The sequence below is a fragment of the Marinomonas gallaica genome (genome assembly GCF_049821165.1).
GTDB classification, from domain to species: Bacteria; Pseudomonadota; Gammaproteobacteria; order Pseudomonadales; family Marinomonadaceae; genus Marinomonas; species Marinomonas gallaica.
Genome location: NZ_CP187511.1, coordinates 2,031,201 through 2,088,871, shown reverse-complemented (window position 1 = coordinate 2,088,871; position 57,671 = coordinate 2,031,201). Strand labels below are relative to the sequence as shown.

At 46.0% G+C, this 57,671-nt stretch carries 52 protein-coding genes, 1 tRNA gene and 1 other RNA gene (2 of these 54 cut by a window edge); 10 read left to right on the top strand and 44 right to left on the bottom strand.

Annotated elements, in window-relative coordinates; all coding sequences use genetic code 11:
- From ftsZ to ACPUEK_RS09680, 21 genes are all read right to left on the bottom strand, one after another.
- A protein-coding gene (ftsZ, locus tag ACPUEK_RS09780) for a cell division protein FtsZ (RefSeq protein ID WP_425643027.1) crosses the window boundary here: on the bottom strand, positions 1 to 1,218 show its 5' portion. It extends 45 nt beyond the left edge of the window; 1,218 of the gene's 1,263 nt are visible here — the first part of the coding sequence; it begins with the start codon at positions 1,216 to 1,218; its stop codon lies beyond the left edge, outside the window.
- Between the two features lie 43 nt (positions 1,219 to 1,261).
- A complete protein-coding gene (gene ftsA / locus ACPUEK_RS09775) occupies positions 1,262 to 2,536 on the bottom strand; it encodes a cell division protein FtsA (protein WP_067214421.1) in 1,275 nt (424 codons plus the stop codon).
- A 64-nt stretch (positions 2,537 to 2,600) separates the two neighbouring features.
- Positions 2,601 to 3,293, bottom strand: coding sequence for a cell division protein FtsQ/DivIB (locus ACPUEK_RS09770; RefSeq protein ID WP_067214422.1), 693 nt, complete (start codon positions 3,291 to 3,293; stop codon positions 2,601 to 2,603).
- A 4-nt stretch (positions 3,294 to 3,297) separates the two neighbouring features.
- Complete coding sequence (locus ACPUEK_RS09765; protein ID WP_067214424.1) at positions 3,298 to 4,251, bottom strand: D-alanine--D-alanine ligase; 954 nt, start codon at positions 4,249 to 4,251, stop codon at positions 3,298 to 3,300.
- Positions 4,252 to 5,673 carry a UDP-N-acetylmuramate--L-alanine ligase gene (gene murC / locus ACPUEK_RS09760; RefSeq protein ID WP_067214426.1) on the bottom strand — a complete coding sequence of 474 codons (1,422 nt, stop codon included), beginning with the start codon at positions 5,671 to 5,673 and terminating at the stop codon, positions 4,252 to 4,254. It lies immediately after the preceding gene.
- A complete protein-coding gene (murG, locus tag ACPUEK_RS09755) occupies positions 5,670 to 6,743 on the bottom strand; it encodes an undecaprenyldiphospho-muramoylpentapeptide beta-N-acetylglucosaminyltransferase (protein ID WP_425640595.1) in 1,074 nt (357 codons plus the stop codon). Before murG ends, murC begins: the two co-directional genes overlap by 4 nt.
- Before the next feature lies 1 nt (position 6,744).
- On the bottom strand, positions 6,745 to 7,956 hold the full coding sequence (gene ftsW, locus ACPUEK_RS09750) for a putative lipid II flippase FtsW (RefSeq protein ID WP_425640594.1): 1,212 nt from the start codon (positions 7,954 to 7,956) through the stop codon (positions 6,745 to 6,747).
- Positions 7,953 to 9,302: a UDP-N-acetylmuramoyl-L-alanine--D-glutamate ligase gene (gene murD / locus ACPUEK_RS09745; RefSeq protein WP_425640593.1), complete on the bottom strand. Its 1,350-nt coding sequence runs from the start codon at positions 9,300 to 9,302 to the stop codon at positions 7,953 to 7,955. The genes ftsW and murD overlap by 4 nt, the downstream gene beginning before the upstream one ends.
- A 4-nt stretch (positions 9,303 to 9,306) precedes the next feature.
- A complete protein-coding gene (gene mraY, locus ACPUEK_RS09740; protein ID WP_067036949.1) occupies positions 9,307 to 10,389 on the bottom strand; it encodes a phospho-N-acetylmuramoyl-pentapeptide-transferase in 1,083 nt (360 codons plus the stop codon).
- Positions 10,390 to 10,403: 14 nt separating this feature from the next.
- Positions 10,404 to 11,765: a UDP-N-acetylmuramoyl-tripeptide--D-alanyl-D-alanine ligase gene (locus tag ACPUEK_RS09735; protein ID WP_425640592.1), complete on the bottom strand. Its 1,362-nt coding sequence runs from the start codon at positions 11,763 to 11,765 to the stop codon at positions 10,404 to 10,406.
- On the bottom strand, positions 11,749 to 13,218 hold the full coding sequence (locus ACPUEK_RS09730; RefSeq protein WP_425640591.1) for a UDP-N-acetylmuramoyl-L-alanyl-D-glutamate--2,6-diaminopimelate ligase: 1,470 nt from the start codon (positions 13,216 to 13,218) through the stop codon (positions 11,749 to 11,751). The genes ACPUEK_RS09735 and ACPUEK_RS09730 overlap by 17 nt, the downstream gene beginning before the upstream one ends.
- Position 13,219: 1 nt before the next feature.
- A complete protein-coding gene (locus ACPUEK_RS09725) occupies positions 13,220 to 15,007 on the bottom strand; it encodes a peptidoglycan D,D-transpeptidase FtsI family protein (RefSeq protein WP_067214434.1) in 1,788 nt (595 codons plus the stop codon).
- Entirely contained in the window at positions 15,004 to 15,282 is a 279-nt protein-coding gene (gene ftsL, locus ACPUEK_RS09720) for a cell division protein FtsL (protein ID WP_231872511.1), read from the bottom strand. Before ftsL ends, ACPUEK_RS09725 begins: the two co-directional genes overlap by 4 nt.
- Entirely contained in the window at positions 15,275 to 16,213 is a 939-nt protein-coding gene (rsmH, locus tag ACPUEK_RS09715; protein ID WP_067214436.1) for a 16S rRNA (cytosine(1402)-N(4))-methyltransferase RsmH, read from the bottom strand. The genes ftsL and rsmH overlap by 8 nt, the downstream gene beginning before the upstream one ends.
- Positions 16,210 to 16,665 (bottom strand): division/cell wall cluster transcriptional repressor MraZ, encoded by a 456-nt coding sequence (gene mraZ / locus ACPUEK_RS09710; RefSeq protein WP_067037020.1) that lies wholly within the window; start codon positions 16,663 to 16,665, stop codon positions 16,210 to 16,212. Before mraZ ends, rsmH begins: the two co-directional genes overlap by 4 nt.
- 160 nt (positions 16,666 to 16,825) lie before the next feature.
- Positions 16,826 to 17,179: RNase P RNA component class A (gene rnpB, locus ACPUEK_RS09705), an RNA gene on the bottom strand.
- Positions 17,180 to 17,235: 56 nt separating this feature from the next.
- A complete protein-coding gene (locus ACPUEK_RS09700) occupies positions 17,236 to 18,567 on the bottom strand; it encodes a HAMP domain-containing sensor histidine kinase (RefSeq protein WP_067036941.1) in 1,332 nt (443 codons plus the stop codon).
- 26 nt (positions 18,568 to 18,593) lie between these two features.
- Positions 18,594 to 19,289, bottom strand: coding sequence for a response regulator transcription factor (locus ACPUEK_RS09695; RefSeq protein ID WP_067036939.1), 696 nt, complete (start codon positions 19,287 to 19,289; stop codon positions 18,594 to 18,596).
- 179 nt (positions 19,290 to 19,468) lie between these two features.
- Positions 19,469 to 20,986, bottom strand: coding sequence for a fumarate hydratase (locus ACPUEK_RS09690; protein WP_425640590.1), 1,518 nt, complete (start codon positions 20,984 to 20,986; stop codon positions 19,469 to 19,471).
- Between the two features lie 190 nt (positions 20,987 to 21,176).
- Entirely contained in the window at positions 21,177 to 22,967 is a 1,791-nt protein-coding gene (locus tag ACPUEK_RS09685; RefSeq protein WP_067214440.1) for a DUF2786 domain-containing protein, read from the bottom strand.
- A 102-nt stretch (positions 22,968 to 23,069) separates the two neighbouring features.
- On the bottom strand, positions 23,070 to 23,483 hold the full coding sequence (locus ACPUEK_RS09680; protein WP_067036934.1) for an HIT domain-containing protein: 414 nt from the start codon (positions 23,481 to 23,483) through the stop codon (positions 23,070 to 23,072).
- Positions 23,484 to 23,568: 85 nt separating this feature from the next.
- On the opposite strand from ACPUEK_RS09680, the gene ACPUEK_RS09675 reads away from it, so the two are divergent.
- From ACPUEK_RS09675 to ACPUEK_RS09655, 5 genes are all read left to right on the top strand, one after another.
- Complete coding sequence (locus ACPUEK_RS09675) at positions 23,569 to 24,438, top strand: SMP-30/gluconolactonase/LRE family protein (protein WP_067214441.1); 870 nt, start codon at positions 23,569 to 23,571, stop codon at positions 24,436 to 24,438.
- Between the two features lie 33 nt (positions 24,439 to 24,471).
- A complete protein-coding gene (locus ACPUEK_RS09670) occupies positions 24,472 to 26,199 on the top strand; it encodes a proline--tRNA ligase (protein ID WP_067036930.1) in 1,728 nt (575 codons plus the stop codon).
- Positions 26,200 to 26,314: 115 nt separating this feature from the next.
- Positions 26,315 to 26,662: an arsenate reductase (glutaredoxin) gene (gene arsC, locus ACPUEK_RS09665; RefSeq protein ID WP_067036928.1), complete on the top strand. Its 348-nt coding sequence runs from the start codon at positions 26,315 to 26,317 to the stop codon at positions 26,660 to 26,662.
- Positions 26,659 to 27,258, top strand: coding sequence for an NAD(P)H:quinone oxidoreductase (wrbA, locus tag ACPUEK_RS09660; protein WP_067036926.1), 600 nt, complete (start codon positions 26,659 to 26,661; stop codon positions 27,256 to 27,258). The genes arsC and wrbA overlap by 4 nt, the downstream gene beginning before the upstream one ends.
- A gap of 80 nt (positions 27,259 to 27,338) precedes the next feature.
- Entirely contained in the window at positions 27,339 to 27,743 is a 405-nt protein-coding gene (locus ACPUEK_RS09655) for a DUF2069 domain-containing protein (RefSeq protein ID WP_067036924.1), read from the top strand.
- Between the two features lie 10 nt (positions 27,744 to 27,753).
- On the opposite strand, the gene yegD is transcribed toward ACPUEK_RS09655, so the two are convergent.
- A complete protein-coding gene (yegD, locus tag ACPUEK_RS09650; RefSeq protein ID WP_425640589.1) occupies positions 27,754 to 29,115 on the bottom strand; it encodes a molecular chaperone in 1,362 nt (453 codons plus the stop codon).
- Between the two features lie 185 nt (positions 29,116 to 29,300).
- Between yegD and ACPUEK_RS09645 the strand changes: the two genes are divergently transcribed.
- Positions 29,301 to 30,296 carry a GGDEF domain-containing protein gene (locus ACPUEK_RS09645; protein WP_067214447.1) on the top strand — a complete coding sequence of 332 codons (996 nt, stop codon included), beginning with the start codon at positions 29,301 to 29,303 and terminating at the stop codon, positions 30,294 to 30,296.
- 105 nt (positions 30,297 to 30,401) lie between these two features.
- Here the strand turns inward: ACPUEK_RS09645 and ACPUEK_RS09640 are convergent, their stop codons facing one another.
- The 13 genes from ACPUEK_RS09640 to orn form a co-directional block, all read right to left on the bottom strand.
- Complete coding sequence (locus ACPUEK_RS09640) at positions 30,402 to 31,700, bottom strand: adenylosuccinate synthase (RefSeq protein ID WP_067215122.1); 1,299 nt, start codon at positions 31,698 to 31,700, stop codon at positions 30,402 to 30,404.
- Between the two features lie 38 nt (positions 31,701 to 31,738).
- A complete protein-coding gene (locus ACPUEK_RS09635; RefSeq protein WP_067214449.1) occupies positions 31,739 to 32,914 on the bottom strand; it encodes an ATP phosphoribosyltransferase regulatory subunit in 1,176 nt (391 codons plus the stop codon).
- A 14-nt stretch (positions 32,915 to 32,928) separates the two neighbouring features.
- A complete protein-coding gene (locus ACPUEK_RS09630; protein ID WP_067036918.1) occupies positions 32,929 to 33,126 on the bottom strand; it encodes a DUF2065 domain-containing protein in 198 nt (65 codons plus the stop codon).
- A gap of 119 nt (positions 33,127 to 33,245) precedes the next feature.
- Positions 33,246 to 34,112 (bottom strand): protease modulator HflC, encoded by an 867-nt coding sequence (gene hflC, locus ACPUEK_RS09625; protein ID WP_067036916.1) that lies wholly within the window; start codon positions 34,110 to 34,112, stop codon positions 33,246 to 33,248.
- Positions 34,112 to 35,359 carry an FtsH protease activity modulator HflK gene (gene hflK / locus ACPUEK_RS09620; RefSeq protein WP_425640588.1) on the bottom strand — a complete coding sequence of 416 codons (1,248 nt, stop codon included), beginning with the start codon at positions 35,357 to 35,359 and terminating at the stop codon, positions 34,112 to 34,114. The genes hflC and hflK overlap by 1 nt, the downstream gene beginning before the upstream one ends.
- 37 nt (positions 35,360 to 35,396) lie before the next feature.
- Positions 35,397 to 36,686 carry a ribosome rescue GTPase HflX gene (gene hflX / locus ACPUEK_RS09615; protein ID WP_067036912.1) on the bottom strand — a complete coding sequence of 430 codons (1,290 nt, stop codon included), beginning with the start codon at positions 36,684 to 36,686 and terminating at the stop codon, positions 35,397 to 35,399.
- Between the two features lie 36 nt (positions 36,687 to 36,722).
- Complete coding sequence (gene hfq / locus ACPUEK_RS09610) at positions 36,723 to 36,968, bottom strand: RNA chaperone Hfq (protein ID WP_067036910.1); 246 nt, start codon at positions 36,966 to 36,968, stop codon at positions 36,723 to 36,725.
- A gap of 88 nt (positions 36,969 to 37,056) precedes the next feature.
- Positions 37,057 to 37,989: a tRNA (adenosine(37)-N6)-dimethylallyltransferase MiaA gene (gene miaA, locus ACPUEK_RS09605; RefSeq protein WP_425640587.1), complete on the bottom strand. Its 933-nt coding sequence runs from the start codon at positions 37,987 to 37,989 to the stop codon at positions 37,057 to 37,059.
- A gap of 3 nt (positions 37,990 to 37,992) precedes the next feature.
- Complete coding sequence (gene mutL, locus ACPUEK_RS09600) at positions 37,993 to 39,966, bottom strand: DNA mismatch repair endonuclease MutL (protein ID WP_425640586.1); 1,974 nt, start codon at positions 39,964 to 39,966, stop codon at positions 37,993 to 37,995.
- Positions 39,967 to 39,990: 24 nt separating this feature from the next.
- On the bottom strand, positions 39,991 to 41,310 hold the full coding sequence (locus tag ACPUEK_RS09595) for an N-acetylmuramoyl-L-alanine amidase (protein WP_244502996.1): 1,320 nt from the start codon (positions 41,308 to 41,310) through the stop codon (positions 39,991 to 39,993).
- A 120-nt stretch (positions 41,311 to 41,430) separates the two neighbouring features.
- Positions 41,431 to 41,901 (bottom strand): tRNA (adenosine(37)-N6)-threonylcarbamoyltransferase complex ATPase subunit type 1 TsaE, encoded by a 471-nt coding sequence (gene tsaE, locus ACPUEK_RS09590; RefSeq protein ID WP_425640585.1) that lies wholly within the window; start codon positions 41,899 to 41,901, stop codon positions 41,431 to 41,433.
- 40 nt (positions 41,902 to 41,941) lie between these two features.
- Positions 41,942 to 43,423 (bottom strand): NAD(P)H-hydrate dehydratase, encoded by a 1,482-nt coding sequence (locus ACPUEK_RS09585; RefSeq protein ID WP_425640584.1) that lies wholly within the window; start codon positions 43,421 to 43,423, stop codon positions 41,942 to 41,944.
- 82 nt (positions 43,424 to 43,505) lie between these two features.
- On the bottom strand, positions 43,506 to 44,054 hold the full coding sequence (orn, locus tag ACPUEK_RS09580) for an oligoribonuclease (protein ID WP_067036898.1): 549 nt from the start codon (positions 44,052 to 44,054) through the stop codon (positions 43,506 to 43,508).
- A gap of 74 nt (positions 44,055 to 44,128) precedes the next feature.
- On the opposite strand from orn, the gene rsgA reads away from it, so the two are divergent.
- The gene (gene rsgA / locus ACPUEK_RS09575; RefSeq protein ID WP_425640583.1) at positions 44,129 to 45,163 is read left to right on the top strand and encodes a small ribosomal subunit biogenesis GTPase RsgA; all 1,035 of its coding nucleotides are present in this window, start codon (positions 44,129 to 44,131) and stop codon (positions 45,161 to 45,163) included.
- A gap of 9 nt (positions 45,164 to 45,172) precedes the next feature.
- On the opposite strand, the gene ACPUEK_RS09570 is transcribed toward rsgA, so the two are convergent.
- Positions 45,173 to 46,075, bottom strand: coding sequence for a flagellar motor protein MotB (locus tag ACPUEK_RS09570; RefSeq protein ID WP_417507291.1), 903 nt, complete (start codon positions 46,073 to 46,075; stop codon positions 45,173 to 45,175).
- A 9-nt stretch (positions 46,076 to 46,084) separates the two neighbouring features.
- Positions 46,085 to 46,939, bottom strand: coding sequence for a flagellar motor stator protein MotA (gene motA / locus ACPUEK_RS09565; RefSeq protein ID WP_067214469.1), 855 nt, complete (start codon positions 46,937 to 46,939; stop codon positions 46,085 to 46,087).
- A gap of 127 nt (positions 46,940 to 47,066) precedes the next feature.
- Between motA and ACPUEK_RS09560 the strand changes: the two genes are divergently transcribed.
- On the top strand, positions 47,067 to 48,542 hold the full coding sequence (locus ACPUEK_RS09560) for an HDOD domain-containing protein (RefSeq protein ID WP_425640582.1): 1,476 nt from the start codon (positions 47,067 to 47,069) through the stop codon (positions 48,540 to 48,542).
- 20 nt (positions 48,543 to 48,562) lie between these two features.
- Entirely contained in the window at positions 48,563 to 49,420 is an 858-nt protein-coding gene (gene asd, locus ACPUEK_RS09555) for an archaetidylserine decarboxylase (RefSeq protein ID WP_067214473.1), read from the top strand.
- Positions 49,421 to 49,496: 76 nt separating this feature from the next.
- On the opposite strand, the gene secF is transcribed toward asd, so the two are convergent.
- The 5 genes from secF to queA all read right to left on the bottom strand — a co-directional run bounded on the left by secF (position 49,497) and on the right by queA (position 54,977).
- A complete protein-coding gene (secF, locus tag ACPUEK_RS09550; protein WP_425640581.1) occupies positions 49,497 to 50,402 on the bottom strand; it encodes a protein translocase subunit SecF in 906 nt (301 codons plus the stop codon).
- A 14-nt stretch (positions 50,403 to 50,416) separates the two neighbouring features.
- Positions 50,417 to 52,273: a protein translocase subunit SecD gene (gene secD / locus ACPUEK_RS09545; protein ID WP_067036884.1), complete on the bottom strand. Its 1,857-nt coding sequence runs from the start codon at positions 52,271 to 52,273 to the stop codon at positions 50,417 to 50,419.
- Between the two features lie 78 nt (positions 52,274 to 52,351).
- Positions 52,352 to 52,678 carry a preprotein translocase subunit YajC gene (gene yajC, locus ACPUEK_RS09540; RefSeq protein ID WP_067036882.1) on the bottom strand — a complete coding sequence of 109 codons (327 nt, stop codon included), beginning with the start codon at positions 52,676 to 52,678 and terminating at the stop codon, positions 52,352 to 52,354.
- Positions 52,679 to 52,764: 86 nt separating this feature from the next.
- Positions 52,765 to 53,883, bottom strand: coding sequence for a tRNA guanosine(34) transglycosylase Tgt (gene tgt, locus ACPUEK_RS09535; RefSeq protein WP_197467747.1), 1,119 nt, complete (start codon positions 53,881 to 53,883; stop codon positions 52,765 to 52,767).
- A 32-nt stretch (positions 53,884 to 53,915) separates the two neighbouring features.
- The gene (gene queA, locus ACPUEK_RS09530) at positions 53,916 to 54,977 is read right to left on the bottom strand and encodes a tRNA preQ1(34) S-adenosylmethionine ribosyltransferase-isomerase QueA (RefSeq protein ID WP_067214479.1); all 1,062 of its coding nucleotides are present in this window, start codon (positions 54,975 to 54,977) and stop codon (positions 53,916 to 53,918) included.
- Between the two features lie 223 nt (positions 54,978 to 55,200).
- Here queA and ACPUEK_RS09525 point away from each other — a divergent pair.
- A tRNA-Leu gene (locus ACPUEK_RS09525) sits at positions 55,201 to 55,286 on the top strand.
- A gap of 131 nt (positions 55,287 to 55,417) precedes the next feature.
- On the opposite strand, the gene ACPUEK_RS09520 is transcribed toward ACPUEK_RS09525, so the two are convergent.
- Both ACPUEK_RS09520 and ACPUEK_RS09515 read right to left on the bottom strand, forming a co-directional pair.
- Positions 55,418 to 57,328 (bottom strand): PhoX family protein, encoded by a 1,911-nt coding sequence (locus ACPUEK_RS09520; protein ID WP_425640580.1) that lies wholly within the window; start codon positions 57,326 to 57,328, stop codon positions 55,418 to 55,420.
- Positions 57,329 to 57,541: 213 nt separating this feature from the next.
- A protein-coding gene (locus ACPUEK_RS09515; RefSeq protein WP_425640579.1) for an EAL domain-containing protein crosses the window boundary here: on the bottom strand, positions 57,542 to 57,671 show its 3' portion. The gene runs 1,952 nt beyond the window's last position; only the last 130 of its 2,082 coding nucleotides appear in the window; its start codon lies beyond the right edge, outside the window; it ends in the stop codon at positions 57,542 to 57,544.

Below are 57,671 nucleotides of genomic sequence, written 5' to 3'. Positions count from 1 at the left end.
CAGTTTATCTTCTGCTTTTTGAGAGCTTGACGTAGATGAAGCCGACTCATTGAGCTTTGCTTCTGTCGGCGTAGTCACATTTGCATCTGCCGCAGGCTTAGTCGGCTCAGGCTTTGGCGGCACAACATTCACTTGCGCACGCTCTTCAGCAGCCGCAGGCTGAACCGGAGCAGATTGTGTAGCAGGCTCAGACACCGTCGTTGACATAGACACTGAAGAACCTACTGCCGACTGCATTTGAGCAGAAGATCCCTTGCCTTCTAAGCCTGTCGCCACAACAGTGACACGCATCTCTTCACCAACGCTTGGATCAATAGCACAACCAATTACAACAGTCGCATCTTCAGAAGCGTACTCTTCAATGATATTACCCACTTCGGTAAACTCAGATAAGCCAACTTCATCGTTTGCGGTAATGTTAACCAACACGCCACGCGCACCTTTAAGGTTGATATCTTCTAACAATGGATTATGAATAGCGGCTTCTGCGGCAACACGCGCACGGTCTTCACCGGTCGCGGAACCAGACCCCATCATCGCCATACCCATTTCTTTCATCACCGTTTGTACGTCCGCAAAGTCGACGTTGATCAAACCAGGACGCATGATCAAGTCAGTAATACCTTGAACAGCGTTCAGCAATACATTGTTTGCTTCACCAAAGGCTTTCAGTAGGGAAATATTTTTTCCTAGTACTGGCAACAATCGCTCATTAGGCACCGTAATCAAAGAGTCAACGTTGTCACGTAGTTCTTTAATACCTTCCTCAGCAACCTTAGCACGACGACGACCTTCAAACGGGAATGGCTTAGTCACTACAGCAACCGTTAAAATACCAAGCTCGCGAGCCACTTTTGCAATAACCGGTGCAGCGCCCGTTCCAGTACCACCACCCATACCTGCTGTGATGAACACCATGTCAGCGCCAGTTAAAAGCTCAGTAATTTTCTCTTGATCTTCAAGAGCAGAATCACGACCAATACTTGGATTAGCACCCGCGCCCAACCCTTTCGTTACGGTTGTACCAAGCTGCAAAGTAATACCTGAATCCAAGCCAACAAGGGCTTTAGAATCAGTATTTGCACAAATAAATTCAACACCGTCTAGATTACTCTCTAGCATGTGTTTCACAGCGTTACCGCCGCCACCACCAACACCAACTACTTTGATGACAGCATTGTCTGACAAGTTTTCTTCGGCTAGATCAAATACGTTCATGGACATGGGCTTTAAGCTCCTATAATTCTGCTGTCATTCCTGACTAAATATAACTTTGAAACCAATCTTTTACTTTGTGCCACGCCTTCGCTGGACTGAAAGCAGGCTTGGCCTCACCGCTCGCCACTTCGGGCAGAAATTTCTTTTTAGGTGCATTCATTTGAGACGCCAAATCTGACGAATCAGGTGTCTGCACACTTTCTCCCGCATATTCTAACAAGCCTATACTTGTGGAATAAGTCGGATTATCAATTATCTCAGCAACACCTTTTGCTGAATGCGGCGAAGCAATACGTACAGGCATATCAAAAATATGTTCTGCTAACGCCTCCGCACCCTCCATTAAGGATGTACCGCCTGTAATCACGATGCCTGCTGGAATCCGCTCGGCATAGCCACTGCGACTCAACTCATCAAGCACCATTTTGTAAATCTCTTCGTAACGCGCCTCAACAACTTCCGCCAACGCATGACGTGAAATAGAGCGCGGTTTACGATCCCCCACACTTGGCACTTCTATGCGCTGATCAGCAGAAGCCAAACTAGACATCGCACAAGCGTAGCGAATTTTAATCGCATCTGCATGTAAAGTAGGTGTACGTAACGCTTGTGAAATATCGTTAGTTACTTGATCACCCGCCACTGGCACAACTGCCGTGTGATGCAAGGCACCATCAAGCCACACTGCAATATCAGACGTTCCCGCACCAATATCCACTAAACAAACACCAAGGTCTTTTTCGTCTTCGCTTAAGCACACCTGACTGGATGCCAGTTGCGAAAGCACAACACCATCAACCTCTAAACCACAACGACGAATACACTTCTCGACATTCATCACGGCATTCGCCGCACCTGATATCAAATGTACATTCGCTTCAAGCCTAACACCTGACATGCCAAGCGGGTCACGAATACCCTCTTGAGAGTCAATATTAAACTCTTGAGGCAAGACATGCAGAAGACGCTGATCCGACGAAATCGGCACTGCTTGCGCAGCATCAATCACGCGTTCAATATCTTCAACTTGTACTTCGCCTTCTTTGACTGCAACGATGCCATGAGAATTTTGACTGCGTATGTGGCTACCTGCGACACTCACATAAACAGAGTGTATATTGCAGCCAGCCATCAACTCGGCTTCTTCCACAGCTCGCTGGATAGATTGCACTGTGGACTCAATATTGATTACGACACCACGCTTCATGCCTTTGGCTACATGGGTACCAACACCAACCACTTCCATGACACCGTCAACACCTTTCTCCCCAACTACGCAGGTGATTTTTGAAGTGCCAACGTCTAATCCAACAATCATATAATTCCCAGCTATCCTACAACCAACAAACCATTGCTCAAAAAAGCAACAATCAGACCAACTTTTACTCTTCGGGTTTCCAATTAACCGCTACCCCATGAGGATAGCGAGCATCAACCGAGGCAATTCGATCTATTCTACCCGATAAATCACTTTTATACACGGCTACAAACCGCTGCAACCGCTCTAATACTTCATCTCGACCCAGTTTTACGCTCACCCCGTTAGAAAATGAAATATTCCACGCTCCACGGTCTTCTAACTGCAGTGACGCAACCCTAAGAGACGTCGTCGACAGCATTTGGCTGATTAATGTAAACTGATCCAAAACAGCTGCCTCCGTATCAACGGGACCTGACAATCGTGTTAACGGCAAGTCTGGGGTATTTCTAGGTGAAATAATTTTCCCATCGGCGGTAATAACTTTCCCCCCACCCCATAACGCAACAGGTCTGTGCTCTCGCACTTCAATGCGTAACGTGTGAGGCCAGACGCGGCGAATCTTCGCCGATTCTACCCATTCCGGCTGCGCGCCAAAGTAGCGCAATGCCTCCATCGGTTCTTCGAATAATCCTCGACCCAACAGCTTGTTATAGCTTTTTTGCAAATCCGCTCGGTCGGCATACTGCAAATCCCCCACCACATCAATTTCTCGGATATCAAACATAGGGGCATCCGTAGCCAACTGATCTGGATTATCTTGAAACAAGGCAAACATAATCAGCAGTATCGCGCCTATTAACGCTGCGGTACGCATTCGTTTAGCTCACCCCTACACAGTCTTGCCAAGCTGACTCAATGATCATTTCAACCAATTCATCGTAACTAATGTCCGCATAGGCAGCCGCCATAGGCACCAAACTGTGTGACGTCATCCCCGGTGAAGTATTCACCTCAAGCACAGTAAAATCACCTTCAGCCGTTTGCATGATATCGACACGCCCCCAGCCACGACAATTAAGCGATTGATAAGCATCAAGCGCCAACGCTTGTATCTCAAGTTCGAGATCGTCCGACAAACCACACGGCAAAAGATACTGCGTATCATCTGCCAAATACTTTGCTTCATAGTCATAAAGCGCATGCCCTTGAGCAGGCTTTAAACCAATTGGCGCATAAGCGACATCATCAATGATAGTCACAGTAAACTCGGCACCAGAAACAAATTCTTCAACCAACACATCAGAATCATATCGTTTAGCGTCTTCCAAAGCGGCTTTCAACTCAGACTGATCGTTGACTTTACTGATTCCAATGGTGGAGCCCTCTCGCGATGGCTTAATAATCAGAGGGTATGACATTTCTTCATTAATCTGATCAACATCAGGCTCGGCACTGAAGCACAAATAATTAGGCGTTGGAATCCCAAGCCCTTGCCAATAGCGCTTTGTCAGAGCTTTGTCCATAGCAAAACCAGAGGCCAACGGCAAACTACCGGTATAAGGTTTTTCCAACATATCTAACAATGCCTGAACTCGACCATCTTCCCCCTCTCCACCATGCAAAGCAATGAAGGCGATATCAAATTCAGTGTCCATCAGCTGTTTGACTGGATCAAATTTTTCATCTTCACCGTACAAATCAATTTTGACTACTTGGTAACCTTTATTGATCAATGCTTGAGCCACACCTGCACCACTTTCAAGTGACACTTCTCGCTCAGCAGAACGACCACCATAGATGACTGCTACCGTTTTTTCCTTCAGTAAACTCACTTAAACCCCCTGAGCAGCCAACTTTTTAGAAATCGCACCTATATCACCAGCTCCTTGCGTGATCAGCAAGTCGTCTGGGCGTAAAACATTTGCCAAGATTGAACGCAAATCGTCCTCACTGCTGACATGAATAGGATCTACGTTACCGCGTTGACGAATGCTGCCACACATAGATTTACTGTCAGCCCCGTTAATCGGGGTCTCGCCGGCGGAGTAGACGTCCAATAGTAGCAACACATCAACTTTTGACAGTACCTTTACAAAGTCTTCATAAAGATCACGAGTACGCGTATAACGATGCGGCTGGTAAACCATTACCAAGCGTTTCTCAGGCCACCCATCCCGAATAGATTTAATCGTCGCTTTCACTTCACTAGGGTGATGACCGTAGTCATCAACAAACATAACGCGACCTCCTTCCGCCAGCGTTAAGTCGCCTTGCTCTTGAAAGCGTCGTCCAACGCCTTCAAAGCCCATTAGCCCTGCTTGAATCGCTGCGGCATCAACACCTAAATCTGTTGCTACCGCGATGGTAGCTAACGCATTCAAAATATTGTGTCGACCCGGCATCGGCAAACGAATACGCAAAGGTTCACCTTCTGGACGGTGTGCTAAGAATTCACAAAAACGCCCTTTTTGAGAAATCTCGGTCGCATAAAAATCCGCTACCTGATCAATACCGTAGGTTAAAACAGGACGGCTTAGAAAAGGCATAATTTCACGGACATTGTCATCGTCTACACATAAAACCGCCAGACCATAAAATGGCAAGTTATGAACAAACTCAATAAAAGTATGCTTGACCTGCTCAAAATCACCGTTATAGGTGTCCATGTGGTCTTCATCAATATTCGTCACGATCACTGTTTGAGGCTGTAAGTGAAGGAACGATGCATCACTCTCATCGGCTTCTGCCACAAGGTATTTGCTGCTACCTAGCTGGGCATTGGCCCCCGCACTGGTCAAGCGACCACCAATCACGAACGTTGGTGATTCATCCGTTGCCGCTAGGATAGAGGCCATCAAACTGGTGGTGGTCGTTTTACCATGCGTACCTGCCACCGCAATACCGTGACGGTAACGCATTAATTCTGCCAACATTTCAGCACGCGGCACAATCGGAATACGGTTCTCTTTGCCCCATTTAATTTCAGGGTTACCGCTATCGATCGCACTCGATACAACAATAACATGGGCATTTTTAACATTATCTTCTTGATGCCCAATATAAATATCAACACCCAACGCCGATAATCGCTCAGTGGTGGCGGAAGCTTTCATATCTGAACCGCTGACATTATACCCTTGGTTCGAAAGTACTTCGGCGATGCCCGACATGCCCACACCACCCACACCAATAAAGTGGATATTTTGAATACGACGCATTGTCGGGATGTCGTAGCGAAACTTAGCTTCCATCATTTCTTTATTAACCTTATGCACTGGGACACCACTGTTTGTGTGGCATCCGGATGGGCAGCAAGCTTTGCTTGCTCAGCCATTGTTCTTAATTTGTTCGAATCGTTAGCCATATCAGCTAAATACTTTTCAAGGCTTGCTACAGATAATGCTGGTTGTGGCATCAAATACGCAGCACCAACATCTTCCAATGAGCGAGCATTCGCCGTTTGATGGTCATCTATAGCATGGGGATACGGCACTAAAATTGAAGGCAACCCAGCAATCGCTAGCTCACTAACGGTCATCGCGCCTGCTCGACACACGACCACGTCCGCCCAATAATACGCCTGCGCCATATCATCAATGTAAGCATCCACACGTGCCTCTACATTCAAGCGACGATAGTCTGCCGAAACAGCCTCATGGTTTCGTGGGCCAGTTTGATGCCACACATCTAAGCGTGTTTCATGAGACCATTCAGCTAATAATAGTGGTATCACATCGTTAATCGCCTTCGCACCTAAACTGCCACCCACTACCAACAAACGTAGAGGTCGTGAAGGCTCATCCCGGACAGGGCGTGTTTGTTGAGCTAAAATAGCGCCACGCACTGGGTTGCCCACGGTTAACCCGTTTGACAAGGCACCAGCAAACGCTTGCAATTTAAGCTTGGCAATTTTGGACAACAAAGTATTGGTTGTACCTGCTACCGCATTTTGCTCATGAATTGCCAAAGGGATGCCCAGAATCTTCGCTGCGACACCACCAGGACCTGCAACAAATCCCCCCATGCCTAATACTAAATCGGGTTTTTCCCGTCGCAGAATAGCGATCGCTTGGCCAATCGAATGGGCAATACGCCAAGGTGCAGCTAACAAGCCCAGCACACCTTTTCCACGAACGCCTTTAATGGATACGGTGTGCAATGGAACATCGTGCTTCGGCACCAATGTTTCTTCCATACCACCAGCAGAGCCCATCCAGCAGACATCCATGCCTAACGAGGCAAACTTTTCTGCACACGCTAACGCTGGATAAATATGACCGCCTGTACCACCCGCCATCAACATTACTTTCTTAGGTTTAGACAAACTAAGCGTCCCCTGTTTCCCTAATCATTCGCTCTTTATCCGAGCGTTTTTCATCTTTGTCTAACTCAGGCTCAATACGCCGATTTTCTATATCTACTCGCGCAATAACAAACAAACTGGCCAGCGTAATAATCAAGCTACTGCCACCGTAGCTAATTAAGGGCAGTGTTAGGCCTTTCGTCGGAAGAAAACCTGTATTTACCCCAACATTGATAATGACCTGTGCCAAAATCAAAATTGAAAAACCAAAGCACATGTAACCTTGGAACAAGCGCCCTAAACGCATGGCTTTCTGCCCTATATTAAATGCCCGAGATAACATAAAACCAAAGGCACCTAACAACAACATACCACCAAACATGCCCGTTTCTTCGACCCAAATCGAAAACACAAAATCTGTGTGTGCCTCTGGCAAGTAGGCTAATTTTTGCACACTATTACCAAGCCCTAGTCCAAACCACTCACCACGCCCATAAGCAATCAAAGCTTGGGACAATTGGTAACCGTCATTATAAGGATCTGCCCACGGGTCAATAAAGTTCATCAGGCGCTTAATACGATAACTTTCCGATACAGCAACCACACCTAATGCCGCAACGACCGCGACCACCAAACCAATGAACTGATAAATAGGTGCACCAGCAATAAAAAGCAGCGCTATAACCGTACCAATTAATACAACCGAGGCACCAAAATCGGGCTCTAACAGCAAACAAATTAGAAACAAAAAGGACACCACCATCGGCATCCCTGATCCCATCAACTGCTGCCTAACACGATCAGCTCGACGCACCAAATACCCCGAGACATACACCACCATACAGACCTTAGCGACTTCCGATGCCTGCAAGTTGAAAACCACTAAATTAATCCAACGCCGACTACCGTTTACCGTTTTTCCAATCCCCGGCACCAACACCAAGATAAGCAATAACAACGAGAACAGCATTAACGGCACACCATATTTATGCAGCACCTCTGTCGGTACCGACATCATGAAGTAGCCAAAACCCAAGCCAATCATCAAATAAATAAGCTGCCGGACCATAAAATAAAACGGGTGGCCATACTTTGTTTCAGATAAAAAAATTGACGCACTAGAAACCATGACGACTCCCAACACTAAAACGCAAGCCACCGATGCAATAAAGACAGCATCGACCTTACGCAGCTCTTGATAGGAAACAGGTTCTAGAAACTCGCGAATATTCATAGCTGAGTAACCAATGCTTGAAAGTGCTCACCACGAGCTTCAAAATTTTTATATTGATCAAAGCTTGCACATGCAGGAGAGAAAAGCACAATATCACCTCGCTCTACGTTACTTTGCACTGCATTCATCACATCGACTAAATCTGTATGTTCAGAGTATGAAGTCTGTGATGGAATAATGTCGATGATCTGGCCCGCATCTTTACCAAAAACATAAAGGTGACTGACAAACTTTGCTAAAGCCGGTGCAAGCGGAGCAAAATCGGCCCCCTTACCCACACCACCGGCAATCAGATGAATATGCTTCGCTTGTTTATTGCCTAAGCCTTCCAGCGCCGCCACGGTTGCACCGACATTTGTCCCTTTCGAATCATTGATGTAAACCACGCCTTCTGTTTCTCGAACCGTTTCACAACGATGAGGCAGACCGGCAAATTGCGCCAATACATCAGCTACTTCCGGCGTGTTAATTGGGAGATTCAACACATCTAATATCGCCAAGCAGGCCAAGACATTGGCATAGTTATGCTCTCCTTTAAGCTTAATGTCTTTGGTGTTGTAAAGACGTTTAACCCCATGACATAACCACACCCCATCTTCATCTTTCAAGATGCCGAATTCTTTTAGATCTGGGCTGCCTTTGGAAAAAGCTCGAACAGGGGTATTCTGCGCCAATAAAGGCGCCGTTAGGATATCTTGCTTATTGCATACCGCAGCCTTACAACCACGGTATACACGCTGTTTAGCACGTTGATAGCTGTATAGATCATCGTAACGATCCATATGATCTGCTGACACATTTAGCAAACACGCCACATCAGCTTGCAAACCTTGCGTTGTTTCAAGCTGAAAACTGGACAGTTCCAGTACATAATAATCCACATCTTCTGCTAATAGATCCAACGCAGGCAGCCCTAAGTTGCCACCTGCCACGGAGCGCTTACCAATTGCCAATAACAACTCATTGACCAAAGTGGTTACGGTACTTTTGGCATTCGACCCCGTGATCGCAATAAACGGAGCATTGGCGTAATCGCGGAACAAATCAATGTCGCCACGCATGGCAACACCTTGCTCAGCTAACGTTTGCAGTACTGGCGTTGCCAACGCAATACCGGGACTCACAAACAGTTCCGTCGCTCCGAGTGTCTTTAAATGCTCTAGACTGCCTGTAAAAATTCGATCTGCAGGGCAAATAGCTTTAACCTGATCAAGGCCTGGGGGATTTTCACGAGAATCTACTACGTAAAAATCCAGCCCCTTACTTGCCAAAAATTGCGCCGTAGACACACCACTGACACCAAGCCCCACCACTGCACGAACGCGATCCGAAGAAATAAGAGACATGCGACTACCTTACTTTAAGTGTGGCAATACCGATCAACACCAAGCACACAGTGATAATCCAGAAACGAACAATAACCTTTGGTTCCGCCCAGCCTTTTAGCTCAAAGTGATGGTGGATAGGCGCCATTCGAAAAATACGACGTTTAGTAAGCTTGTAGGAAGCCACTTGCAAAATCACCGACACAGTCTCCATAACAAAGACGCCGCCCATAATAAACAAAACCAGCTCTTGTCGAACAATGACTGCAATCACCCCTAGTGCAGCACCCAAAGCCAAGGCACCTACATCCCCCATGAATACTTGAGCCGGATAGGTATTGAACCACAAGAAGCCAAGGCCAGCGCCCACTAACGCAGCACAAAACACGATCAACTCGCCGGTTCCACCGACGTAGGGAATCAATAGGTATTCGGCAAATTTTATGTTGCCTGTTAAGTAAGCGAATAAACCTAATGCACCACCGACTAATACCGTTGGTAAAATCGCCAAACCATCTAAGCCGTCGGTCAAATTCACCGCATTACTGGTACCGACAATTACAAAGTAAGTGAACACCACATAAAATATACCTAGCGGAATAGCAACGTCTTTTAAAAGTGGAATTAACAAAGATGTCTCAGCAGGCGTTTGCGCAATACTGTAAAGGTAAATAGCCGCTGATAACCCGAAGACACTCTGCCAAAAGTATTTCCATTTAGCGGGTAATCCACGTGAGTTTTTCTCGACCACTTTACGGTAATCATCCACCCAACCCACTGCACCAAAAGCAATCATGGTCAACAGTGTCACCCAAACATACGGATTCGTTAGATCGCCCCACAACAAAGTGCTGACACTAATAGAAAAAATGATCATCACACCACCCATGGTCGGCGTGCCCGCCTTGCTTAGGTGAGACTGAGGACCATCGTCACGCACTGCTTGACCAATCTGCAAACGTTGCAATAAACGAATGACTTTGCCACCGATTAATAGGGAGATAAATAAAGCCGTCAACACTCCTAAAATCGCACGTAACGATAGATAGTTAAAGACAGTAAAAAACGTTAAATACTTGCTAAGGTAAGCTGTTAAAAGCAGTAGCATGGTTAGGCCAATTCCTAATTTTTGAGAGCGTTAACAATATCTTCCATTTTGGCCGAACGAGAGCCTTTCACCAAAATGACATGTTCGTGATTAAGTGCCTGCAAGAGAGCAAGCGCTTCGTGTTTGGTTTCACAACGATGAGACAATTGCTCTGATCGTTTTTTGTTTTCAAAGCCATTGACAGCAAAACCTGCCACTGAACCAATGGTCACCAAGTGATCAACGCCAGCTTTCGCAGCATAGACACCCAGCCCTTCATGTATGGATTGCTCTAAGTCACCTAATTCACCAAGCGCCCCCAAAACCATCCATTTTGAGTGCGTTTTATACAGCGCCAATACATCCATCGCGGCTTCAACCGATTTTGGGCTGGCATTGTAACAATCATTAATGATGACGGCTTCATTTTTTCCCGTCAAAAGTTCCATCCGTCCAGGGACTTGCTCAGGGTGCTTAAGCTTCGACAAAACATCCATTACTTCAAACCCTAACGCCAACATCGCCAGCGCCACGGCCATCGCATTCGCAACATGATGTCGACCGGGTCGGTCAAGCTGTAACTGGTAGGTGTTTTGATTGTAAACTAACGTAGTCGTGGATCCATCAACACTTTCATTTACCTGCTTAGCGAACAAGGTGGCGCAGTCATTATTAAATGAAAACGACAGCAATGAACGCGGCCCAAGTAAGCTTTGCCAATAGTCAAAAGAAGGGTCATCAGCATTAAGCACTACCGTCGCATTGGGTTTAGACGTCTCTATCAGCTTGCCCTTTTCAACAGCAATCCCTTGAATGGAACCAAACCCCAATAAATGACTACCGCTGGCATTGGTCAACACCACAACATCTGCTTCAATGCTAGTGCCTAGTCTCTCAATTTCGCCTGGAAAGCTTGTACCCGCTTCAATAACCGCAAACCGATCGTCTGACTGAAGCTGAAGAAGCGTTTTTGGCACACCAATTTGGTTATTAAGGTTGCTTTGAGTTTTCAAAACTTTGGTCGATTGAGCTAAGGCATTTGCCAGCCAATCTTTAACACTGGTTTTGCCATTACTACCTGTAATGGCAACCACGGGATGCTTATAGAAACGTCTCTGCATGCGAGCAATTGTCGCGTAGGCAGCGCCCGTATCGGACACTTCAATACGTGGCGTTACATTCACAGACGAACTAACCAATACCGCAGACGCCCCCAGGGCAATTACCTGCTCGGAAAAGTCATGTCCATCAAAGCGCTCACCTACCAACGCAACAAACAGTTTGCCCTCTAAGTCATCGCGAGAATCTGTTGAAACACCAGCAATGAGTGCATCCGACCCAATTAGTAAGCCGCCTACTTCTGCTGCAATTTCTGATAATCTAAGCGTTTTCAACATACGTATTGAGCGCGTTACGCGCCTCCTCACAGTCATCAAAGTGGTGACGTACACCATTAATCTCTTGGTAGGTCTCGTGCCCTTTACCCGCAATCAACACAATGTCATCCGGTGCCGCCGAGGCGATGGCCTGGGCAATCGCTTTGCGCCGATCAACTTCTACCGATACAGGTGCTAGGTTCGAATCTAACGCCGTCAATACATCGTCTATAATAGCCAGCGGTGACTCAGTACGAGGATTATCCGACGTCAACCACACGTGATCCGCCTGCTGCTGCGCCACGGCCAACATCAAAGGACGCTTGCCTTTATCTCGATCTCCACCACAGCCAAAGACACAAATCACTCGACCACTCGCATGATCATGAATCGCCCTTAACGCCACGTCCAAAGCATCAGACGTATGCGCGTAATCCACTAAAACCAAAGGTGCGTGCTCCGCTTTGCAGGGCTGCATTCGGCCTGGCGCACCTTTCAAGCCACTAAGCGCTTTCACCAACCTAGCTTCGTGTTTTACTTCACTTAATACGGCAGCCAGTGCCGCCAAGGCATTTTGTACATTGAACTCACCAAGTAACGGCAAAAAAGCATCGTAACGATTAGCATGTATTTTAATTGATAGCTGCAAACCCGTCTGGCAAAACGTTTTATCACTCACTCCAAACTCTGCACCCGAAGTAGCCTGAGACGAATAACGCCACACCGGTGCGACACTCCCGTGCGCCATATAATCTGCATAATCCGAGTCAGTGCAAACAATACTGCGCTGTATAGTTTCGAATTCAAATAGACGTCGCTTAGCCTGAGCATAAGACGTCATAGAGCCATGGTAATCAAGGTGGTCACGAGTAAGGTTTGAGAAAATCGCTGTTGACACTGGCACACCAGCCAAGCGGTTTTGATCTAATGCATGGGAAGATGCCTCAAACGCAACCAATTCAATACCTTGCGCTGCAAAGGAGGATAAAAGTTTGTGTAAGGTAAGCAAATCAGGTGTGGTTTGTTTAGCTTCTTGCAGATCGTGCAGAGAGCCTATACCAAAAGTACCTATCATGGCGCTCGGCACACCAGCAGCTTCTGCTAATTGAGCCACATAGTAACAAATGCTGGACTTGCCATTCGTCCCCGTGACCGCAACAATGTGAGCAGGAACAGGACCATAGACATGACGCGCTAACGTTGCGAGCGCTAACTCAATGTCATCCACTTCGATCAAGGCCAATCTGCTGTGCTGAAGATTCAGACCAGCAGGCGCAAGCGCTATGTGACAACCATTATCTGCAACTTGATCCAAGTAATCCCAGCCATGACTAGAGACACCAGGGAGCGCCACAAATACTGTTTCAGAGGTCGCTAAACGAGAATCGGTCTCTAAAGACCGATACTCACACTGATTAATTTGCCAACCATTCTCAAGGCCAAGCCACTCAAGAAGTTGCTCAAAGGTAAACATTTTAGTTTCCTTGTACGATTCGATGCGACGCCTTATTCGTATTGTCCAAGCGAACTTCCCGTAGGCCTTCAGGACGATCCGGCGGAATATTCAAGGTAGTCAACGCACCTTCCATTACGCGTGAAAACACTGGCGCTGAAACTTCGCCACCATAGTATTTACGACCTTTGGGGTCATTTACCATAACCACCATCGCCAGTCGCGGATTCGTTGCTGGCGCAATACCCGCAAACAACGAAATATACTGATCGTATTCATAACCACCCGATCCTACTTTGTGAACCGTACCTGTTTTACCTGCTACATTGTAGCCGGGAATCTGAGCCTTTTTCCCCGAGCCTTTCGTAACAACGGCTTGCAACATATGCACAACGTCTTGCGCAATATTGGCAGGAATTACTTGGTCACCTTGTGGCGGAATATCTTGTTTGAACAGAGTAACAGGCACTTTGTAACCGTGATTTGCCAACGTCATATAGGCTTGCGCAAGCTGCAAAGTCGACAACGACAAACCGTATCCGTAAGACAAGGTTGCGATTTCAGATGGATGCCACTTAGGATGCATCGGCAGCTTGCCGGTGGCTTCGCCCGGAAAACCAAGACCTACAGGTGAGCCAACACCCAACTCGTAAAACATATTCCAAATCGTGTCTTGTGGTAACGACAGTGCGATACGAGAGGTCCCGACGTTACTCGATTTCACCAACAATGTTTCTAAATCAATGTCACCGTAATTTCTAAAATCGCGAATGGTGTAACGACCAAAACGCAAATAACCGGGGTTTGTATCAATGATAGATTCAGTCGTATATTGACCCGAGCGCAATGCGGCCGTCACAGAAAAAGGTTTCATGGTTGAGCCTGGCTCAAATAAATCAATGACAGCTCGGTTACGCAACTCGTCAGGCTCTAAATTAGATCGGTCATTGGGATTGAATGATGGCTGGTTAACCATCGCCAATATTTCACCTGTGCGCACGTCAAGAATCACGGCTGACGCAGAGCTTGCACGCTGCTCAGTCACCACAGCTTTCAGCTCACGGTAGGCCATGTATTGAAGACGCATATCAATACTTAGCTCTATATTTTCACCCGCTTGCTCTGGCACTTCTTGTCCCAGCGTGCGAATAATGTTGCCCTTAAGATCTTTCATGTAAGAGATCTTACCTGGCTGTCCTTGCAGAGCCTGCTCGTAGGCGAGCTCAATGCCTTCCTGCCCTTTGTCATCAATATTGGTAAAACCAACCACCTGAGCGGTCACCTCACCCGCAGGATAAAAGCGCTTGTACTCTTTGATTTTGCTCACGCCAACGATGTCGGCCTCTAAGATAACTTCTGCTTCTGGCGGCGGTACCTGACGCTTTAAATACATAAACCCTTTGTTACGGTTTATCTCAAAGCGCTCTTTCAACAATGCCGATCCGACGCCCATTGCATCCGCTAAGCGTTTGATTTCTTTCTCTGGGTACAAGCGCTCGCCAACAGGCTTTGATAAGTTCTCTGGGTCTTTATCTAAACCCCATAACATTTTAGGGTTAGCAATCACCGTCCAAGTCGGGGTACTAACCGCTAGCGGTTCACCATTACGATCTAAGATCATGCCACGAGTAGCAGGAATGGATTCAGTACGAACAGCTCGCATTTCGCCTTGGTTTTGCAAAAACTCTTTATCAAGCACCGTTAAATAGAACAAACGCCCTGCGGCAACGGAAAACAAAGCGAAGGCGATGGCGTAGACAAGATATAGACGCCATTTGCTGGGTGAAAAATTGTGTTCGTTTGTGTTCATGGCTTCACTATGACCAATTCTTCAGGGGTAGGAGCACGCATCTTTAAATCCTTTATAGCCGCTTGTTCCAATCGACTTGGCTGGGTCAGGGCGCTTTGTTCCAACAATAGCTGCCCCCAAACCACCTCATAATTCACTTCATCTTTTTTTAACTTCTGCAGATACGAAAAATCCCTGCGAAAGTCATACACTTGAATGACCAATACAATCGCCATAACACCTAGCAGCACAAGTGCTCCTATAAACGATAGATGCTTTGCCATTGGCTCATTCACTGACGCGCTCCATGACACGCAACACGGCACTGCGTGAACGAACGTTATCATCCACTTCCCCTTTAGAAGGTTTGGTCGCCTTGCCAATGGTCTTAAAGTGAATATTTAAATGCGCGTTTTGAATCGGCAAATGGCGCGGTAAATCCGGCCCTTTACACATCTTTTTCATAAATTGCTTAACGATACGATCTTCTAGAGAATGAAAACTGATGACGACCAAACGACCACCTACTTTTAGTGCTTTAGCAGCCGCTTCCAGGCCCTCTTCTAGATCACCTAGCTCGTTATTAATGAAAATTCGGATCCCTTGAAATGCGCGAGTCGCTGGGTTTTTACCTTTCTCCCAAGCGGGATGTGCTTCAGCAACAATTTTAGCCAATTGCGTGGTGGTGGTAATCGGTGTTTGTGAACGCTTTTCGACTATCGCGCGAGCAATACGACGAGAGAAACGCTCTTCACCATATTGATACATCACGTCGGCAATCTCTTTCTCTTTCGCGACCGCAATCCAATGCGCTGCACTCATGCCCACATCTGGATTCATACGCATGTCCAACGGGCCATCGTTCATAAAACTAAAACCGCGGCTAGCGTCGTCTAATTGAGGAGACGAAACACCTAAATCCATCATAATGCCGTCGACTTTATCAGTACCAAACACTTCCTGAATATGCTCAGCCATGTTGGCAAAACTGTCTTGCACAATCGTAAAACGCTCATCCTCGGCTTCAAGTGCTTTACCGTGTCCTATTGCAACGGGATCTTTATCAAAACCAAGCATTGTTCCTGTCGTCAGGCGCGATAACACCAAACGCGTATGTCCACCACGGCCAAACGTTCCATCGACATAGGTTCCTGCTGTATCGGTTACAAGCATGTCTACCGATTCATTCAGCATGACACTGATATGTTCTGGCGTTGTTTCTGTCATAGTGAGATATCCATCAAAGTATCGAGTTCTAAGTTTTCTAACGTGGCTTCGGACAGGTACTCTTCTCGCTGAGTTTCCCACTCTTCCAAGCCCCAAATTTCTAGTTTCTTACCCTGACCTAACAGGGTGGATTTGCGTTCAATTTTGGCAAACTCTCGCAGTGGACTAGGCAATAACACCCGCCCCGCACTATCAAGCTCCAAATCGGTTGCGTGACCCACCAACAAACGCTGCAATCTTCTTGCTTGCGGATTAAATGTTGGTAGGCGATCTAATTTCTCTTGGATTTGCTCCCACTCTTGCAATGGATACAGCAGCAAGCATCTTGACATCGGATCAATGGTAACAATCAGTCCAGCTTCATCGTATTGGAGGAATTCGTCGCGTAAGCGCGCCGGCAGAGACATCCGCCCCTTAGCGTCCACACTTACCTGATGAATTCCTCTAAACATGCCCATATCCCACTTATCGACACTCTCCCCCACAATTTAACACTAATTTTTCAAATAGATAAAAAAAAACCAAAAAAAATTCGCACAAGGCGAACTATTTGGTCATTCAGTACGTTTTATTGGCGAAAAACTGAGGATTGAGATCAATCTGGAAGGAAAATGTGCAAGTTGGCCGATAAGCCGGGTTCTGTCGTGGACAGTCATTCATCTAATACGTACATCACTGCACGTCTTTAGCAACCTACCCGAACTCAGTGCGGGTCACACCAATGAGTTCCTATTTGGTCTTGCTTCAAGTGGGGTTTACCTTGCCACGAACTGTTACCAGTCGCGCGGTGCGCTCTTACCGCACCATTTCAACCTTACCGGCAGCAAGCTGCTTAGGCGGTTTATTTTCTGCTGCACTTTCCGTAGGCTCATGCCCCCCAGGCGTTACCTGGCACTTTACCCTGCGAAGCCCGGACTTTCCTCCCCTCTAGCACAAGGCTAAAGCGGCGACTGTCTGGCCAACTTGCGGTGCGAAATACTACAGGGTAAAGCGACAGATGCAAGAAAAATCGTATAAATCGTTTATTTGCCCGTTAACGGCAAGCAGAAACTGACCTCTAAACCACCCTCAGGGCGATTAAAAGCTTGAATTTCGCCATTATGCGCCTGAACAATTCGTTTCGCGATGGTTAGCCCAACACCGAAACCGCCGCTGTTTGACTCACGCGCCGACGATGAACGAAAAAACGCATGAAAAATCTTTTCCAGCATTTCATCTGCTACACCCGGCCCATTATCTTTAATAGAAATGACCGCTCGCTTATCCACTTCCTTAGAACAAACTTCGACCTTACAACCTTCTCCAGAATAAAAGCACGCGTTTCGCAGTACATTTTCAACTGCGTGGCGTAATTGCACAGAGTCACCATGCAAAGTTTTAGGTAAGTCACCCGTCTTTTCGATGGTTATACCCCGCAACTGAGACTCAAACTGTACGTCGGCAACAATATCACCTAACCATACCTGCACGTCAATCTCACCTTTTTGCATGGAAGCGGCCTCAAGGCGCGAAAGTGTCAACACCTGACCAATAAGCTCATCTAACTCATGCAACTCATTACGAATACGGTCGAGATAACTTTGCTGCGTAGGCATACCATGTTTGTCTTCCGCAATGGTTAATGCCACTTCAATTCGAGCTAAAGGCGTACGTAGCTCATGAGACACATCACGTAACAAACGCTCTTTAGAGCTTAACAGTGTCTCGATGCGCCCTGCCATTTCATTAAACTCACGCGCCAGATTACCAATAGCATCGTTACGCTTAACCAAACGATCGTCGACACGCGCCGTCATATCACCTTGGCCAAATGAACGCGTGATTCTTTGAAGCTTTAACAAAGGCCCCATCAACCAATATGCTAAGATTCCACTGGAGACGAACAGCCCGAGCAAGGACAATAGCGCAATAGCCCACGGACTAATGGCATCATTATTATCCTGTGGTCGAAATACCAGAAGGTATTGAACATTACTGGCGCCAATTACCTGAATAAACTGACTACGGCGCGCATCAGCAGACGCTTTTTGATCCTCCTTCGACTCCGTATCACTGTCAATGGAAGATTGTTCGCGAAAATTACGTGGCAACGGACGCAATAAAGGGCGCCCATTTTCTTGATAAATAAAAATACTGCCCTGTAATTGCTGCTCATATTGCCGTGCCTGCTCTTGAAGTGCGCTCGTACCACTCTTCTCATAAGTGGATACCAAGCTTACACCAATATCACCTAACACATCAGCCGACACTTGGTCACGGTCTTCAACAAAATCGACCACCCCCAAACCAATTGCAACGACAATCATGTTAGAAAACAGTACAACTAAAAAGACTCGTAAAAATGTATTTTTCATACAATCAGGCAACCAGCATCAGTCGGCTAGCCTTCTTCTCCATCCACAAAGATGTATCCAACACCACGAACCGTTTTAATTCGTGGCTCGCCATTTTCGAAGCTACCAACTTTTTTGCGCAAGTTACTTATGTGCATATCTAGGCTGCGATCATACATGGTCAACTTACGACCCAGCGCTTTTTCAGATAGATCCTGCTTGGTTAACACTTGCCCAGGCACCATCATCATACATTCTAGTAGCGAATACTCAGAAGTAGTCAACTCGATCGCTTCGTCATTTAGATAAACCGTACGGTCACGGCGTCTTAATAACACGTCAGACAAAGATAAATCAGACATCGGGTCGTCTTCTCTTTCCTGAGAAGAGCGGCGCAAAATAGCCTTAATTCGAGCCAACAGCTCACGAGGATTGAAAGGCTTAGACAAATAATCATCAGCCCCCATCTCCAACCCTAGAATACGGTCGATATCGTCCCCTTTCGCTGTCAACATAATGACTGGGATCGCACACTTATTTCGGATCTGCTTAAGCGTTTCAAAACCATCAAGAACTGGCATCATTACATCTAAAATAACGATATCAGGGCGATCTTGTTCCATATAATCCAATGCTTCCTGCCCATTCCATGCATGAGTAACCTCATACCCTTCACCATCGAAGTACTCTTTAACCAAATCCGATAGACGAGCATCGTCGTCTGCTAAAAGCATCTTAACCATAATCGGCCCTTAAAATGTAAAGTTATTTGACTATTAGATAATATGGTAGTAGATGAACAATTAAACCCCTCTTTTCAAAGAATTGACAATGTTTGCAATTGAGCTGACGTATTGGTCTAAAAAAACACCCCACTGACATTCGTCAGCGAGGTGTTATCGTAACAAACGCTAAATAAGCACTATTTCACTTCAAGCACTTGCGCTTCAATTTTAGCCTTCCATTCAGCAGGACCCGTTAAATGAACAGACGTACCTGCCGAATCAACCGCTACGGTTACCGGCATATCCACCACATCAAACTCGTAAATGGCCTCCATGCCCATTTCCGGAAATGCAACCACTTCTGCTTTCTTGATCGCTTTTGATACTAAGTACGCCGCGCCACCAACAGCCATCAGGTAAACGGCACCGAACTCTTTAATAGCTTCAATCGCGGCTGGGCCACGCTCGGCCTTACCAATCATGCCTAAAAGCCCCGTCTTCTCAAGCATTGTATGGGTAAATTTATCCATACGTGTAGACGTTGTTGGGCCGGCAGGACCAACCGCCTCATCACGAATCGGATCCACTGGACCAACGTAATAGATAAAGCGGCCTTTAAGGTCCACAGGCAACTCTTCGCCGTTGGCCATCATTTCAACCATCTTTTTATGCGCCGCATCACGACCCGTCAGCATTTTGCCATTTAGAAGCACAGTTTCACCCGGCTTCCAGTCTTTCACCATTTCAGGTGTCACTTCATCAAGGTTTACGCGACGAACACTGTCGCCCACTTCCCAAGTGATATCAGGCCAATCATCTAAAGAAGGCGGCACAAGGTCCGCAGGACCAGAGCCATCCAGAACAAAATGCGCATGACGCGTGGCGGCACAGTTTGGAATCATGGCAACAGGCAATGACGCAGCATGGGTTGGATAATCCATAATTTTCACATCAAGAACGGTTGTCAAACCACCTAGACCTTGCGCACCAATACCAAGGTTATTCACGGCCTCAAAGATTTCAAGACGAAGCTCTTCAACACGACTTTGTGGCCCACGCGCTTTCAGTTCATGAATATCAATAGGCTCCATTAGAGATTCTTTTGCCATAACCATGGCTTTCTCTGCCGTGCCACCAATACCAATACCCAACATACCTGGCGGACACCAGCCAGCGCCCATAGTTGGAACCGTTTTCTTAACCCACTCAACAATCGAGTCCGATGGGTTAAGCATTGCGAGTTTAGATTTGTTCTCAGAACCGCCGCCTTTTGCTGCCACATGCACTTCAACCGTATCACCTGGAACAATTTCCATATGAATCACAGCCGGCGTGTTGTCTTTGGTATTTTTACGAGCACCAGCAGGATCATCAAGAATCGAAGCACGTAAAACGTTGTCTGGATGAAGGTAAGCACGACGCACACCTTCATTAATCATGTCAGTGACGCTCATAGAGCTTTCCCACTGAACATTCATACCTACCTTAACGAATACAGTAACAATGCCCGTATCTTGACAAATTGGACGCTTACCTTCTGCACACATACGTGAGTTGATAAGAATCTGAGCCATGGAATCTTTTGCCGCTTGGCTTTCTTCACGCTCATAAGCTTCATGAACAGCGTTTACAAAATCTAAGGGATGGTAATAAGAAATAAACTGAAGTGAATCTGCGACACTGTCGATCAGATCGTCCTGTTTAATAATGCTCATGCGCCTCTCCTGCTGAGTACTTATACTTTTATGGGGAAGCAGAATGTTAAAAGAAGCGCCTTGGCTTTAAAAGACAAAACCAAAATTTTCAGTAAATATACTGCACATTCATAATATCAATACACATTAAGCGTACAAAAAAGCCCCACTTGGCTGACAACCAATGGGGCTTGTTTTGATAAAAAGCATTTTAGGCTTTTTGCGAAGACTTTGGATGCTGCACAGAATGCTGCACATATTCCTCAAGAATCGAAGAGGTAAACTGCTCGCGCTCAGATAAAGAGTGAATTTGTTCAGCCTCCCAGTTAATAAGACAAATGAAGACGGAATACTTATTAATGCAGGCATAATCTAAATCACGCACACTAATTTGGTGATCTTCCATCAACTTTAGCACTTGCACCATGACTTTTTGACTTTCAAAGTGCCCAACACCTTCAATACCTTTAAGCAAACGCTCTACCCGCTCGACAGGGTTTTCAGATGGCTTAGATGGTTTCTCTTGACGGCTCATAACTAAAAACTTGTCCAGCATTTCCTCTGTATACAACTCTCGCTGATGAACATCTGAAACCTGCGCACTTTCTCGTTCTAGCAAGCGAATGAATAAACTTTTATTACGAATATCTGAAAACTCTAGATCACGTAGGCTTAACCCACTTTCTGACATGATAGAGATAACAGTCTCGTAAGACGCCTTGGCTTGCTCATCGCCACGCGCTGCTAACGCCAAATGGCGGCGTAGCTCATGCATAATTTTAGCGGCCCGATAATCTTCTTTTAACTGCAAGTGTTGAGTGTACTGGTCTTTGCGGTGAGAGAGACGATCTGATAATTCCTGAAAACCTTGTTGCGCGTCTTGCTCAGCACGCATCGAATCCATGCGCATCTGTGAACGTTTAGATTCCCACACTTCATAAGCCCGCGCCCGAGCCTGAAAAGCACGCTCCATCGCCTCTTCAAAACTTTGCTCTATACGTGCACGCTCTGAGCGCTCTCGCTGCTCTTCTTGCTCCACTGTCACTCTTTCGCTACGTTTTTCTTTCAGTGACTCTTGCGCTAAAGACAACTGCCCCTCAAGACCGTCAATTTCAACCAGCATATCAGACTCATCAAAATCCATAAGCAAACCATGTACTTTGGCCCAATATGAATCTTCTTCAAAAGGCACATCTGGATTACTTGAGGAATACTGATTACGCAGTGTTTCTTTGAACTGCTCGCCACTTGGTCTAAACGCACTCGCAGCATTTATCACATTATCATGAGAGTAAACGCGCTCATCGTTAGACTGACCTGCAGCTTCGTCTGCAACATGCGTTTCATTGTGAACAGTTTGAGAGTCCATTTTTTCCGTTTCGCTCGCCACATTATCGATAATTTCTTGTTTCTCTGAATCCATCATATTCGATTCAAAGGCTGTGCAATTCATTGAATCAGTCTGGTTAAATGACTTATCTTCTTGTGAAACAAAGCCTTCATCACTATCAAAAGACTCATTTTCAAGATCATCTATATCAGCTTGGTCAAAAGGATCTTGAAGTTCGTCTACAGGAGCCTCAGAACAACACTCTTGCTGCTGATCATCCTGTGAAGAAGACACCTTGGTCTCCATAAATGACTCAGAAGAATCATTGAAATTAAGACCTTCTTCAAAATCATCTAATATCGTGCGAGCGTTTGCATAGGTTCTATTAGGGTCGGCAGGCCTTTCACTAAAACGGCGCTGCGCATGGGACTCAGTAACGACAGGGCGTGATACCTTGGCGTGTCGAGGCACACCATTCCAGCTCACCTTAAATAGCATATTTCGATCGCAAAGTTGGTACATCGGAATGTCACCTTGTACAAGCCCATTTTGCAAAATAATCGATTCAGCATGACGCAACGCCATCGACGATTCACTTGAGTTTGTAGAGGTTGCTAGGTTAAGTAACTTTATAACTTTACCAATGGCTTTTTTTTTGCGTCTTAGACTCATTCTGATGCCACCCTTTCTATTAACTGTTCCTATTTGCATCCGTGAATTACTTTAGAGAACCCATAACATATACCTAAAGCAAATTGGCTACTATTTGTACTTTTATACAAGCTCATCTGCAAGCAGACCTGTTACTTTTTGCAATATCTCGGCCAACTCTGTCTCAGTATAGGGTTCACTGGAGATATTCCCCCATACCGGCTCTGGCCAACACTCATCTTGCTCATAACGAGCAACATGATGAAGGTGAAGCTGCCTTACCTTGTTACCAATGGCGGCAACATTTAGCTTATCTGGTATAAATATGTCTTGTATCGTTTCCGCCACAAGGCAACTTTCTGCCATCAATTGCAAACGATCACTTTCATCAAGATGGTGAATCTCTTCTACCTCTTCTCGCATAGGGACAAGAATAAACCAAGGCGCTTTTCGGTTATTAATAAGGCGTAACTGACTCAGCGGAAAATTCCCAACCCATACCGAATCTTTTTCTAAAACCGCGTCTAATTCAAACATGTATCTGACTTCCTATTTACTTTGTGGCCTTACATAAGCACTATAGCATTCTATTTTTAATTCTACCCTACGACTTGGAGTTCCCATGATGGATATGCGTTGTGTCTTGGACGCACAAGCCAAACTCGCAGAGTGCCCTCGCTGGGATGAAAAAACTCAGACCCTTTACTTTGTTGACATCGATTCCTTCGAATTACACGCCTACAATACCGTTTCTGGTGATCATTCAGTTCGTCAATTCGACGAGGAAATCGGTTGTTTCTCATTAGCAGAAAACGGCGGCTTTATTGCGGCCTTTCGCTCGGGCGTCTACACTTTTTCTGATTTTAACAGTCCCCTGACACTATACTGGCAGGCGGATTACGATCAAAAAACAACACGGTTTAATGATGGTCGCTGCGATCCCGCAGGTCGTTTCCTAGCCGGTACAATGTACTCACCGAAAGACGCTTTTCTAGGTGGGCTGTACCAATTTGAGCAGGGCCAACAATCTCTTCTCGATCAAGCAGCTTGGACATCTAACGGCTTAGCTTTTTCGCCTGACCAAAAAACCATGTATTACTCTGATACGCCGAATCATATCGTGTACCAGTTCGACTACGACGTTTCAACAGGCCAAGCGTCTAATAAGCGTACGTTTATTGAATTCCCTAGAGGAAATGGCCGACCTGATGGCGCTGCAGTTGACCGCGAAGGCAACTACTGGTCAGCGCTGTATCAAGGTCAACGTGTGGTCAAAATTAGCCCAACAGGAGACATTCTTGCCGAGTACCCTTTGCCTGCCACATACCCCACCATGGTGGCATTTGGCGGCAAAGACATGAACACTCTGTTTGTTACCACCTGTCGTGCTGCACAAACTGACGCCGAGCTTGAGCAATTCCCTCAAGCTGGCGGCATCTTTGCCTTAGATGTTGAAAACAAAGGCCAAATTGAATTCCGCTTTGCGGGTTAAGTTAATAACTTATTTATTGAAAGACGACAAATTATGCGCGCAAGCAACTATCTTTTTTCTACATTACGAGACGCACCATCAGATGCTGTCGTAGCAAGCCATCAACTGATGATTCGTGCTGGCATGATTCGCCAAGTATCGAAAGGCCTGTACACATGGCTGCCTACTGGTGTCAAAGTGCTTAAAAAAGTAGAAGCCATCGTTCGTGAAGAAATGCAAAAGGCTGGCGCCCTAGAAGTAATCATGCCGGGCGTTCAACCAGCTGAGCTTTGGGAAGAAACAGGCCGTTGGCAGAAATACGGTCCAGAACTGCTTCGATTAAAAGACCGCCATGATCGCGACTACTGCCTTGGCCCAACACATGAAGAAGTCATCACAGACATCACACGTAACGAATTAAGCAGCTACAAGCAACTGCCTCTAAATGTGTTCCAAATTCAAACAAAATTTCGTGACGAGGTTCGTCCGCGCTTCGGTGTGATGCGCTCACGCGAATTCTTGATGAAAGATGCCTACTCTTTCCATGCGTCAACAGAATCGCTGCAACAAACCTACGACATCATGCACGATGCCTACTGCAAAGTGTTTAACCGTATCGGTTTAGACTACCGTCCAGTACAAGCGGACACAGGCTCTATTGGTGGCGCGTACTCACATGAATTCCATGTATTGGCCGATTCAGGCGAAGATGATATTGCTTTCAGCGACTCATCAGATTTTGCTGCCAACGTTGAGCTTGCTGAAGCTGTTTGCCTAAAAGAAGCCGCGGATGCACCAACAGAAGAATTGAAAGAAATTTACACACCTAACTGCAAAACCATTGCAGCAGTAGCAAAACTGTTAGACCTTCCTGTTGAGAAAACCATCAAAACCATGTTGATCAAAGGCCTCGATGAGGCTGGGGAGCCAAGCATTATTGCTTTGGTACTTCGTGGTGACCACTCAATCAATGAAATTAAAGTTGAAAAAATTCAAGGTGCGGTCACACCGTTTGAATTTGCCTCTGAATCTGACATCGTTGCCAAAATTGGTTGCCAGCCGGGTTCGATTGGCCCACAAGGCCTTAAAGCGGCAGGCATTCGTGTCGTCGTTGATCGCTCAGCAGCGGTTCTTTCTGATTTCTGTGCCGGTGCCAACAAAGATGACTATCACGTCGTTGGTCTTAACTGGGCACGTGACTGTGACGAGTTTGACGTTGCAGACATTCGTAATGTGGTTGAAGGCGACCCATCTCCAGATGGCCACGGCACAATTGTTATTAAACGCGGCATCGAAGTCGGCCATATATTCCAATTAGGTCAGACTTATTCAGAATCAATGAAAGCAACCGTGCTAGATGAAAACGGCAAAGCACAAGTCATGCACATGGGCTGTTACGGCATAGGCGTCTCTCGTGTAGTAGCGGCAGCGATTGAGCAGAACTTTGACGACAAAGGCATAAAGTGGCCACAATCGATAGCCCCTTACACGGTCGCTATCATTGGCATGAACTACGAAAAATCTGAAGCAGTTCGCGAAGAATGTGAAGCGCTTTACTCTGAGCTTCAAGCCAAAGGCATTGATGTGTTTCTTGATGATCGCAAAGAACGCCCTGGTGTTAAATTTTCTGACTGTGAACTGATCGGCATTCCTCATCGCATTGTTGTTGGCGATCGCGGCCTAAAAGAAGGCACACTTGAATACAAGAGTCGCGCTACTGGTGAAGGTGAAGACATTGCCAAAGCAAACGCAATCGAGTTCTTAATGACGAAACTAGCGTAACAAACTCAAAAGCAGGATGAGGAATCCTCATTCTGCTTTTTACGCTCTGCGTGTCTTCACTTACATCGTTGCACGCCATACTGACCACTTACTCAACTACTTATTGAGGCCACGTATGACCACCATTTACCATAATCCACGCTGCTCAAAGTCACGCGAAACACTTGCTCTATTAGAGCAAAAAGGCATTACTCCCGACGTCATTCTATACCTCCAAACACCCCCTTCCGCAGATACTATTACTGCACTCTTAAGCCATCTTCAGATGAACTCTGCACGTGACCTAATGCGCACAAAAGAAGATATCTACAAAGAGCTCAACCTCAAAGAAGAACATAATGAAGAGGCGCTGATTGCTGCAATGGTCAATAATCCAAAGCTAATTGAACGCCCTATTGTTGTTCACAATGAGCAAGCTAAAATAGGCCGCCCACCAGAATCGGTACTAGAGCTATTCGCATGAGCACAGCCAATATTCTTGTTGTTTATTTCTCGCGTCATGGGTCCGTTGCCGCCATGGCTAAGCATATTGCACGTGGCGCACAACGTGTGCCGGGGGTCGATGTTAACGTTCGCCAGCTAGCTGAAGCATCGTTTAATCATGAGCAAACCAGCGCAAACCTGCCGGATGACGGCTACCCATATTGTGAATTAGATGACATTGCCAACTGTGATGGCTTAGCGATTGGCTCTCCATCCTACTTTGGCAGCATGGCAGCCCCTGTGAAACTAATGCTCGATCAGACCAGCCCCATTTGGATGAGTGGCCAGCTCGCGGATAAGCCCGCATGTGGCTTCGCCAGTGCTAGCACCATGCATGGCGGCCACGAAATGACAATCCAGTCGATGATGATCCCTTTACTCCATCACGGCATGATTTGGGCAGGCCTGCCCTACAAGAACAAAGCATTAATTGCCACTGCAACAGGCGGCACACCCTATGGTGTCACTCACTTTGCCCCGCATACTCAGTACACTGGCATGAGTGATGACGAAATCGCATTGTGCGAAGCTCAAGGGCAACGCCTAGCCGAATTAGCAATTCGGCTGAAGAAATAGTCAATCACGCGACTTACATCAATGATGAGTGAACTATTAGCGATTATTATAGTTCACTTATTACATTGAACGAGCTCACCATGGCCAAGCGTTTCTCAATTACCCAGCAAGAAAAAAAACACTACAAAACACTCTGCAAACATTATCAACCCGTTTTGATTCTTAACCATCTAGGCTTAATTGCGGTTATCTCATGGTGGCATTTAGTACTTTCTGAGATCCCCTTACAACACCCTTTAATATTACTGAGTGCCGTGTTATTACCATTGCTGTTGTCGTTGTGGGGGAGCATTAATGGTAGTTATAAAGGTGCGATTGGCGTGTGTTTTATTAGCTTATTCTATTTCACATCAGGCGTGACACATTGGTTTCACCCAACATTATGGCCCATCGGAATGAGCGAGGCCTTATTAGGTGGAGGACTATTTTGCTTGGGGCTTTTGTACGCACGGTGGAAAGGACTAAGTGAGTTACCCACCACCTAGCCCTCGTTGGTTAGCGATAGATTCGATCAGCCCAAACCGTAAGACCACTGGCAACACTGCCGAAGTGGTCGCCATCTAACAACGGAATATCACCAATTTCTTCGCGGATCGCCGCTTGAATCACGGGCGATTTTGCCGAACCTCCCGTCATATAAATCACATCTGGTCGCTCTCCTGCTTGAGCAATCGCATCTTTCATTAAAGCAATCATTTTTTCGACAGGATGCACTATCGCCTCGGCCAACTGCTCTCTTTGCAGATTCAGGATTAAATCCGATTCGATATAACTTAGGTCAATTTGCATTTGCATGGCTTCTGATAAGCGAATCTTTGCTTCTTCTGCATCCTTCACGATGTGAAAATTATGCTTATGCTCACGCATGAATTTGAAGCGATCCAGTAGCACAGGCTTAGCCATATCTAAACGCAACTGTTCTATTTGCTGCTTTGTTTCTAAACTGTTAAAGGTTGCTTGAGCCGTCACATCATTGGTCGTTACAGCGTTCCAGTATATTTGTGTCGGCATTGGCAAACCAGTCTTAAGATCCGCCCCCATACCAAATAACGGCATAATCTGACGCCCTGCCAACTGAATATCAAGATCATTACCACCTACGCGCTCACCGGTATACGCTAGAAAGTCGCCTGCGCGATCTAACTTATCACGATAGTCAGGCCCCATACGCACCATCGCACAGTCACTGGTACCACCACCAATATCGACAACTAAAACGGTTTGATCTTGCTCAAGGTGACGCTCAAAGTCCAACCCAGCCGCAATCGGCTCATATTGAAATTCCACACTTTCAAAACCCGCTCGTTGAGCCGCGACCGTTAGAATCTCTAGCGCCTGCTGATTACTCTCTTCCGCATTAAGACCTTGGAAGTTCACCGGACGACCGATAACAGTGTGCTTAAGCGCTTGCTGTAAACTCTGCTCGGCGCGCTTTTTGACATTCATCATCATAACGGTAACCACATCCTCAAAAAATTGAATGTGTTCAGCACGCAGACCAGAGCCCCCTAAGAAAGATTTCGGCGACTTAACAAAATAGCCTTCATCTGGAAATTGATAGTATTCAGCGAATGCTTCACGGCCATAAAACAAGACTTGATCGTCAGCTTCGTAATCTTCTTCAATCCGAAAACGGCGAGCACGTGATAGAATTCCCTTGCGGCTTTCAATAAAAGCCGTACGCCATGTGTCACTCAAGCCTTTCGCTACGGCCTCAGTAATAAAGTCTCGACTTAATGCATACACAGTCGAAGGTAAATACAGATTACTGCCTTCTAGTGCCGCCAGCTTTGGCCCATTGCTATCAAGAATTCCCAACGCACAATTAGACGTACCGTAGTCAAATCCGCAATACACTCCAACAACCTCACTCAAGCAAATAAATTTGGGCCGCGGACTTTATCACAATATGAGCAGAATCATAAGACACTTTTCTTGCTTGAATTAGGCCTGTAACCCCTTAATTAATAGGTTTATAATCATTCTCAGTCACAGTTAACGTATATTAAAATAAAAGCAGCATCACCTAGAGGATATTAGGCTTGAGCATTTCCAACAACATCCTTCATCACATTGAAAACTTCACTGCACAACGCGATAAGGAACTGCTTGCTTTTAGTCTACTAAAAAGTATTCGCGATATTTTAAACCCAATTCGGATTTCCATTTTGACTTTAAATGGCCACGATGAGCCAACCATGGAAATTTCACTCAGCAATGGGGAATCTTGCGAATATCGATACCAAGACATCAAGGTATCAGACAGTACACGTGCATCCCTGGATTATATTAATACGTGGCACTTAGATGAACTCATGAAGGCTCATGATGATCAATACACGTCGTTTCACGTATTACAACAAAGCCGCCAACTAAACCAATATCTTATTATCACGCTGGATAACAAACCTAGCCGGTCTGAAAGCTACATTATTAAGGGCATGCTCAGCATTTACAGTAACTTCAGTTCATTATTAGCCGACGCCCAAACTGACGAGTTGACAGGCTTAATGAACCGAAAAACATTCGAAGAATCCATTATAAAACTGTATCAGGGCAGTGCGTTTTCCGAACTTACTGATAGCCACACCAACTGGATTGCCATTATCGATCTAGATCACTTCAAGGCAATCAACGATAAGGCTGGGCATTTGTATGGTGATGAAGTCTTGATCCATGTGTCTAGAGTTTTACGCCAAATATTCCGTCAAGATGACATGCTATTTCGTTTCGGCGGAGAAGAGTTCGTTGTACTGATGCGTAACCTAACCAGACAGCAATGTGCGGATTTAGTCGATCAATTTAGAACAAGCGTCCAAGAAATTGTGATGCATGACCTAGAACCCATTACAATCAGTGCTGGCATCTGTGAATTTCTTAATGATACCTTCCATATCACTTTAATGGACCATGCTGATCAAGCACTCTATTACAGCAAGCAAAATGGTCGGAATCGAATAACCTTCTACGATGAAATTGTTGAGGCAGGCCTAGCGAAACAAAACAACGTTACTCACGGCGACATCGATTTTTTCTAAATCCGTACTTAAAAAAAGCGCTTAACCTTTTACCCTAGATCACAAATACAAAAAAGCCGAGGCAGTATGACTGCCTCGGCTTTTTTAATCTTTAATAGGCGAGCATTACGATTTAAATGGGTCGCGTACAACGATTGTTTCATTACGGTCAGGACCTGTAGAAATAATATCTACTGGCACACCAATCTTCTCTTCGATGAACTTAATGTAAGCCTGTGCATTTGCAGGAAGTGCGTCAAAGCTTGGCGCACCAACCGTTGACTCGGTCCAACCAGGAAGCTCTTCGTATACCGGAATCGCTTTGTAGTAGCTTTCACTGTCTACTAATGAACCTGATACAGCATTACCATCAGCATCTTGATAGCCAACACATACTTGAATCGTTTCAAAACCATCCAGTACATCAAGCTTCGTTAGACAGATACCTGAGATAGAGTTGATCTGAACAGCATGACGAAGAACCATTGCATCAAACCAACCACAACGACGCTGACGACCTGTTGTAGCACCGAACTCGTGACCACGCTCACCTAAACGCTGACCGTTTTCACAATTTAGCTCGGTCGGGAAAGGACCCTCACCAACACGCGTAGTGTACGCTTTGGTAATGCCTAGCACGTAATCTAAGTACAAAGGACCGAAGCCCGTACCAGATGGAGCACCACCTGCTGTGGTATTTGAAGACGTTACGTATGGGTAAGTACCATGGTCAACATCTAGCAAAGAGCCTTGAGCACCTTCGAACATGATGTTCGCACCGGCTTTACGCAAGTCGTGCAACAAGCTAATCGTATCGGTAACCATTGGACGCAAGAATTCAGCCATTTTCAGACCTTCTTCATACACTTCGTCAAAAGATACAGGCTCGACTTTGTAGAAGTTTTCCAACATAAAGTTATAGAAAGCCAAAACTTCTTTCAGTTTCTCTGCAAAACGCTCTTTATCAAGAATATCAGCCACACGAATAGCACGACGAGCGACTTTGTCTTCATAAGCAGGCCCGATACCACGACCTGTTGTACCAATTTTCTTGTCGCCTTTCGCTACTTCACGCGCCTGGTCCATAGCAATATGGTATGGCAGGATCAAAGGACAAGCAGGGCTGATCTTAAGGCGCTCAACAGCAGGTACGCCCTGCTCTTGTAGTTCTTCAACTTCTTTTAATAACGCAGCAGGAGACAACACCACACCATTGCCGATGATACATTGAACACCATCGCGAAGGATGCCAGATGGGATCAAATGCAAGACTGTCTTCTTACCATCGATTACCAATGTGTGACCAGCATTATGGCCACCTTGAAAACGTACAACCGCAGCGACGTCTTCTGTTAGTAGGTCTACAACCTTACCTTTACCTTCGTCACCCCATTGAGTGCCCAGAATAACAACGTTCTTACCCATTTTTGTGGTCTCGCTTAAGATTTCTAAACCGAAATTCATTATTTAACTGAAACTAGTTCCCAGTCGTCGCCTTGTGCCACTAACTGGAAATCAAAATCTGATGTATTGCTATCTTGATCAAGCTGCTGAATAACGCGGTAGCCTTCCGCACGCAGTGTTTTGATCTTTTGCCAAAGCGACTCATTGTGCTCAGATGGCGCAAGAACGCTCGAGCGTTCAGTCACAACCACTTCTGCCAAAGCAACCAACGTTTTTACGTCAGTACTAAAACCGGTTGCTGGACGCGAACGACCAAACACTTCCCCGATAAAGTTGTAGCGCCCGCCACGAGCCACGGCATTACCATGTCCTGGAACATACGCAGCAAAAACAAGACCGGTATGGTAGCTGTATGACTCCATATCTGATAAGTCAAAATGAAGACCAACTGCACCAAATCGAGCGGAGACAACGTTCGCGACAGCACGAATTTGCGCTAACGCATTTGAAACCGAATCGCTCACACCTGATAACACGGCTTCAGCACGATCCAGTGCATCAACACCACCACACAATCGAGGCAATTCAGCCAACCATACTTTCGCTTTGGCATCGATATCGGTCACGGCAAGAAACGCTTCAAGTTCAGGAAGCCCTTTAGCTTTGTAGAAAGCAGCTAATTTAGTTTCTTGCTCTTTTGTCAGGCCTGATGCTGCCATGACACCGCGGACAACATCAATATGACCAACGTCTAATACCAGTTTCGTTAAGCCAGCTTGAGTCAAGGTATCCAGCATAAGAGACAGAATTTCTAAATCACTTTCAATACCACTGTGGCCATATAACTCAGCACCTAATTGAATAGGACTTCGCGTTCCATCAAGACCTGCCGGAGTCGTACGCAATACGCTGCCGCAATAGCTTAGACGCTCAACACCGTCATTTTTTAGACAATGAGCATCAATACGAGCCACTTGCGATGTAAAGTCAGCACGAATACCCATTAATCGACCAGATAACTGATCAATGACTTTAAAGGTTTCGATCTCTAGATCCGAGCCAGCACCGATTAACAAAGAATCTAGGTACTCGATTAGAGGGGGGATGACCAATTGATAACCCCAACTTTCGTGGAGATTAAGCAGTGTTCTTCTAAGGTGTTCAATCTTAGCCGCCTGTTTAGGCAAGGCCTCGTCAACACCATCTGGTAGCAACCAGCGATCTGCTAGTGTCATTAAACTGTATCCTCTTAGCTTCGGGTCAGTAATAGGAGCGTTAATCCAAGAAACATACTCACCGCCCCAAGCACCCGCAAGTTTTTATCTGAACTTGCGATCGCTCTTACCATTATTTCACGCCACAAATTTGGCTTCAAAAATGGTAAAACCCCTTCGGCAATCAGTAATAAGCTGAAACCAACTAGAAGCGAATGCAACAATTCCTGCATAGACTCTCTATATTTTGACCATTAAAAAACCGGGCTTTACCCGGTTTCGCTGATTCTATCATGATTTTATGGCTGACTTACAGGCATAAGAGCCTGCAAGTCAGCCAAAAATCAGTTCTTTATTTCGTTTCTTTAAAGTACTTAAAGAAATCGCTTTCAGGATCCAAAATGAACACATCACCGCTGTTTTCGAAACTTGCGCGGTAAGCTTGTAGACTACGGTAGAAATCGTAGAATTCAGGATCTTGCTGGTAAGCTTCAGCGTAAACAGAAGCTGCTTGTGCATCACCGTCACCACGAATCATTTCCGCATCACGTTGCGCTTCTGCTTCAAGCACTACTCGCTGACGATCTGCATCGGCACGAATACCTTCCGCAAGCTCTAGGCCTTTAGAACGGTGCTCACGAGCCTCACGCTCACGCTCAGTACGCATACGCTGGTAAACAGACTCACTTACATCTGGCGGCAGATCAATTCGCTTCACACGAATATCAACAATCGTAATACCCAACTCACTTTGAGCAACACCATCAATACGATCACGCAGCTCAGTCATCAGCTCTTCACGCTCACCCGACACCACTTCATGCATCGTACGTTCACCAAACTGGTTACGTAGACCGGTATCAACACGAGAAGACAGCACTCGATTCGCGACAAACTCATCACCAGACGTCGCCTGATAGAAACGCGCTACATCGGCAATCTTCCATTTAACGTAGGAATCAACAATAACCGCTTTTTTCTCAAGCGTTAGATAACGCTGAGGACGTGAATCCATCGTCAAAATACGCGCATCGAATTTCTTCACATCGTTCATAATTGGCAATTTGAAGTGAATACCCGGCTGAACATCCGCCTGAACAATTTCACCAAACTTAAGAACCACCGCACGCTCAGTTTCCTTAACCACGTAAAGAGTCTGAGAAGCAACTAAAACCGCTGCCAATACGATAAATAAAATCGCAAAAGATAGGTTTTTCATTAGTTTCTCCCCTCACGCACCGGACTTGAACTTTGACGATTACGGATCTCAGCAATCACCTGATCGGTTAGTGAGCTGATAGAAGATGAATCGTTTCTAGCTGCATCAGACGATGACGCACGCTGCTTCATAATCTGATCCAGCGGCAAATACATCATGTTGTTACCATTTTTCGAGTCAACAACAACCTTGTTTGCCCCTTTGTAAATCGTTTCAATCGTCTCTAGGTATAGACGCTGACGAGTAACTTCTGGCGCTTTTGCATACTCTTGGTATAGACGATCAAAACGATCCGCCTGACCTTGTGCACGCGCAACGATCTCAGAACGATAAGCTTCAGCTTCTTCGCGAATACGCTGAGCCCGACCACGCGCTTCCGGAATGATTCCGTTTGCGTATGATTCTGCCTCGTTACGAACACGCTGCTCATCCTCTTTGGCTTTGATTACGTCATCAAACGCCGCCTGAACTTGGTTCGGAGCTTGCGTATTTTCAACGTTTACTTTAGAAATCAGCAAACCTGTGCCGTAATTATTAATGTAGGACTGAAGTCGCTCTTTCACTTCTGCCGCTAACACCTCACGACCCTCGGTCAAAATCTGGTCCATTTCAGTGGTACCAACGACGTGACGCAATGAACTCTCAACCGCTTGCGCTAGAGAATCCTCTGGTGCACGAACATTTAGAACGAAGTCACGTGGATTATCGATTGAGTACTGAACGGATACGCCCACCTCAACAATCGCCTCATCCACCGTCAACATCAACGCTTTATGATCGTGCGAACGAACTTTCGTTACGTTGACACGTGTCACGGAGTCAATCATTGGTGGATTCCAGTGCAGACCCGGCATAACCGTTTCATGAAATTTACCTAAACGAAGAACAACACCACGCTCTTGCTGGTCAACCTGATAGATGCCTGTTGCCGCCCACAAGGCAAACAAACCAACAACCACAATACCCACCAAGCCGCCACCTAATTTGCCACCCATTCCTGGGCCGCCATTAGATCCTGAGCCGCCATTGCGTTTTTTATTAACGCCCAGCATACCCATTAGCTTATTAAACGCCTCATCAAGGTCTGGTGGTGACTGATCTTTACCACCGTTATTCTGACCTTGACGACCCCAAGGGTCGTTATTTGGCTCTTTATCAGGCTCTTTATCGCGACCCCCATTGCTGTTACGGTTTTTATCCGTGTTCCATGGGTCGTTGTCGTTATTACCCGGTTCATTCCAGGCCATACTACATCTCCACTTTCTTGTAATGATAATCCGGTGATTAGGCTGCCTGAACTTGTTCTTCAGACATACCCACTCTAGCAAGTATTTGTAGATAATCCTTGCGAGGCAAGCACAATTCAAGCACAGATTGCCCTAATTCGTTGTAAGTTTCGTTTTTAACACCACCCTGCTCAAACAACATCGCCCTAAATCGACCTTGCTCAACAGGAACGACGATGGTTTCTTTAACAACGTCTTCAGATAATAGTTCAGCAATCGCTTGCTCAAGTAAATCAATACCTACCCCATCACGAGCAGACACCCAAACTCGCACAGGGTTCCCGTGCTCATCTCGATCAATTCGAGGTTCACCGGTCGGCATCGCATCGATCTTATTAAATACTTTCAGAATTGGTAGCTCATTCGCACCAATTTCTTCTAGAACAATATCGACATCAGCAATATTTTCATCACGGTTAACATCAGCAGCATCCACGACATGCAGTAAAAGGTCAGACTCTGCCGATTCTTTCAATGTCGCTTGGAATGCCTTCACTAATCGGTGCGGCAATTTGCGAATGAAACCTACCGTATCCGCCAACACGATCGTACCCACTTGCTCAAGATCAAGACGTCGCAACGTCGGATCCAATGTCGCAAATAGCTGGTCAGCCGCATAAACATCAGCACCAGTCGCACGGTTAAACAGGGTCGACTTGCCAGCGTTGGTGTAACCTACAAGCGAAACCGTAGGCACATCTGACCGTGAACGAGCACGACGGCTTTGGTCTCGCTGAGAGTTTACTTTAGCAAGACGTTTTTGGATGGACTTAATGCGCTCACGAAGTAATCGACGGTCAGTCTCAAGCTGCGTTTCACCTGGACCGCGCATCCCGATACCACCTTTTTGGCGCTCAAGGTGTGTCCAACCTCGAATCAATCGAGTCGACATATGCTGCAACTGGGCAAGCTCGACTTGCAACTTACCTTCATGCGTACGAGCACGTTGCGCAAAAATATCTAGAATCAAGCCTGTGCGATCAAGCACTCGGCAATTCAAGACACTTTCAAGATTACGTTCTTGTGAGGGGGATAAGGCATGGTCGAAAAGTACCACTTGGGCTTCTTCTCGGATCACAATGTCTTTGATTTCATCCAATTTGCCGGTGCCGACAAAGAACCTAGAATCAGGTCTCTGACGAGATCCTGTTACAACCGCAACAGGATCAGCACCAGCAGAGAGAGCGAGTTCTACGAACTCTTCTGGCCCATGATTATCGTCGGAATCGTGAAAATCGATATGAACCAGGACAGCAATTTCACCACTTTCAGGGCGTTCGAAAAACAAGTTATATAACCTCTGTTTGTTCTAGTTAGAACAAACTTATTCTGTAGCATCTTCCGCCTGATCAGGAGACGGTAGACGAATAGTGCGTGATGGAACAACAGTCGAGATTGCGTGTTTGTATACCATTTGACTAACGGTGTTTTTCAACAAAATCACAAACTGATCAAATGACTCGATTTGTCCTTGAAGCTTAATACCATTCACAAGAAAGATAGATACAGGTACTCTTTCTTTGCGAAGTACGTTTAAGTAAGGGTCTTGTAATGACTGCCCTTTTGACATCGGATTCTCCTTAAGCAAGCAAACTTATAATTAAAATATTGGCAAAACAATACTATAGATAGTACACCAAAACTTTTCTGATTTCCCCTTATATAATCTCGCTTTCCAAGTATTTCAAGGTTTGTCCTAAAAGATCTTTATGTAAGCTATCAAAAATCACTAAATCATCCCAGCCACGTAACCAAGTATGCTGACGTTTTGCTAATTGCCTTGTCGCAACAACACCCTTAAATACAGCCTCATCAAGCGTGTCTTCCCCTTCCAAATACTGCCACAACTGACGGTATCCGACACAGCGAACCGATGGCATTTCTATCGTTAAGTCTCCGCGCCGATGCAGCCCTTCAACCTCCGCTAAGAAGCCCTGCTCCATCATAATATGGAAACGCTGCTCTATCCGCTGATGAAGCACTGAGCGCTCTTGTGGCATCACAGCGATATTAACCAACTCAAACGGCAGTTCCTGCGCTTCTTGCTCCGCCCACAACTGAGTCATAGTTTTGCCCGTTAAGCGGTACACCTCTAATGCACGCTGCAAACGTTGCGAGTCGTTGGGATTGATTCTAGCCGCCGCCACTGGGTCAATTTCTTTAAGCTGCTCATGCAAACTCGCCAAACCAAATTTTGCAGCATGCTGATCGAATTCAGCACGAATTATCGGATCGGCTGATGGCATTGGCGCCAATCCTTTCTGCAACGCATTAAAATACATCATGGTACCACCCACCAAAAGCGGTGTTTTGCCCTGCGCCACAATATCTTCCACTTCACGCTGCACATCAGATAAGAAATCAGCCGCAGAATAACTTTCAGTTGGTTCAATAATATCGATTAAACGGTGAGGTGCTTTGGCTAACGTTTCTGCATCCGGCTTAGCAGTACCAATATCCATACCTTTGTATACTAGGGCGGAATCAACACTGATAATGTCATAGCCGTGCTGACTGGCAAGCTCAACAGCAAGCCCTGTTTTACCCGAGGCAGTTGGCCCCATTAAGCAAACGACTTTAGGTTTAGACATGTTTTAGCGGCCCCGTAAAAATAATTTATCTAAATCAGACATGGATAACTGAGTCCAAGTTGGTCGTCCATGGTTACATTGTCCACTGCGCTCAGTAATTTCCATATCACGAAGCAAACTGTTCATTTCAGCAATGGTCAACTTTCGGTTCGCTCGAACAGCACCGTGACAAGACATCGTCGCCATCAATTCATTAGCGCGCGCTTGCAATAAGTCACTGGTTCCGTTGACCACCAAATCACTGATAACATCTCGAACCAAGCCTTCAATATCACCGTCAATTAATATGATCGGCACTTCGCGCACCATGACACTTTCAGGGCCAGAACGCTCTATTTTGAAACCAAACTGCGCAAACACATCATGACTGTCTTCCACTAAATCCGCCTCTGCTTGCGATAGAGACACATTAATAGGCACCAAAAGCGGCTGTGACGCGACACTTTTAGCATAAAATGCTGCTTTCATTCGCTCATAAACAATACGCTCATGTGCCGCATGCATATCAACGATGATCATGCCGGTTTCCGTTTCCGAGAGGATATACGCACCATGTATTTGCGCCACCGCGTAACCTAGCGGGGGTGTCATTGCATGACTTGGCATAGGCTCTCGCACTCGTCCTGTGCCCGCAGAGACACTCAAACTGGAATCGTTTGTACTTTTTAAAGGGGGTGTTTGAGTGACAACAGGCGTAATTTCACCTGTTTCAGGGTTAATATGCTCGCCCTCAAACTGACGAGCAAAGTCGTTCATCTTAGACACCGCACTGAGTTGCCCAGTCACTTGACCTGTTGTAGGCACATCCTTTGGTGTGTAAGAGTTCGGTGTGTGCCCACTATTTTGACCCGAGCTCATCCAAGAGGCATCTCGGGCTGCCGAAGGGTGCCCTAAGCCTAAATTCGCTTGATCTTTAATTTGTGGTTCTTGCTGCTGGATTGGGTTTTCAGCAACCCCCTGCATCCCCGACTCTGGCCGAACATCTGCCAATACTTTATGAATACGGCTGAACAAGAAGTCATGCACCAATCGCCCATCACGAAAACGAACTTCATGTTTAGTTGGGTGGACATTTACATCAACCGTACCAGGATCCAACTCAAGATACAGAACAAAGGTAGGATGGCGACCGTTATACAACACATCGCGATAAGCCTGACGCACCGCATGAGCAACCAACTTGTCACGCACAACACGGCCGTTCACAAAGAAATACTGCAAATCTGCCTGCGATCGAGAAAAAGTTGGCAACCCAATCCATCCCCACAAACGCAACCCTGCCGCCTCAACATCAATGGTCAGCGCATTCTCAATGAATTTTTTACCCAACAAGTTTGCTAAGCGATGCTCCGCATGCAGCTGATCTTGGACCGGACGAAGATCATACACTTGCTTACCGTTATGATTTAAGCGAAAACCTACGTCGTAGCGACTGAGCGCCAACCGCTTTACAACTTCTTCTAAATGATTGAATTCTGTTTTCTCTGTTCGCAGAAATTTGCGTCGCGCAGGCGTATTAAAAAACAGATCGCGCGCCTCGATCGTCGTACCTTGAGGATGTGACGCAGGTCGAACAGACGTCGCCATATCCTTACCTTCCGCTTCGACACGCCAAGCCTCAGGCTCGCCTTCGGCACAAGATGTTAAGTGTAAACGTGAAACAGAGCTGATACTGGCCAAGGCTTCGCCACGAAACCCAAGCGTTGCAACGGCCTCTAAGTCATCTAGCGTGATGATCTTACTCGTCGCATGGCGACTCAGCGCTAAGGATAAATCGTCTTTAACGATACCGCGGCCATTATCTCGAATCTTAATACCGCGCACGCCACCCTGCTCAACATCAATATCAAGCTGGGTAGCGCCTGCGTCTAAACTATTTTCCAGCAATTCTTTTACAACCGATGCGGGGCGCTCTACCACCTCCCCCGCCGCTATTTGGTTAGCTAAGCGAGGGGACAGCAAATTTATTCTAGTCATGAGACTCCTTGGCCAAGAGGTCGTTTAACTGGCAGGGATAGATAACTTTTGACCTATCCAAATTACATCGTTGCGTAGGGTATTGGCTGAGCGCAAAGAGTCAAGAGACACACCATTTTTTCTGGCAATTTCTGACAATGTATCGCCTTTTGATACCGTGTAGGTATAGCCACCTTTTTGAGTTTTTTGCCAAGCGATATAAGTACCATCCGGAGGGTTCGAGACAAAGAAATCCTCTACTCCTTTGGCAATTGAAGAAGCCAGTTTGCGACGATAAGTCAGACTCGATAGATTTTTTGCTTCTGTTTTGTTCGATACGAACCCTGTCTCGATCAAAATAGAAGGAATATCGGGGGATTTCAACACCACAAAGCCGGCTTGCTGGACTGAGTTTTTATGCAGTTTGGCAACGCCTCGCATTTCACCCAACACTTCTTTGCCAATATCTAAACTCATCTGAATGGTTGAATTCATTGACATATCAAGCAGCACTTCGGCTAACAGTTGATCTTTATCGTCTAACGAGATCCCACCCACTAAGTCAGCAGATTGCTCTTGTTGCGCCAACCAACGACCCATTTCAGAAGTCTTACCGCTCAGTGACAACGCCCAAACGGACGCACCACGAGCCGAGGACTTCGTAAACGCATCCGCATGAATCGAAATCATCAGATCTGCATTGGCTTCGCGAGCTACTCGGGAACGATCACGCAATTGCAAATACACATCTGTAGAGCGAGTCATCACGGCCTTAATTCCTGGCTTCGCATTTAGACGTTTAGCCAACTCTCGACCAATCGACAACACAATGTCTTTTTCCCTAACTTTGTATTGTCCCAATGCGCCAGGATCTTTACCGCCATGTCCCGGGTCAATCACCACGACAATATCGCGCTTCTCATCGGAAATGGATGCTAGACTTTTAACGACCGTCGGGGCAGAACTACTCTGCACGCCGTAGTCCAATTCCACCAAAATGCGAGGCCCATAACCGCCCGATGCAGCTAGCTTAGTCGTTTTAGCTTTGACTTTTTTATTGAGGTCGAGAACAAAGCGCATACCAGAGTCACGTTTCGCATAGCGCACACGTAAAAGCGCGTCGGAAGACAACGCAGACAGACTTGCCACCACGTCTTGCGAAATATCGGTATCATTAATGTCCAAAACAACCCGATCAGGGTTGCTAAGTGGGAACATACGATGATCAACAGAGCTATCAAGCTCAAACACAAGGCGCGTTGAGCCTGGTTGTTGACCGACACGAATATCTTTGACTTGAGCGGCCTGCATCAGCGTGCTCATTGTCAATAAAAGCACTGGCAATAGCCAATTAATAGAAAACATTTTTTTATACATATCAGACAGCTAGCAAGTATATGGTTACACTATAACGGTTGCCGTCTCTGATCTCAAATAGACAATATATTGAGCACAAAAAAGGAGGCTAAAGCCTCCTCGAATTATCTAGCTGGCAAGCCGTTGCGATATTTCAGCTACCGCTTCGACACCGTAGCTGGTTTTCGGTTCAATAGAGACTGATCTACCGTGACGTATTAACTCTAGGTGAACCACTAAATCAGGCTTAGACAAAACACCCTCCCCCATTTCGGCCCATTCTACTAAACATAAAGCGCCATCTTTAAAATAATCACGAATCCCCATGTATTCTAATTCTTCAGGGTTACTGATGCGATAGAGATCAAAGTGAAAGACGTCCTGATTTTCAAACTCATAAGGTTCAACAATGGTATAGGTTGGACTTTTAACCGGACCAATATAGCCCAAACCTCGAAGAATCCCCCGTACCAACGTGGTCTTCCCCATGCCTAGATTGCCATCTAAATACACCACTCCACCACTTTTGAGTGATGCCGAAAGGTTCTCACCAAACAGCTCCATTGACTCTTCACCAAACACTTCTTTTTCAAACAACATAATGTTACTCACTTACCTACACACGTCTGCATGCGAAATTTTATTCTAGATAATCCAATAATTGATAGGGCTGCATTGTCACCATACCTATATTCTGCTGACATTTTTGCGCCGCTTTGTTGTGCCAAGCAGCCGCAATGACTGCCGCTTCAAAAACGTCGTCATAGTACGCCAAACATGACCCCACCATACCACTTAATACATCCCCTGAGCCGCCCTTAGCCAAGCCAGGACAAGCCCCCCCAACAATCATGGTGCGCCCATCAGGTGCCGCTACGACACTTGTTGCTCCTTTCAATATCACCACCGATTGGTAACGATCTGCGATGGTACGTGCCGCCAAAGGTAAATCTTGAAGTATTTCTGGGACCTTTTTGCTTAACAGCCTGGCTGCCTCTCCAGGGTGAGGCGTTACCACCATTTTTTGTCTCACAACTGGTTGCTCAGTCAACCAATACAAACCATCTGCATCAACGATGGTTGGATAATCATCCAACACCTTAAATTGCTGCCATATACTTTCAGACCATTCGGAGCGCCCTAAACCAGGCCCTATTACCAATACAGACTCTTGTCCTCTGAGCGTTGAGGAGATATTCATTTCATGTGATGCGACTGCCATCACATTAGGATTACGTACCAAAGAGGCGTTCAGATGTCTCTCTTGGGTATATAAACACACTGTGCCAGCACCACTTTTAGCAGCCGCCTCACTTGCCATAATGGCAGCACCGCCATACCCATGATCTCCAGCTATGACTGTGACATGCCCATAAGTTCCTTTATGGGAGTTTGGCTTACGCCCACAGGGGGGCATAACATCAAGTACTGTGGCAGCCAAAAAATAGGCTTGTGGCTGCTCAGACAGGTCAACTGCCTGTAAGTTCTCCGTCACAATTTCGCGGTAGAAAGACGGACCGTCTTGCAAATAATGCCCTATTTTGTCACCAATAAAAGTCACCACTAGATCGGCTTGCACCGCCAACTCAGCCTTACCTGTGAACAAATCTAAACCACTAGGGCAATCCACACTAACTAACCAAGCGCCCGCATCAGCCAAACCATTCATTACCTGAATCGCTCGCTCAAATTGCGCAGACAACGGCGCCCTAAAACCAATGCCCAACAAAGCGTCAACGATCACAGGAGCGTGATCATCATCTAGCTCATCAATGCTTCTTACTTGAACATTTTCAAGCTCATAGGCTATTTTCTCCGCCCGTAAGGCATCCCCTTTCCTAGGAGAACTGGCTGCATCATAAACTATAACCTGCAAGCCATCTTGCGCAGCAAGAGCCGCCACCACCCACCCATCGCCGCCATTATTGCCGCCACCGACAACAATCGCCAGGTGAGTCACCCCGCGTTGACGCCGCAAGATATGGTTATAAAGAGCCTGACCCGCACGCAACATCATTGGAAAGCTCGCGCCTTCATGGGCAAAGCTGGCCTGTTCACGAGACCGAATAGCAGCCACGTCGAACAAAGGGCTAAGAAAGCGTGATGAAAGCAAAGATGACATGATAGCGGCCTCCCATGTTTTGAACGTAAAGCCCAAGAGCACTGATATTAAGAACGAACCTTAATATCATCATAGCAAGACATTACGACAACCCGAACATGGTCGTACGATAATGCTTCAGCTCTTCAATGGACTCAATAATATCATCTAACGCTAAGTGGGCACCTGACTTTTCAAACCCCTCTAACGCTTCAGGCTTCCAGCGTTTAGCCAATTCTTTGATGGTACTGACATCTAAATAACGATAATGGAAATAGGCCTCTAGTTTCGGCATATAACGGTACAGAAAGCGACGATCTTGACCAACACTGTTGCCACAGATTGGGGATTTACCCGCCGGGACGTACTGCTCTAAAAAAGCAATTGTCTGAGATTCAGCATCCGCCATCGAAATATCAGAACTCAAGACTCGATCTGTAAGCCCAGATTGCCCATGGTGCGTCGTGCACCACTCATCCATGGCATCCATGACCGATTTTTCTTGATGAATGGCCAAATTAGGTCCTCTACCCAGTACATTAAGATCCTTGTCCGTCACAATCGTAGCAATCTCAATGATGGTGTCTGTATCAGGTTCTAGGCCTGTCATTTCTAAATCAATCCAGATTAGATTATCTTCGCTGTAACTCATAATGCACTCAATCCTGTATTTTAGTTGCTAGCCATTATACTCTATGCGTTTAAATTAACGACCGACAAATACGAATGTCAAAACGAAAGCTGACCAAACAACAATCTTGGCGCATAGAGCGTATTCATAAAGAACGTATGGAACGCACACAAAAGCGTGCTGACCGTGCTGAAGAGACGTTACAATCGTCCGATCTTGGCCCAGAAACCGAAGGCATCATCATCTCTCACTTTGGCACGCAAGTGGAGGTTGAAGGTACACAAGAACCCCATGTTGGCGTAAGTACACGCTGTAATATGCGTGCTAACCTCGGTCAATTGGTGACAGGCGACAAAGTTGTGTGGCGACCGAAGCACACCGAAGGCGGCGTAGTTGTCGCGCGCTCTGATCGCGACACGCTATTGCAGCGACCCGATATGCATGGTCGTTTAAAACCCGTCGCTGCAAACATAGACTTTATTGTCGTGGTCATCGCCGCAGAGCCTGTCCCTCATGCCAATTTGATTGACCGCTATTTAGTTGCCGCTGAAACTGTGGATATTCCACCTGTTATTTTGCTCAACAAAAGCGACTTGATTGACGAAAGTAACGCTAAAGACCTTGAAAAACTTCTAAAGACATACATTGATTTAGGTTATCAAGTCATACGCACATCGATCAAAAATGACGAAGGTATGGCCGAGCTCAATGAGTTTTTGAAAGACCGCATCAGCGTTTTTGTTGGGCAATCAGGTGTGGGGAAATCGTCGCTAATAGGAACGTTATTACCAGACATTGAAATCAGTGTTGGGGAACTGTCTCAGAAGCGTAAAAAAGGGACACACACCACCACAACGGCACGTTTATTCCATATGCCGATTGGCGGCGACTTAATAGACTCACCCGGAATTCGTGAATTCGGACTGTGGCACATCAGCGAAGATGAACTGCTTGAAGGCTTTATTGAGTTTCGACCACACCTCGGTTACTGCAAATTTCGCGACTGCTCTCATGAACAAGAGCCCGGTTGCGCCATTAGAGATGCATTAGACAAAGGCGAAATTACAGCACATCGCTTTGAAAGCTATCTTCGTATTCGACAGTCCATTCGCGATAATGATGCGTTTTAACCCTAGGCTTTAAAACACATTTTCAGGGGTCATGTTAGGATCAAGCTCAACCTGCTCACCACCAAAGCGGCGGCGGCTTGATTCTAGCATTCGTTTATAAGCATCATCGGTCAGCAAAGTTACTGAAATTCGGCGATTCTCAGGGCTTGCTGGATCCACTCTATTATATGGCACACTGTCCGCCAGTCCTATCACCTGAGCAATACGTTTAGGCTCTAAACCACCTTCTACCAACGCCTTCTTTGCAGCGTTCGCTCTCAAACTGGACAGGTCCCAGTTATCAAATAAACCAGTGCCAGTAAAACCGGAAGCATCCGTGTGCCCAGTAATAACAACAGGGTTCTCAATCATGCTAAAAACAGCCGCCATGCTCATGAGAGTATTCTCCATGTCCGGCACAAGTTGTGCACTACCACGTTCGAACATTGGCTTGTCAGGATCATCGATTAAAGTAATTCGAACCCCCTCGGGCGTGATTTCAATTCGCATATTTTGGTCGTTTGAATTAACACGGTCTAGACTTCGAAATTGCTCGATGAGCAAAGCGTTCATTTTTTCCAGCTCTTCGCCGTCATTCCCAGTCCGCATTGATTCTTCATCAGTGAGATCAGGTGTGCTTCCTGGGTCAGGCAAGTTCATATCGAGTTTACGCTCGGTACTCATTGCTGGGCTGCCACCTAAGTCAATAGGGTTGTTACTAAAGCCTGCCGTGGACATGCCCGCGGGATCATTAAAATACCCCTCGATTGCTGCCAATTCTTCGGGAGAGGATACATTAATAATCCACAACACTAAGAAAAAAGCCATCATCGCTAAGGCAAAATCGGCCAGCGCTATTTTCCAAGCACCACCATGATGACCACCTTTCTTGATCTTTTTTACACGTCGAATGACGGGATCATAATTATTCATAAACGCGCCCTAGCGAAACTGCTTCACTAACTCAGAGAGCTCAATAAAACTTGGGCGCAAATGTGTCGGTAACATTTTTCGCCCAGTCTCAACCGCAATCGCTGGAGGATGCCCTGAAGCCATCGCACTCAAGCAGGCCTTAATGCAAAGGTAAGCTTGAAACTCTTGCTCACCCAGACGCTCAAGATGAGCCGAGGCAGGGCCTACGAAACCATAGGCAAAGAAAATACCAAGAAATGTCCCAACAAGTGCCGCAGCCACGTGCGCGCCGATTTCTTCCATAGGCCCACCAATAGAGCCCATGGTAATCACAATGCCTAATACCGCCGCAACGATACCAAAACCAGGCAACCCCTCAGCCACTCGATTCACAGCATGTCCCGGCGCGACCAACTCTTCGGATACAAGCTCAAGCTCCGCATCCATCATGGCTTCTAATTCATGGGCTGGTAAGCCTGTGATAGTAAAAACTCGATAATTGTCTGTAAAAAACTCGACCAACTCATGATCACGAATTACATCAGGAAAGCGCTGAAACATTTCGCTTTCAAACGGCGCTTCAACATCTTGCTCTACGGCAAGAAACCCCTCCTGACGACTGCGCTGAAAGAGGTTATAGGCACAACTCAGTAACTGTGAGTAAAAAACTCGATTGTGACGACTGCCAAGCAATAGCTGAGGCAAAAGCTTGAAGGTTTTCTTTTGCAGAGAAGCCGGGTTTGCAACCATAAATGCACCAAAGGCGGCACCACAAATAATCAAAACCTCAAATGGTTGCCACAGTGCCAGCATTTCCCCATGGGATGCCAAATACCCCGTTACAACACTTATAAGAACAATCAGCGTTCCAGCGATTACGAACATAATTACATCCTACTTTTTGACAGTGTATGCTCACCAGACAATATACAGTATGATTAGTGCATCCATGCATTAAAACGGCAACGAAACAACTATTTAACAATGCCTTGAGCCTTAAATGTAACGAGCTATGAAGAATAAGTCACCCTTTGGTCTAAACGAATGGCTACTCTATCTACAGGACAGGAAATTTCCAGTTGGCTCTGACAGCATAGCTAAACTAAGGAAACAAATTAAAACGCCTGATGCCACGCTTGATAGAATGCAGAAAAACATAGCCTCTGAGCCGATGTTGGCGTTCGCCATCCTGAATCAAGCCAATGCGATTGTCACTTACAAACGCAATGACATTAAAAGTCCTATTCATGCCGCGTCAATGATTGGAATGAGCGGCATTAGTAAGGTGTTTGAATCTCTTGAGCCTTATACACCTATTGCCAAAAATCACGTTCATCGTGCTTTTTCTCGCGAAGTTCAGATAAGCTACGAAGCCGCCTTCATGGCACGACGCTGGGCCATTGAAAAAAAAATCAGTCATGTCGAAGATATTTTCTGGGTTACTTTTTTTAGAGACGCAGTACGCTGGCTATTGTGGTTTCACGCTCATGATGAAATGGAACAAATCACACAAAAAATTCGCCGTGGTGAAACCAATATCGCTGCCGAAAACAGTATTTTAGGCTGTCGTATCGACGAGCTTACGGTTGCACTATTTAAACATTGGCAAGTGCCGTCAGTGATCCTTGATTCCTTTTTAACTGATCAAATACCCACGGCCGAAGAACTGCAAAGCATCGCTCGACTAACACACACGCCAGATCAGTTACCGGGCTTTGCCGAAGACAAGCGCATTACTATTCTCATGAATAGCCCCCTTATCTTGGCCTACTGCGCGTCAAAAGTATCGCAGGAAGCCAATGTAGTTGGTTGGGGAAGTAAAAATTTACCATTTTACTATCGCGTCATTGCCGCCATCATCCATATACGCCTTGGTGACGCTATACAGTCGACTCACTTTGCTACCGCTGAAGCAGCTCTAGACGCGCGATATTCAATCAAACCAAGCTTAGCCGCTCAACTATTATCGCCAATATTGTTTACCAGAACTGAGGGCGCCGCAAAATCCAGCACCAAAAAAATAAAGGCAAACCCTTTAACACAGCTACAAGCTAAGCTTACGGATGTTACCGACAAGAAACAGCGAGCCACATTGGCAATGAAAGCACTGCTCGCAATATTTAAGAATCAAAGCGACCAAGTGTTGATTTTAAAACACAGCAATACGAGCAACAAACTTAGCCCAATGCTTCAATACGGATACGACATCAATACTCTCAAGGGCATCCGTTGGAATTCACCTTCTAATATCATTTCAAAGCTGGTCAGCAAACGCGTTGCCGTGCACTTTGATGACCAAAAATTTTCCAGCATGGCGAAAGACATGCCTGAGGGTGTAGAAGCACTATTGAGCAGCAAACAACATTTATTTTTAGCGTCATCTCCTGCCAATGAAACAGACACCTACATCTATTGGCTGGCAGGTAAAGAACAACTAGACCGAGACCAGTTTGAGACATTCAAACGCGTCATCAAGCTTGCAGACTAAATTAATTATCAGGACTTACAGTGAATAAAGATCAGCTTTTCGCATTTGCTCAATACATCACGCCACAAAAAGCCCTATCACGCTTTGTTGGTCGTATCGCCGAATGCACCAACAAGCAGGTAAAAAACACGTTCATTGGACAATTTGTTAAAAAGTACCAAGTAGACATGAGCGAAGCCATTCAAGAAGACCCGTTCAGCTACCGTAACTTTAACGATTTTTTCACTCGTGCTATCAAACCGGAAATGCGCCCGATCGCGCTAGGTGACAACGTTATTGCATGCCCAGCAGACGGCGCCATCAGCCAACTAGGTGACATTGAACACGGCACCCTCTATCAAGCTAAAAACCATCATTATAGCCTTACAGAGTTGCTAGGTGGTGATGCGGAGCTGTCTAATCAATTCCTTGGCGGCAAGTTTGCAACGGTGTATTTATCACCTCGTGACTATCATCGCGTTCACATGCCACTGGATGGCAAGCTGATTAAAACGATCCATGTGCCAGGAAAGCTGTTCTCTGTAAACAAGGTCACAGCTGAACAAATCCCTAATGTATTCGCTCGCAATGAGCGTACGGTTTGTATTTTTGAAACCAACGCAGGCCCAATGGCTGTCATATTGGTAGGTGCAATGATCGTTGCCAGCATCGAAACAGTCTGGACAGGCCAAGTAACGCCATTCAGCAAACAAGTGCAAACGTGGGATCACGAGAAACTTGCCAATATTCAACTAAAAAAAGGTGAAGAGATGGGCCGCTTCAAGTTGGGCTCAACCGCTATCGTGCTGTTTGGTAAAGATGCAGCTGAATGGGAAAAACACCTATCCGCAGAGTCCCCAACCCAAATGGGTATGGCATTTGGCAAAATCAAACCTTAATTCAAACTCTTGTTTTTACCCGACCCATAAAAAAACCCGCTTAATCGCGGGTTTTTTTATGTCTCAACATAACCTATTAAGGCATGTCGTCTTCTAGCTCTTCTTTTGGAGCAGGCACCAAGTCTTCGCGCGTGATATTTTGCGCCAGCAATAAATTCGCCGCCACAAAGATCGAAGAATACGTACCAATCAAAACACCTATTAGCAAGGCGAGTGAAAAATTATGGATACTTTCACCGCCATAAAAGAACAATACCAACAGTACAAACAAAGTAGTCATCGAGGTAATGATGGTTCGATCCAATGTTTGATTGATAGAGTCATTGATAAGCTCTGTCGGTGGGGTATCTCGCATAATTCGGAAATTCTCACGAATACGGTCACAGACAACGATAGTATCGTTGAGCGAGTAACCAATCACCGCCAGAATAGCTGCCAGCACCGTCAGGTCAAACTCAAAGTCGAACAATGAGAAAATACCCAAGGTAATAATCACGTCATGCGCTAAGGCTACAACAGAGGCCACTGAGAACTTGAACTGGAAACGTACGGCCACATACACCATGACAATAACCAGTGCCAGTAACATACCTAGGCCGCCCTGCTCTCGCAGTTCTTCACCCACTTGCCCACCAACGTATTCTGAACGCATCAGCTCAACGTCTACATCGCCATTATTACGCAGCGTACTCAGCACCTCATCACCCAATGTTGGCGTATAAGCATTGCCCATACGAACAACAACATCGGTTGAAGAGCCAAAGTTTTGCACCGTAACATCGCTGTAGTTGCCATCCGCCAATAAGGTTCGAACATCATCAAGCTGAGGTGCCACACTGTATTGCACCTCAATCAAACTACCGCCTGTGAAGTCCAAACCGAACTTAAGACCTTTAACAGCCAAAGAACCTAGCGAAATCAGCACCAATGCCATGGAGAACATCGCGACAATTTTACGCATCGCCATAAATTGAATATTCATCGTTTCACCGTCTCCTAGATAAATAAGCGCTTGTTTTTGCGTCCACCGTACACCAAATTAATTTGGGCACGTGTTACAACAATCGCTGTAAACATCGACGTCAAAATACCAAGAGAAAGTGTCACCGCGAAGCCTTTAACTGGCCCTGTACCTACAGCAAACAAGATCACCGCCACCAATAAAGTCGTGATGTTTGCATCCAGGATTGTTGTGAATGCTCGATTAAAGCCTGAATGAATCGCTTGCTGACTCGGCAGCCCAGCCTTAAGCTCCTCCCTAATCCGGGAGAAAATAAGCACGTTGGCATCCACCGCCATACCCATCGTCAAAACAATGCCGGCAATGCCCGGTAACGTTAACGTCGCCGACATTAGTGACATACATGCCATCAGCAGTACGATGTTCAACCCCAAAGAAATATTGGCAAACAAACCAAACACTTTGTAGTAAACAAGCATAAACGCCATCACGACCAACAAACCAATCTGTGCAGACAACACACCTAATCGAATATTTTCAGCACCCAGGCTTGGACCAATCGTACGCTCTTCCACAAAGTAGATTGGCGCGGCCAATGCCCCCGCACGCAGCAACAACGCAAGCTCAGATGACTCCCGAGGACTGTCCAAACCAGTAATACGGAACGAATTACCTAATGTCGTTTGAATGGTTGCAAGCGAAATAATGCCACGCTCACTGTAACTGCGACGCACTTCGGTCACTTTACCATCTTCACCTTCGACAAAGCGGCTACGGCTTTTATGTTCAATAAACACAACCGCCATATTTCGACCTACTGCAGTACGCGTTACACGCGCCATTTGTGAGCCGCCTTTACCATCAAGGCTAATGTTAACCTGTGGCCGACCGTTCTCATCAAACGAAGAGCTCGCATCCGACACACTGTCACCGGTAATGATAATATCTCGCTCAAGACGAGCTGTACGACCACTACCATCACGGAACGTTAACGTATCAACATCACCTGCGTTGGCATCTAAACCGGCTTCAAGACGAAACTCAAGGTTTGCCGTCGCGCCAATGATACGTTTCGCTGCCGCTGTATCTTGAACACCAGGCAGCTCAACAACGATACGGTTACTGCCTTGACGTTGAACCAATGGCTCTGCAACGCCCAACTCGTTCACACGGTTGCGCAACGTCGTTAAGTTTTGCTGCAACGCATAGGCTTCAACTTCGGCGCTGGCCGCTTCTGTAAAGCTCACGTCAACAAAGAACTCATTACCACTGTCGGTGGTGTTGTAAACGTACTCTGGAAATTGATCTTCTAGTACATCCAGAGCCGCTTGCTGATCCGCTTCACGTAAAAAACGGATCGACATCACAGCATTATTGCTCACTTCAACACTGCGGTAACGAATGCGCTCGGTGCGCATCGCATTTTTCATTTCACTTGCCGCAACATCTAAACGCTGCTTCAACGCTGCAGGCGTGTCCACTTCAAGCAAGAAATGCACACCACCACGCAAGTCTAAGCCTAATTTAGCCGGACCCGCACCAATAGAGGACAACCAATCAGGCGTTGTTGGCACTAGATTGAGGGCAACGACATAGCTCTCGCCTAATGCGGCAGAAATAACCGGCTTTGCTGCTAATTGATCTTCACCGCTATTGAATCGCAGTGTGCCACCAGCACTGGTAACTTCGGCTTCTTTTAATTCGATTCCCGCGTCTTGTAACGCTTTTTCCGCCGTTGCAAGGGTGCGCTGATCGACCACAGTGGTGGATTTTTGAGTGGACAGTTGAAGTGCTGGATCGTCTGGATACAGGTTTGGCAGAGCGTAGATAACGCCAAGCGCGATCACGAGCAAAATAAGCAAATACTTCCACAAGGGGTACTTGTTAAGCATGTAGGGTCCTTGGAACTAAGAGATAAATGACCAAGCAAGAAAGTAGAAAAGCGCCTTTAGGCGCTTTTCATCATGACATTAGATGGATTTCAGAGTGCCTTTTGGTAGCACAGCACCAATAGAAGACTTCTGGAATTTCATCTCAATGTTGTCGGCAACTTCTAGCACAACGTAGTTGTCATCAACTTTCGTTACTTTACCTAGAACACCACCATTTGTTACCACTTCCGTACCCTTCGCTAAAGAAGCTAACAAGTTTTTATGCTCTTTAGTGCGTTTAGCTTGTGGACGCCACATTAAGAAATAAAAGATAACGACAAAACCAACTAACAATACAAGGTTAAAAATCCCTGCATCAGCTGGCGCAGCACCTTCAGCGTAAGCTGGTGAGATCAAAGCGATCATGGTGTTTACTCTCCAATGGTTAAAAAATCGTTTGCGCACTTCCCTCATAGAAATCGTTGCGCATTTTTTGTTTATAATTTCGACAATTATTGGCTCAGTGGTGGGGTTTCCAAGCCACGTTTTGCGTAAAACTCATCAACGAAGGCATCAAATCTACCTTCATCAAGCGCTTGACGCAATCCCGCCATTAAGGTCTGGTAATAACGTAAGTTATGGATCGTGTTTAATTGCGCACCAACCATCTCTTGGCATTTGTCTAAATGGTGTAAATATGACCGAGAAAAGTTTTTACAAGTGTAACAGTCACATTCTTTATCTAATGGATTGGTATCATGACGATGAAACGCATTACGAATACGCACAATTCCTTCGGATGTAAACAAGTGACCATTACGGGCATTACGCGTCGGCATAACGCAGTCAAACATGTCGACACCGCGACGCACACCCTCAACTAAATCTTCAGGCTTACCAACCCCCATTAAATAGCGCGGTTTATCTGCTGGCATTTTGTGGGCTAGATGATCCAAGATTCGAATCATATCCTCTTTCGGCTCACCGACCGATAAACCACCAATTGCATAGCCATCAAAGCCAATACCGACCAAACCCTCTAAAGACTCGTCACGTAATGTTTCGTACATACTGCCTTGAATGATACCAAACAAAGCGGATGGACTGTCACCATGCGCATCTTTTGAACGCTGTGCCCAACGCAAACTCATGCGCATGGATTTAGCGGCTTCATCGTCGGACGCAGGGTAAGGCGTACACTCGTCAAAGATCATAACAATGTCAGACCCCAAATCACGCTGTACTTGCATCGAGATTTCTGGGCTTAGGAACACTTTATCGCCATTGACAGGAGACCGGAAACTGACACCTTCTTCCGTGATTTTACGCATATCGCCAAGAGAGAACACTTGGAAACCGCCAGAATCGGTAAGAATGGGTTTTTTCCATTGCGTGAAATCATGTAAATCACCGTGTGCTTTGATGACTTCGGTACCTGGGCGTAACCATAAATGAAAGGTATTACCTAAAATAATATCCGCACCGATTTCTTCAATGTCTTTGGTCAGCATACTTTTTACAGTGCCGTAGGTACCCACTGGCATAAAAGCCGGCGTTTCAACATCGCCACGCGGGAAGCTCAAGCGCGCACGGCGAGCCTTACCTGATGTAGCAAGCACTTCAAAGTCCATAAAACACTCTGGACGTTTATCTGACATTCGTCTTATTCCTCAGCAGTTGGCCCTTCGGCCTTTGGGTTTCGAGTAATAAACATGGCATCGCCGTAACTGAAAAAGCGGTACTTCTCAGCCACCGCAACACGGTATGCATTCATCACATTGTCATAGCCTGCAAACGCACTGATCAACATAATGAGCGTAGACTCTGGTAAATGAAAATTCGTCACTAGCACATCCACGGTTTTAAATTCATAACCTGGATAAATAAAAATACTGGTATCAGCAGCAAAAGGTTCAATTTGCCCTAACTGACTCGCCGATTCCAGTGAGCGTACGCTGGTGGTCCCTACCGCGATGACACGCTTACCATTGGCTTTGGTTGCGCGCACTTTGTCTACGACATCTTGAGAGACTTCGGCATACTCTGAGTGCATGACATGGTCTTTAATGTCATCAACACGAACAGGCTGAAAAGTTCCCGCGCCGACATGCAGGGTAACAAAGGCCGTATCAACCCCTTTTGCTTTTAGCTTCTCAAGCAGCGCATCATCAAAATGTAACCCTGCCGTTGGCGCAGCCACGGCACCAGGCGTTTTATTGTATACCGTTTGATAGCGCTCTTGATCACTCTCATCATCCGGACGCTCAATGTAGGGCGGAAGCGGCATATGCCCTACTTTTTCCAATACCTCAAGTACCGGCTCATCAAAACGTAAATGGAACAACGTATCATCACGCCCCACCATTTCCGCGCCATGAGACGCACCACGGTCGATACCTAATTCAAGGCGGTTGCCTACTTTCGGTGATTTACTGCAACGAACATGCGCTAAGATTTCATGTTCAGACAATAAACGTTCAACCAATAACTCTAACTTACCGCCAGACGCTTTTTGCCCAAACAAGCGCGCCGGGATAACTCGAGTATTGTTAAACACCATTAAATCACCGGGCTCCACACACTCAAGGACATCAGTAAAGTGTTTATGAGCCAACTCGCCGCTAGGACCGTCTAGCTTTAGTAGACGACTAGCAGTACGTTCAGGCATTGGGTAACGAGCAATGAGCTCTTCAGGTAGCTCAAAGCGATAATCAGACACGCGCATAATAGCTAATATGTATACCTAGAAAAATGATGCGGCATTTTAGCGAATTTCTAATCACTTGGGTACGATATAAGACAATTTCCCATTTCAATACTTGTTGAACGACTTCATGCTGAGCACTTTTCAACCAACCCAATTCAATCGCTGCGTTTTTTAACCTTTTTATCGAAAAACCGTTGACAGTTAAAAATAAATCACCATAATACGCCTCACCTTTTTCAAAGCCAGTGTGGTGGAATTGGTAGACACGATGGATTCAAAATCCATTGCCTATAAAGCGTGCCGGTTCGAGTCCGGCCACTGGTACCATCTTTATGATGCGAAAAGCCCCGAACGAGAGTTCGGGGCTTTTTTCGTTTCTAGGGCACTGAATATCGACTGCCTTAATATAAAAAACGGCACCTCATGCGCCGTTTTTTATTTAATACTCTTATATCGAACTAGCCGATCATTTCGCCGTCTTCACGGGAAATCGCGATCACACTTGAACGAGGCACAGAGCCCGCGCCGTTAGGCCAGTTTGAATCACCTTTCTCGCCTGGATGCTGAACACTGACAAACATGGTTGTACGGTCAGCACTCCATGCAGAACCCGTAATTTCACACTCTTTAGGTCCTACTAGGAAACGCTTGATCTCACCTGTCTCCGGATCAGCCACCAACATTTGGTTGTTACCTTGACCTGCAAAGCCTTTCTCGTTCGAGTAGTTACCATCCGTTTGAATCCAAAGCAGACCTTTTGAGTCAAACTTTAGACCATCTGGCGAGTTAAACATGTTGTCTTTATTAACGTTCTTAGAGCCTGCATAGGCATCATCGTACACCGCTGGGTTACCTGCCATTACGAACAGATCCCAATTAAATTTAGGCGCTGTATGATCTTGGCCCTCTGGACGCCAGCGAACAATTTGACCGTAGTTATTTTTAACACGTGGGTTTGGTCCACCAGCTGGCGTTTCGTCACCACCCGCATTCGGTTTAACGCCACGGTTTTTGTTGTTGGTTAGACAGCAGTATACCTCTGCTTTGTTTGGATTAGACGCGACCCACTCAGGACGGTCCATTGTCGTTGCACCCACTTTTGATGCAGCCTCACGAGTGTAAATAGCGATTTCCGCCTCGCTCATGCCTGTTGACTTCGGCGTTAACGCTAACCACATACCTGTGTTGTTATCGTTAAATTTAGCAACGTACAGAGTCCCTTCTTCTAAAAGGTCATTATTATCGCCGCCTACAACGAATTTATTCTTTGAGACGAAACGGTAAAGAAACTCACCTCGTTCATCATCACCTAGGTAAACCACAACATGGCCATTAGCTGCCACTTCTACTTCTGCGTTTTCATGCTTGAAACGACCCAGTGCAGTGCGCTTCTTAGGACGTGCAGTAGGATTAAGTGGATCAATCTCTACGATGTAACCAAAACGGTTTGGTTCTTGTGGATCTTTTGACAAGTCAAAGCGTGAGTCTGCCATTGCCCATTTGTAGCCACGATCTTCATGACTAATACCGTAGCGTTTCATCTGCGGCGTCAATTCATAGTTTTTATCACTTGAGGAGAAGTAGCCATTGAAGTTTTCTTCACACGTAAGGTAGGTACCCCAAGGTGTTTGACCGTTACCACAGTTATTCCAAGTACCTTTTGCAACCACACCTTTTGAATCGGCTTTGGTTTTCATAAGGTCATGACCACGAGCCGGACCCGTGATATCCATTTCTGTATCAGCGGTAATACGACGGTTGTATTCAGAATCTTTAACGATGCCCCATTTGCCATCGCGACGTGCGACTTCAACAACAGTAACACCATGTGCTGCTTTGTTTTTACGCACATCATCAGCAGTCGTTGGCACACCGTCTGTACGATTAGCATGCAGCGTTGAAGCATTTGTGTATTCGTTGTTCACACAAAGAATTTGACGACCGTTGTGCGAAAAAAGCGCCATGCCGTCATTGTGATCACCAAAGGCTAGCTCTTGAGATTCACCCGTACCACCTGTTGCTGGGTTAAACGCTGGCGCATTTGAAAATAAAGGCTCGCCCCAAGACGCAAGAACTTCCCACTTATAACCTTGCGGCACCGTGACAGTATCCATTGTGTTTGCTTTGACCATATCGAAAGCCAGACGAGACATTTTATTAGCCTCTTCACCTGCCAATGCCTTGCCCGCAGCAAATGTGGTAGAACCCATCACAAACGCTGTCGCGCCTACAGCTGCACCACCAGACAAGAAGCCGCGACGAGAAACCATGCTCTTAGCCGTTTCTTCAAACTCAACCATTTCTGGTGCAGGACGAACTAGCTCATCATGCTCATCAAAGCCTAACATTTGATCTTGCTTAACAGACATCGGTATTCCCTCAAATTATCGTTTCTAGTTATGAGGCTGTGAACACGTTTCCACTCAGTGCCACATCCTTAATTAAAATCGACGTCTATTAAGCCTGCCAAGCATGTCAGTTTGGTGTTATTAACATGACTGTTTGATAACAGAAATATTTCAACACTGTCATCTATATTATAAGAGGGTAAAAAAGCCAGAAAATCAGGGCTAGAGAAGCTATTAATTCAAACTTATTGTCGCAGTATTTGAGGCTTTCACGGCATGATTTTGCAGAAACTGCTCTAGCTGATCCGTAGGTAATGCCTTTGAAAATAAAAAGCCTTGGGCAAAATCACATCCCATTTGCGCT

Coding starts and splice junctions, on each gene's coding strand:
- ftsA (WP_067214421.1), bottom strand. CDS start 2,536: ATGATTGTTGGATTAGACGTTGGCACTTCAAAAATCACCTGCGTAGTT.
- ACPUEK_RS09770 (WP_067214422.1), bottom strand. CDS start 3,293: ATGCGTACCGCAGCGTTAATAGGCGCGATACTGCTGATTATGTTTGCC.
- murC (WP_067214426.1), bottom strand. CDS start 5,673: ATGATGGAAGCTAAGTTTCGCTACGACATCCCGACAATGCGTCGTATT.
- ftsW (WP_425640594.1), bottom strand. CDS start 7,956: ATGAATATTCGCGAGTTTCTAGAACCTGTTTCCTATCAAGAGCTGCGT.
- murD (WP_425640593.1), bottom strand. CDS start 9,302: ATGTCTCTTATTTCTTCGGATCGCGTTCGTGCAGTGGTGGGGCTTGGT.
- mraY (WP_067036949.1), bottom strand. CDS start 10,389: ATGCTACTGCTTTTAACAGCTTACCTTAGCAAGTATTTAACGTTTTTT.
- ACPUEK_RS09735 (WP_425640592.1), bottom strand. CDS start 11,765: ATGTTGAAAACGCTTAGATTATCAGAAATTGCAGCAGAAGTAGGCGGC.
- ACPUEK_RS09730 (WP_425640591.1), bottom strand. CDS start 13,218: ATGTTTACCTTTGAGCAACTTCTTGAGTGGCTTGGCCTTGAGAATGGT.
- ACPUEK_RS09725 (WP_067214434.1), bottom strand. CDS start 15,007: ATGAACACAAACGAACACAATTTTTCACCCAGCAAATGGCGTCTATAT.
- rsmH (WP_067214436.1), bottom strand. CDS start 16,213: ATGACAGAAACAACGCCAGAACATATCAGTGTCATGCTGAATGAATCG.
- mraZ (WP_067037020.1), bottom strand. CDS start 16,665: ATGTTTAGAGGAATTCATCAGGTAAGTGTGGACGCTAAGGGGCGGATG.
- ACPUEK_RS09700 (WP_067036941.1), bottom strand. CDS start 18,567: ATGAAAAATACATTTTTACGAGTCTTTTTAGTTGTACTGTTTTCTAAC.
- ACPUEK_RS09695 (WP_067036939.1), bottom strand. CDS start 19,289: ATGGTTAAGATGCTTTTAGCAGACGACGATGCTCGTCTATCGGATTTG.
- ACPUEK_RS09690 (WP_425640590.1), bottom strand. CDS start 20,986: ATGAGCATTATTAAACAGGACGATCTGATCGACAGTGTCGCAGATTCA.
- ACPUEK_RS09685 (WP_067214440.1), bottom strand. CDS start 22,967: ATGAGTCTAAGACGCAAAAAAAAAGCCATTGGTAAAGTTATAAAGTTA.
- ACPUEK_RS09680 (WP_067036934.1), bottom strand. CDS start 23,483: ATGTTTGAATTAGACGCGGTTTTAGAAAAAGATTCGGTATGGGTTGGG.
- ACPUEK_RS09675 (WP_067214441.1), top strand. CDS start 23,569: ATGATGGATATGCGTTGTGTCTTGGACGCACAAGCCAAACTCGCAGAG.
- ACPUEK_RS09670 (WP_067036930.1), top strand. CDS start 24,472: ATGCGCGCAAGCAACTATCTTTTTTCTACATTACGAGACGCACCATCA.
- arsC (WP_067036928.1), top strand. CDS start 26,315: ATGACCACCATTTACCATAATCCACGCTGCTCAAAGTCACGCGAAACA.
- wrbA (WP_067036926.1), top strand. CDS start 26,659: ATGAGCACAGCCAATATTCTTGTTGTTTATTTCTCGCGTCATGGGTCC.
- ACPUEK_RS09655 (WP_067036924.1), top strand. CDS start 27,339: ATGGCCAAGCGTTTCTCAATTACCCAGCAAGAAAAAAAACACTACAAA.
- ACPUEK_RS09640 (WP_067215122.1), bottom strand. CDS start 31,700: ATGGGTAAGAACGTTGTTATTCTGGGCACTCAATGGGGTGACGAAGGT.
- ACPUEK_RS09635 (WP_067214449.1), bottom strand. CDS start 32,914: ATGACACTAGCAGATCGCTGGTTGCTACCAGATGGTGTTGACGAGGCC.
- ACPUEK_RS09630 (WP_067036918.1), bottom strand. CDS start 33,126: ATGCAGGAATTGTTGCATTCGCTTCTAGTTGGTTTCAGCTTATTACTG.
- hflC (WP_067036916.1), bottom strand. CDS start 34,112: ATGAAAAACCTATCTTTTGCGATTTTATTTATCGTATTGGCAGCGGTT.
- hflK (WP_425640588.1), bottom strand. CDS start 35,359: ATGGCCTGGAATGAACCGGGTAATAACGACAACGACCCATGGAACACG.
- hfq (WP_067036910.1), bottom strand. CDS start 36,968: ATGTCAAAAGGGCAGTCATTACAAGACCCTTACTTAAACGTACTTCGC.
- miaA (WP_425640587.1), bottom strand. CDS start 37,989: ATGTCTAAACCTAAAGTCGTTTGCTTAATGGGGCCAACTGCCTCGGGT.
- mutL (WP_425640586.1), bottom strand. CDS start 39,966: ATGACTAGAATAAATTTGCTGTCCCCTCGCTTAGCTAACCAAATAGCG.
- ACPUEK_RS09595 (WP_244502996.1), bottom strand. CDS start 41,310: ATGTTTTCTATTAATTGGCTATTGCCAGTGCTTTTATTGACAATGAGC.
- tsaE (WP_425640585.1), bottom strand. CDS start 41,901: ATGTTGTTTGAAAAAGAAGTGTTTGGTGAAGAGTCAATGGAGCTGTTT.
- ACPUEK_RS09585 (WP_425640584.1), bottom strand. CDS start 43,423: ATGTCATCTTTGCTTTCATCACGCTTTCTTAGCCCTTTGTTCGACGTG.
- orn (WP_067036898.1), bottom strand. CDS start 44,054: ATGAGTTACAGCGAAGATAATCTAATCTGGATTGATTTAGAAATGACA.
- rsgA (WP_425640583.1), top strand. CDS start 44,129: ATGTCAAAACGAAAGCTGACCAAACAACAATCTTGGCGCATAGAGCGT.
- ACPUEK_RS09570 (WP_417507291.1), bottom strand. CDS start 46,075: ATGAATAATTATGATCCCGTCATTCGACGTGTAAAAAAGATCAAGAAA.
- motA (WP_067214469.1), bottom strand. CDS start 46,939: ATGTTCGTAATCGCTGGAACGCTGATTGTTCTTATAAGTGTTGTAACG.
- ACPUEK_RS09560 (WP_425640582.1), top strand. CDS start 47,067: ATGAAGAATAAGTCACCCTTTGGTCTAAACGAATGGCTACTCTATCTA.
- secF (WP_425640581.1), bottom strand. CDS start 50,402: ATGAATATTCAATTTATGGCGATGCGTAAAATTGTCGCGATGTTCTCC.
- secD (WP_067036884.1), bottom strand. CDS start 52,273: ATGCTTAACAAGTACCCCTTGTGGAAGTATTTGCTTATTTTGCTCGTG.
- yajC (WP_067036882.1), bottom strand. CDS start 52,678: ATGATCGCTTTGATCTCACCAGCTTACGCTGAAGGTGCTGCGCCAGCT.
- tgt (WP_197467747.1), bottom strand. CDS start 53,883: ATGGACTTTGAAGTGCTTGCTACATCAGGTAAGGCTCGCCGTGCGCGC.
- queA (WP_067214479.1), bottom strand. CDS start 54,977: ATGCGCGTGTCTGATTATCGCTTTGAGCTACCTGAAGAGCTCATTGCT.
- ACPUEK_RS09520 (WP_425640580.1), bottom strand. CDS start 57,328: ATGTCTGTTAAGCAAGATCAAATGTTAGGCTTTGATGAGCATGATGAG.